This is a genomic window from Streptomyces sp. NPDC056231, from assembly GCF_048270745.1.
GTDB lineage: Bacteria > Actinomycetota > Actinomycetes > Streptomycetales > Streptomycetaceae > Streptomyces.
Genome location: NZ_JBLVKW010000002.1, coordinates 337546 through 381278, shown reverse-complemented (window position 1 = coordinate 381278; position 43733 = coordinate 337546). Strand labels below are relative to the sequence as shown.

At 70.2% G+C, this 43733-nt stretch carries 35 protein-coding genes (1 of these 35 running past the window's edge); 13 read left to right on the top strand and 22 right to left on the bottom strand.

Translation table 11 applies throughout. The features are described 5' to 3' along the window. Nucleotides 1–470 precede the first annotated feature (470 nt). Entirely contained in the window at nucleotides 471–1478 is a 1008-nt protein-coding gene (locus tag ACNPQM_RS03700; protein ID WP_418082823.1) for a stage II sporulation protein M, read from the bottom strand. Nucleotides 1479–1597: 119 nt separating this feature from the next. Here ACNPQM_RS03700 and ACNPQM_RS03695 point away from each other — a divergent pair, with 119 nt between their 5' ends. Next, nucleotides 1598–2572, top strand: coding sequence for an RDD family protein (locus ACNPQM_RS03695; RefSeq protein WP_418082822.1), 975 nt, complete (start codon nucleotides 1598–1600; stop codon nucleotides 2570–2572). Here the strand turns inward: ACNPQM_RS03695 and ACNPQM_RS03690 are convergent. The 8 genes from ACNPQM_RS03690 to ACNPQM_RS03655 all read right to left on the bottom strand — a co-directional run bounded on the left by ACNPQM_RS03690 (nucleotide 2569) and on the right by ACNPQM_RS03655 (nucleotide 10889). Then, nucleotides 2569–3180, bottom strand: coding sequence for a hypothetical protein (locus ACNPQM_RS03690; RefSeq protein ID WP_418082821.1), 612 nt, complete (start codon nucleotides 3178–3180; stop codon nucleotides 2569–2571). The genes ACNPQM_RS03695 and ACNPQM_RS03690 overlap by 4 nt on opposite strands. A gap of 182 nt (nucleotides 3181–3362) precedes the next feature. After that, on the bottom strand, nucleotides 3363–4820 hold the full coding sequence (ahcY, locus tag ACNPQM_RS03685; protein ID WP_358859212.1) for an adenosylhomocysteinase: 1458 nt from the start codon (nucleotides 4818–4820) through the stop codon (nucleotides 3363–3365). Between the two features lie 249 nt (nucleotides 4821–5069). Then, a complete protein-coding gene (locus ACNPQM_RS03680; protein WP_358859211.1) occupies nucleotides 5070–6047 on the bottom strand; it encodes a cation diffusion facilitator family transporter in 978 nt (325 codons plus the stop codon). A gap of 87 nt (nucleotides 6048–6134) precedes the next feature. Continuing rightward, nucleotides 6135–7301 (bottom strand): mannose-6-phosphate isomerase, class I, encoded by a 1167-nt coding sequence (gene manA, locus ACNPQM_RS03675; protein WP_358859210.1) that lies wholly within the window; start codon nucleotides 7299–7301, stop codon nucleotides 6135–6137. 53 nt (nucleotides 7302–7354) lie between these two features. Continuing rightward, nucleotides 7355–8491, bottom strand: a complete 1137-nt coding sequence (locus ACNPQM_RS03670; RefSeq protein WP_418082820.1) for an SIS domain-containing protein — start codon at nucleotides 8489–8491, stop codon at nucleotides 7355–7357. Between the two features lie 99 nt (nucleotides 8492–8590). Next, nucleotides 8591–8773: a Trm112 family protein gene (locus ACNPQM_RS03665; RefSeq protein ID WP_030927015.1), complete on the bottom strand. Its 183-nt coding sequence runs from the start codon at nucleotides 8771–8773 to the stop codon at nucleotides 8591–8593. Between the two features lie 280 nt (nucleotides 8774–9053). Further along, nucleotides 9054–10418 carry a phosphomannomutase/phosphoglucomutase gene (locus ACNPQM_RS03660; RefSeq protein ID WP_358859208.1) on the bottom strand — a complete coding sequence of 455 codons (1365 nt, stop codon included), beginning with the start codon at nucleotides 10416–10418 and terminating at the stop codon, nucleotides 9054–9056. Between the two features lie 93 nt (nucleotides 10419–10511). Next, the gene (locus tag ACNPQM_RS03655; RefSeq protein WP_418082819.1) at nucleotides 10512–10889 is read right to left on the bottom strand and encodes a DUF3499 domain-containing protein; all 378 of its coding nucleotides are present in this window, start codon (nucleotides 10887–10889) and stop codon (nucleotides 10512–10514) included. A 322-nt stretch (nucleotides 10890–11211) separates the two neighbouring features. On the opposite strand from ACNPQM_RS03655, the gene ACNPQM_RS03650 reads away from it, so the two are divergent. Next, complete coding sequence (locus ACNPQM_RS03650; protein WP_358859206.1) at nucleotides 11212–11643, top strand: metallopeptidase family protein; 432 nt, start codon at nucleotides 11212–11214, stop codon at nucleotides 11641–11643. A gap of 313 nt (nucleotides 11644–11956) precedes the next feature. Here the strand turns inward: ACNPQM_RS03650 and ACNPQM_RS03645 are convergent, their stop codons facing one another. The 3 genes from ACNPQM_RS03645 to ACNPQM_RS03635 form a co-directional block, all read right to left on the bottom strand. Beyond that, nucleotides 11957–13489 carry a DUF5719 family protein gene (locus tag ACNPQM_RS03645; RefSeq protein WP_358859205.1) on the bottom strand — a complete coding sequence of 511 codons (1533 nt, stop codon included), beginning with the start codon at nucleotides 13487–13489 and terminating at the stop codon, nucleotides 11957–11959. Next, entirely contained in the window at nucleotides 13486–17337 is a 3852-nt protein-coding gene (locus tag ACNPQM_RS03640; RefSeq protein WP_418082818.1) for a glycosyltransferase, read from the bottom strand. The genes ACNPQM_RS03645 and ACNPQM_RS03640 overlap by 4 nt, the downstream gene beginning before the upstream one ends. A gap of 349 nt (nucleotides 17338–17686) precedes the next feature. Next, the gene (locus tag ACNPQM_RS03635; protein ID WP_030927001.1) at nucleotides 17687–17950 is read right to left on the bottom strand and encodes a WhiB family transcriptional regulator; all 264 of its coding nucleotides are present in this window, start codon (nucleotides 17948–17950) and stop codon (nucleotides 17687–17689) included. A 735-nt stretch (nucleotides 17951–18685) separates the two neighbouring features. On the opposite strand from ACNPQM_RS03635, the gene ACNPQM_RS03630 reads away from it, so the two are divergent. The 3 genes from ACNPQM_RS03630 (at nucleotide 18686) to ACNPQM_RS03620 (ending at nucleotide 21669) form a co-directional block, all read left to right on the top strand. After that, complete coding sequence (locus ACNPQM_RS03630) at nucleotides 18686–19225, top strand: cysteine dioxygenase (RefSeq protein ID WP_358859203.1); 540 nt, start codon at nucleotides 18686–18688, stop codon at nucleotides 19223–19225. 168 nt (nucleotides 19226–19393) lie between these two features. Further along, nucleotides 19394–20350 (top strand): 2-phospho-L-lactate transferase, encoded by a 957-nt coding sequence (gene cofD, locus ACNPQM_RS03625; protein ID WP_418082817.1) that lies wholly within the window; start codon nucleotides 19394–19396, stop codon nucleotides 20348–20350. After that, on the top strand, nucleotides 20347–21669 hold the full coding sequence (locus ACNPQM_RS03620; RefSeq protein WP_358859201.1) for a coenzyme F420-0:L-glutamate ligase: 1323 nt from the start codon (nucleotides 20347–20349) through the stop codon (nucleotides 21667–21669). Before cofD ends, ACNPQM_RS03620 begins: the two co-directional genes overlap by 4 nt. A 209-nt stretch (nucleotides 21670–21878) precedes the next feature. Here the strand turns inward: ACNPQM_RS03620 and ACNPQM_RS03615 are convergent, their stop codons facing one another. The 3 genes from ACNPQM_RS03615 to ACNPQM_RS03605 form a co-directional block, all read right to left on the bottom strand. Continuing rightward, a complete protein-coding gene (locus ACNPQM_RS03615; RefSeq protein WP_418082816.1) occupies nucleotides 21879–22877 on the bottom strand; it encodes a DNA-3-methyladenine glycosylase family protein in 999 nt (332 codons plus the stop codon). Between the two features lie 58 nt (nucleotides 22878–22935). Continuing rightward, nucleotides 22936–24027 (bottom strand): sugar phosphate nucleotidyltransferase, encoded by a 1092-nt coding sequence (locus tag ACNPQM_RS03610; RefSeq protein ID WP_418082815.1) that lies wholly within the window; start codon nucleotides 24025–24027, stop codon nucleotides 22936–22938. Between the two features lie 113 nt (nucleotides 24028–24140). Beyond that, the gene (locus ACNPQM_RS03605; RefSeq protein WP_418082814.1) at nucleotides 24141–25487 is read right to left on the bottom strand and encodes a peptidoglycan recognition protein; all 1347 of its coding nucleotides are present in this window, start codon (nucleotides 25485–25487) and stop codon (nucleotides 24141–24143) included. 139 nt (nucleotides 25488–25626) lie between these two features. On the opposite strand from ACNPQM_RS03605, the gene ACNPQM_RS03600 reads away from it, so the two are divergent. The 4 genes from ACNPQM_RS03600 (at nucleotide 25627) to ACNPQM_RS03585 (ending at nucleotide 31585) form a co-directional block, all read left to right on the top strand. Beyond that, nucleotides 25627–26391 (top strand): TIGR03089 family protein, encoded by a 765-nt coding sequence (locus ACNPQM_RS03600; RefSeq protein WP_358859197.1) that lies wholly within the window; start codon nucleotides 25627–25629, stop codon nucleotides 26389–26391. 164 nt (nucleotides 26392–26555) lie between these two features. Continuing rightward, a complete protein-coding gene (locus ACNPQM_RS03595; RefSeq protein ID WP_418082813.1) occupies nucleotides 26556–27830 on the top strand; it encodes an LCP family protein in 1275 nt (424 codons plus the stop codon). 223 nt (nucleotides 27831–28053) lie between these two features. Then, nucleotides 28054–29829 (top strand): LCP family protein, encoded by a 1776-nt coding sequence (locus ACNPQM_RS03590; protein WP_418082812.1) that lies wholly within the window; start codon nucleotides 28054–28056, stop codon nucleotides 29827–29829. A gap of 49 nt (nucleotides 29830–29878) precedes the next feature. Continuing rightward, the gene (locus ACNPQM_RS03585) at nucleotides 29879–31585 is read left to right on the top strand and encodes an LCP family protein (protein ID WP_418082811.1); all 1707 of its coding nucleotides are present in this window, start codon (nucleotides 29879–29881) and stop codon (nucleotides 31583–31585) included. Between the two features lie 111 nt (nucleotides 31586–31696). Here ACNPQM_RS03585 and ACNPQM_RS03580 read toward each other — a convergent pair whose 3' ends face one another. Continuing rightward, a complete protein-coding gene (locus ACNPQM_RS03580; RefSeq protein WP_418082810.1) occupies nucleotides 31697–32719 on the bottom strand; it encodes a glycosyltransferase family 2 protein in 1023 nt (340 codons plus the stop codon). 273 nt (nucleotides 32720–32992) lie between these two features. Between ACNPQM_RS03580 and ACNPQM_RS03575 the strand changes: the two genes are divergently transcribed. Next, on the top strand, nucleotides 32993–34357 hold the full coding sequence (locus ACNPQM_RS03575; RefSeq protein WP_418082809.1) for an LCP family protein: 1365 nt from the start codon (nucleotides 32993–32995) through the stop codon (nucleotides 34355–34357). A 230-nt stretch (nucleotides 34358–34587) separates the two neighbouring features. Here the strand turns inward: ACNPQM_RS03575 and ACNPQM_RS03570 are convergent, their stop codons facing one another. Then, the gene (locus ACNPQM_RS03570) at nucleotides 34588–35136 is read right to left on the bottom strand and encodes an acyl-CoA thioesterase (protein ID WP_358859192.1); all 549 of its coding nucleotides are present in this window, start codon (nucleotides 35134–35136) and stop codon (nucleotides 34588–34590) included. 120 nt (nucleotides 35137–35256) lie between these two features. Here ACNPQM_RS03570 and ACNPQM_RS03565 point away from each other — a divergent pair, with 120 nt between their 5' ends. Then, on the top strand, nucleotides 35257–36528 hold the full coding sequence (locus ACNPQM_RS03565) for an LCP family protein (protein WP_358859191.1): 1272 nt from the start codon (nucleotides 35257–35259) through the stop codon (nucleotides 36526–36528). A gap of 302 nt (nucleotides 36529–36830) precedes the next feature. Here ACNPQM_RS03565 and ACNPQM_RS03560 read toward each other — a convergent pair whose 3' ends face one another. Further along, nucleotides 36831–37988 (bottom strand): acyl-CoA dehydrogenase, encoded by a 1158-nt coding sequence (locus ACNPQM_RS03560; protein WP_418082808.1) that lies wholly within the window; start codon nucleotides 37986–37988, stop codon nucleotides 36831–36833. Nucleotides 37989–38176: 188 nt separating this feature from the next. On the opposite strand from ACNPQM_RS03560, the gene ACNPQM_RS03555 reads away from it, so the two are divergent. Beyond that, a complete protein-coding gene (locus ACNPQM_RS03555; RefSeq protein ID WP_418082840.1) occupies nucleotides 38177–39520 on the top strand; it encodes a UDP-glucose dehydrogenase family protein in 1344 nt (447 codons plus the stop codon). 164 nt (nucleotides 39521–39684) lie between these two features. Here ACNPQM_RS03555 and ACNPQM_RS03550 read toward each other — a convergent pair whose 3' ends face one another. From ACNPQM_RS03550 to ACNPQM_RS03540, 3 genes are read right to left on the bottom strand one after another with little or no spacing between them, the layout of a single operon-like run. Continuing rightward, complete coding sequence (locus ACNPQM_RS03550) at nucleotides 39685–40917, bottom strand: dipeptidase (protein ID WP_358859189.1); 1233 nt, start codon at nucleotides 40915–40917, stop codon at nucleotides 39685–39687. Nucleotides 40918–40949: 32 nt separating this feature from the next. Then, nucleotides 40950–41489: a 5-(carboxyamino)imidazole ribonucleotide mutase gene (gene purE / locus ACNPQM_RS03545; RefSeq protein ID WP_418082807.1), complete on the bottom strand. Its 540-nt coding sequence runs from the start codon at nucleotides 41487–41489 to the stop codon at nucleotides 40950–40952. Further along, complete coding sequence (locus ACNPQM_RS03540) at nucleotides 41486–42637, bottom strand: 5-(carboxyamino)imidazole ribonucleotide synthase (protein ID WP_358859187.1); 1152 nt, start codon at nucleotides 42635–42637, stop codon at nucleotides 41486–41488. The genes purE and ACNPQM_RS03540 overlap by 4 nt, the downstream gene beginning before the upstream one ends. A 175-nt stretch (nucleotides 42638–42812) precedes the next feature. On the opposite strand from ACNPQM_RS03540, the gene ACNPQM_RS03535 reads away from it, so the two are divergent. Further along, the gene (locus ACNPQM_RS03535) at nucleotides 42813–43322 is read left to right on the top strand and encodes a GtrA family protein (protein WP_358859186.1); all 510 of its coding nucleotides are present in this window, start codon (nucleotides 42813–42815) and stop codon (nucleotides 43320–43322) included. 57 nt (nucleotides 43323–43379) lie between these two features. On the opposite strand, the gene ACNPQM_RS03530 is transcribed toward ACNPQM_RS03535, so the two are convergent. Beyond that, nucleotides 43380–43733, bottom strand: the end of a protein-coding gene (locus ACNPQM_RS03530) for an ATP-binding protein (RefSeq protein ID WP_358859185.1). 912 nt of this gene lie beyond the right edge of the window; the window shows 354 of its 1266 coding nt (coding positions 913–1266); the start codon falls outside the window, past its right edge — the gene reads right to left on this strand; the stop codon is at nucleotides 43380–43382.

The window sequence follows — 43733 nt, the reverse complement described above, 5'->3', positions numbered from 1 at the left end:
TTTGTACTCACCCTCTCGGGCTTTCCTCCGGGCTTTCCCTTCGGTCTTGCGTTTCCGACTCTATCAGACTCTTTCGTGTCCGATTCCCGGTCGAAGCGGGTTCCGCTTTCCAGTTCTTCGCTTTCGCGTTTCCCTTTCCGGCGGTTCCAACCTTACCAGACTCTTTTTCGTTTCCGTTTCCGGTCCGAATTTGATTCCGGTGGCCTTTGGAGTGGCCTTTGCCTTTCGGCGGATCCGACTTTATCAGAAGCATTTCGGCCGATCTAATCGGCTTCATTGCTCGAGATAGATAAAGGAATCAACGGCTCTGCGGAAACTTGGTTCCGTTGAGAGCGAGATAGATACTAACCGTTGGGATCGAACCTGTCCAGTCCGACTCAACCGTTTGAATCTACCTCCCCCTGTCCACCGTGTCAACGGTTTTTTGGGGCGAGGAGAAGACTAGCAGGTCAGCGGGGTCATACGCACCATCAGGCAGCGGTCGGGAGCTCGGCGCTCCGCTCGGTGGCGTCGAGGTCTCCTGCCTCTCCGGCTCGGGCCGCGCGGCCGCCGAGTATGTAGACGTACGCGAGGAACGCCAGCTCGGCGGCGATACCGATGGCGATACGGGCCCAGGTGGGGAGACCCGAGGGTGTGACGAAACCTTCGATCACACCCGAGACGAACAGGACCAGGGCCAGACCGACGGCCATGCCGATCGCGGCTCGGCCTTGCTGCGCCAGGGCGGAGCGGCGAGTCTGCGGACCGGGGTCGACGACCGTCCAGCCGAGACGGAGGCCTGTACCGGCTGCGACGAACACCGCGGTGAGCTCGAGCAGGCCGTGCGGGAGGACCAGGCCGAGGAAGGTGTCGAGTCGGCCGGCCGACGACATCAGGCCGATGCCCTCCGCGAGGTTGAGTACGTTCACGAAGAGGATCCAGATCACCGGCAAGCAGAGGAACGCCCCCAGGACCAGACACATTGCGGCAGCCTGAGCGTTGTTCGTCCAGACCTGGGCGGCGAACGAAGCGGCCGGGTGGCTGGAGTAGTACGTCTCGTACTCCCCTCCGGGGCTCGTCATGCGGCGGAGGTCTTCGGGGGCGGCGATCGCCGCCTGGACCTCCGGGTGGGTGCCGATCCACCAGCCCATGAGTGCGGTCAGGAGCGTCGAGAGGACGGCCGTGGGTATCCACCAGTGCCTGGAGCGGTAGACCGCTGCGGGAAAGCCGGCGGTCAGGAAGCGGGTGGCGTCGCGCCAGGTGGCCCTGCGGGTACCCGTCACCGTGGACCGGGCGCGGGCCACGAGCTGGGTGAGGCGCGCGGTGAGCATCGGGTCAGGGGCGCTGGACTGGATCAGTGAGAGATGGGTGGCCGTCCGCTGATAGAGGGCGACGAGTTCGTCGGCTTCGGTGCCGGTGAGACGGTGCCCGCGGTGCAGGAGGTGGTCCAGGCGGTCCCACTCGGTGCGGTGGGCTGTCACGAAGACGTCGAGATCCATGGTCGGCTGCTGCTCCAGGCATGGGTGCGTACGGGTCCGTCCTACTGCGGCGCGCTGCGGGTCAGCTTGGCAGACTGAGCTCCCGAGGGGCAGGGAAGGTCGGCGAAGGGTGGGCGGCAATGAGTGAGCTCGTGACCGGGGACGCGGTCGTGCTGGGGCTGAGGCCGGCGAAACTGCCGAGTCGGGCGCTGGCTCTGGTGATCGATCTTGTCGTGGTGTGGACGGTTTTCATCCTGGTGTCGATCGGGCTGACCGTCGCAACGGTGACGCTGGACGAGGCAGCGAGCGCGGCCATTGCCGTCGCCACGTTTCTGCTCGTACTGGTGGGCGGGCCCATCGCGGTGGAGACGCTCAGCCACGGCCGTTCGCTGGGGAAGCTGGCGTGCGGGCTGCGGGTGGTGCGGGACGACGGCGGGCCGATCCGGTTCCGGCACGCGCTGGTGCGCGGGGCGATGGGGGTCGTCGAGATCCTGATGACGCTCGGGGTCGTCGCATCCATCGCGTCGCTGGTGTCGGCGCGGGGGCGGCGGCTCGGGGATGTCTTCGCGGGGACGCTCGTCGTCCGGGAACGGGTGCCGTCGGGGCGGGGTGTCGCCGTGCCGCCTCCGCCGCCATGGATGGTCGGACGGTTCGCCGGGCTCGATCTGTCGGCGGTGCCGGACGAACTGTGGCTGGCGATACGGCAGTACCTGACGCGGATGAACCAGCTCGATGCGGAGGTGGGGTGGTCGTTGGCCACACGGCTGAGTGGGGAGCTGGCCGCGCGTACGGGGGTTCCCGTCCCGGAAGGGGTGCCGGCTGCGGCATATCTGGCCGGCGTGGTGAACGAGCGGCAGGCACGGGACGCGCAGCGGGTGTTCGCCGCTGCGCAGAGAGTCTCCCCGGATGTCGCGGGTCCGCCCCTGGGCGGACAGACGGGTCTGCCCGCCGTCGCGCAGAGCGGTGGGGAGGGCGCGGGGGGCGTGCGGGCTGCGTCGGCGCCCATGGAGTGGGCGACCCCTGTGGAACCCGTTAACCCTGGGGCTACTGGGGTTTCCGGGGCGGACGGGTCCCCGGTGCGGACTCCGGGCACTGGGTTTGCGCCGCCTGCTTAGCGAGGGGAGGGCGGGGATTCCAGCTCTTCGAGCTCAACGCCGGGGGCCGAGAGGACCACGTCGCCGGCGATGTGGACGGTGTGCTGCTCACCCGTGTCCAGGGCGCTGACCTGGTATTCGTCCACCATCAGGGGGCCACTGTCAGTGGCATGCGCTTCACTGTTCACCAGGGCCCAGGACTGGTCGACGGTGCGGGGGGCGAGGACGGGTTCCGTGAAGGCGACGAGGCGGACACGGGTCGCGGGGGAACCGGGGGTGAGGCGCAGCAGTCGCGAGGTCGCGACGAGGAATGCGGGGGAGGTGCCAGTGAAGGCGTGGGCGCGGACATTGCCTTCGGTGGCATGGGTACCGGTCGGATCGGTGCGGACCCAGGTGACGCCTTCGAGGGCGGCTCCTCGGATCTGCCAGCTCGTGGCATGGAGTTCGAGGCGAACGGGGCGGCCGAGTTCGTCGAGGGTGAGGTCGACGGAGCCCAGGTGATCGCCGGAGGGGGCGGTGGTCCGGGAGACATAGCGCCAGCCGGAGGGGCCTGGGGCGCATTGGAAATGTTCTTGGCCGAGGAGGGTGTGGTCGTGGGGATCATGGAGCGAATAACGGCCGCGGGGCATGGGGTCCTTCGGGTTCCTCGGGCTGTGCGGGTGCGGTACGACGCAGGCCCCCGACACGGGGGTGCGGGGGCCTGCGCTCGTATCTGCTGCTGAAGGTGGGGCTGGTCCGTCCGTCAGGGCCGTTCCGGACCGGTCACCGGCCGGTCTGATCTGTGCCGTCGGCGGACGGGATCAGTGCCGGATCAGTAGCGGTAGTGGTCGGGCTTGTACGGGCCTTCGACCTCGACGCCGATGTAGGCGGCCTGCTCGGGGCGGAGCGTCGTGAGCTTCACGCCGAGCGCGGCCAGGTGGAGGCGGGCGACCTTCTCGTCGAGGTGCTTGGGCAGCACGTAGACGTCGGTCGGGTACTCCTCGGGCTTGGTGAACAGCTCGATCTGGGCCAGGGTCTGGTCCGCGAACGAGTTGGACATGACGAACGAGGGGTGGCCCGTGGCGTTGCCCAGGTTCAGCAGGCGGCCCTCGGACAGCACGATGATGACCTTGCCGTCGGGGAAGGTCCACGTGTGGACCTGCGGCTTGACCTCGTCCTTGACGATGCCGTCGATCTTGGCGAGACCGGCCATGTCGATCTCGTTGTCGAAGTGACCGATGTTCCCGACGATCGCCTGGTGCTTCATCTTGGCCATGTCGGCGGCCATGATGATGTCCTTGTTGCCCGTCGTGGTGACGAAGATGTCGGCCTGGGCGACGACGTCGTCGAGGGTGGCGACCTGGTAGCCGTCCATTGCCGCCTGGAGCGCGCAGATCGGGTCGATCTCGGTGATGATCACGCGGGCGCCCTGGCCGCGGAGGGACTCCGCGCAGCCCTTGCCCACATCGCCGTAGCCGCAGACAACGGCGGTCTTGCCGCCGATCAGGACGTCGGTGGCGCGGTTGATGCCGTCGATCAGGGAGTGGCGGCAGCCGTACTTGTTGTCGAACTTGGACTTGGTGACGGCGTCGTTGACGTTGATCGCCGGGAAGAGGAGGGTGCCGTCGCGGTGCATCTCGTACAGCCGGTGCACACCGGTCGTGGTCTCCTCGGTGACGCCGCGGATCTCGGACGCCAGCTGGGTCCACTTCTGCGGGGCCTCGCCGAGGGTGCGGTTCAGCAGGGTGAGGATGTGGCCGTACTCCTCGCTGTCCGCGGTCGACGGGTCCGGGGCCGATCCGGCCTTCTCGAACTCGACGCCCTTGTGGACGAGGAGGGTGGCGTCGCCACCGTCGTCGAGGATCATGTTCGGGCCGCCGGTGGGCGTGTTCGGCCAGGTCAGGGCCTGCTCCGTGCACCACCAGTACTCTTCCAGCGTCTCGCCCTTCCAGGCGAAGACCGGGACGCCGGCGGGGGCGTCCAGGGTGCCGTTCGGGCCGACGGCGATGGCTGCGGCGGCGTGGTCCTGGGTGGAGAAGATGTTGCAGGAGGCCCAGCGGACCTCGGCGCCGAGGGCGACCAGGGTTTCGATCAGCACGGCGGTCTGCACGGTCATGTGCAGCGAGCCGGTGATGCGGGCGCCGGCGAGCGGCTGCGCGGCGGCGTACTCCTTGCGGATCGACATCAGGCCGGGCATCTCGTGCTCGGCGAGCGTGATCTCCTTGCGGCCGAACTCCGCGAGGGAGAGGTCGGCGACCTTGAAGTCCTGTCGATTGGCGACCGTCGTCATAACGGGCTGCTCCTCATCATGGGGTCGAGGGTGGATAGGGCCGGCTCTGCGGCGGCGGGCACACGAATGCCCGGGGCGCTCGCAGCGCAGTCCGTCGGAGGCCCTCTCTCCCTCGCCCGGTCCGCAGGAGCGGAGCGGCCGACCGCCATCAGCAGCGACGTCTGACACTGTCACCGAATCTACACCGATCGGCCCAGCCGCTCCCAGCCCACTCGGGGCCGGGAGCGGTCGAAAAGGGGATCGGGAGGGTCAGTGGCCGGAATCGGCCGGGTCGGTGTCGGGGGGCGTGGCCGGATTGGTGCCCGCGGCAGCGGCCGCCTCGTTGAAGATGTCCGGTTCCAGGTAGATGACCCGGGCGATCGGGACGGCTTCGCGGATGCGGGCCTCGGCGGCGTTGATGGCGTTGGCGACCTCGGTGGCAGTGTCGTCGTGCTGGACGGCGATCTTCGCGGCGACCAGCAGCTCCTCCGGGCCGAGGTGGAGCGTACGCATGTGGATGATGCGGGTGACGGTTTCGCCGTCGACGACCGCGGCCTTGATCTTGTCGACCTGGTCGGTGCCGGCGGCCTCACCGAGCAGCAGCGACTTCGTCTCGGCGGCAAGGACGATCGCGATGATGATCAGCAGGGTGCCGATGCAGAGGGTGCCGATTCCGTCCCAGACGCCGTTGCCGGTCCCGAGGGCCAGGCCGACACCTGCGAGGGCGAGCACCAGACCGATCAGCGCGCCGAAGTCCTCCAGGAGGACGACGGGGAGCTCGGGAGCCTTCGCGCGGCGGATGAACTCCTTCCAGGAGAGCGATCCGCGGGTCTCGTTGGACTCCTTGATGGCCGTACGGAAGGAGAAGCCCTCGGCGATGATCGCGAAGACCAGTACGCCGACCGGCCAGTACCAGGCCTCGATCTCGTGCGGGTGCTTGATCTTCTCGTAGCCCTCGTACACCGCGAACATGCCACCGACCGAGAACAGGACGATGGAGACGAGGAAGGCGTAGATGTAGCGCTCACGGCCGTAGCCGAAGGGGTGCTGGGGGGTGGCTTCGCGCTGGGCCTTCTTGCCGCCGAGCAGCAGAAGCCCCTGGTTGCCCGAGTCGGCGATCGAGTGGACGCTCTCCGCGAGCATCGACGACGAGCCACTGAACAGGAACGCCACGAATTTGGCCACTGCGATCGCGAGATTGGCGCCGAGCGCCGCCACGATCGCCTTGGTTCCGCCTGACGCACTCATGGGTGCCTGGTGTCCCTTCGTCAATGCTGCGGCCCTGGCGCCGCGGTACGGCCGGACATTGTTGCAGCCGCTGATTCGGACGGTACGTCAGGCCACCACTGTCGCGCGGAACAGTGTGCCGGTACCAGACGCTTCAACCGATTCGTCCGACGGCACGAAGACCGAGCCGCCGGGGGCGAGGTCGAGCGTGCCGACGCGGGGCGCACCGGCGGTGCAGAGCAGAATCTGCGGGGCGGACCTGGTCAGATCCACAGGGGCGGCGCCGGGTGAGAGGTCGTAGCGCGACAGCCGGAATTCGTCGACCGGGGTCTCGTACACCTCCTCGCCGGAGGGGGACGCCTCAGGACGCAGGATGCCGGGGTCGGTCGCCTCGAAACGGACGACTCCGAGGAGCTCGGGGACGTCGATGTGCTTGGGCGTCAGTCCGCAGCGCAGCACGTTGTCCGAGTTGGCCATGATCTCCACACCGAGGCCGCCGAGGTAGGCGTGCGGGACCCCGGCGCCGAGGAACAGGGCTTCGCCGGGCTGGAGTTGCACGTAGTTCAGCAGCATCGCAGCGATGACACCCGGGTCACCGGGGAAGTGGTGTGCGATGCGGGCGTACGGGGCGTGGGCGCCACCGAGGCGTTCGGCGGCGGCGGCCGCCGCCGTGACCGTCTCCGCCATCTCCGCGGGGTCGGCGGTGAGGATCGCCGTGAGCACTTCGCGGAGCGCCGCCTCTTCGGGGTGGGCTCCGAGCAGGTCGACGTACGGCTTGAGGGAGTCGACGCCGAGCGCCGCCATCGCCTCGGCGGCCTCGGTGGGCCGGCGGAAGCCACAGAGGCCTTCGAAAGGAGTGAGCGCGCAGATCAGTTCGGGCTTGTGGTTGGCGTCCTTGTACGTGCGGTGAGGTGCGCCGATCGGCACGGACCGACGCTCCTCGTCCTCATACCCCTTCTTGGCCTGCGCGAGGTCGGGGTGAACCTGGAGGGAGAGGGGGGCACCCGCGGCGAGCAGCTTGAGGAGGAAGGGGAGACGAGGGCCGAACTTCTCGACCGTGGCCGGGCCCAGTTCGCGCTCGGGGTCGGCGGTGATGATGTCGGTGAGGGGCTGCTCGGTGCCTGCTGTACGAGTGAGGCGGGAGGGGGCTCCAGGGTGGGCGCCCACCCACATCTCGGCCTGGGGTTCGCCGGTGGGGGCGACGCCGAGCAGTTCGGGGATGGCGGTGGTGGAGCCCCAGGCGTAAGGGCGCACGGTGTTGGAGAGCCGGTCCATGGAGATTTTTCGTCCTCGTGAGATGCGGGGATCGTGCGATGCGGTGGAGCGGGTCAGGGATGAGCCGCCGATGCCAGGGACAGGTAGACGGCGGCGAAGTCGGTGACTGCGAGAAGTTCGGCGAGGGCTTCGAGTTCGGTGCCCTCTTCCGGTTCGAGTTCGCTGATCGCCGTGTCGTGGCCGAGGGCGAGTTCGCGGGCGGCCGGGGCGGCACTCAGGCCGCCGGTGGGCCGGTCCCGGAGCAGGACGACCCGGGCGTGCAGGGGCTCCGTCTCGTCGACCCGGTCGCGGAAGAAGTCGTCGGGGTCGGCTCCGGCCGCGAAGGTGCCCGCCAGCAGCGCCCCGTGGGCGGGGAGCGCCTCGGGGAGTTCGGCGGCGATGGCCGGGCGGCCGGACAGTTCGGCGAGGACGGCGGCGAAGCGTCGCCCGACCGGTCCTGCGGCGTCGCCCTCCGTCCAGATGAGGGGCAGGCTGTCGGCGAGTTCGGCAGCGAGGGTCTTGGCCGGGTTGCTGTACGTGGCAATGGCCGGGCCGCAGCGCTCGGCGGTGCGGTCGAGGCGGTCTGCGACACTCTGCAGCGCCTCGGGGGTTGCGGTGAGCAGGCCGACCCGGTCGAGCAGGGCGAGCAGCGGCGTGAACAGGGCCCAGAGCGTGCCGGGGCCCGCGGCCGAGGTCTCGGCGTCGTACTCGCCGTGCGGGGCGGACGCCATCGGTACGACGAGCCCGTGCACCCCGTCGACCGCCTCGCGCAGCGGGGACCGGTGGGGGGCGACGGCAACGACCGTGCAGCCGCGCCGGTACGCCTGTTCGGCGAGGAGCGCTAGGCCCGGTTCGGTGCCGTCAGCCGTGGCGATCAGCAGCAGGTCGACGGAGCCGGCCCAGCCGGGGAGCGTCCAGCGCATCGCGCCCGCGGCGGGTGCGACGCCGGAAGGGGGGATACGTGTGACGGGGGCAGAGGCGCCCGCCAGTGCGGCGATCAGGTCGGCGACGCCGAATGCGGCGGTGCCTGAGCCGGCGACCATGACCGCGCGGGGGCGGCCCTCCGGGGTCAGCTCGGTGATCCCGGCCTCCGCGGCGTGCCGGGCGGCGGTACGGACGCGCGCCCCGGCCTCGGCGGCGCCCCGGAGCAGACCGCGGCGGTCGGCTCGGGCCAATGCTTCCGGGGCGTCGAGCAACGACTCGTCGAGCATGGGGACGGGCCTCCGATCACGTGCTGCTCAGCGTGAGGTCTGCGGTGTACGGGGCGGGGTCGCCGGTGTGGTGGGTGACGGCGGTCCCGTGACTCGCCGTTACGCGGGGCGGCGGGCCTCGTCGACGAGGAGGACGGGAATGCCGTCCCGTACCGGGTAGGCCAGGCCGCAGTCCGTGCCGGTGCAGACCAGCTCGGGGCTGTCGGCTGCCGAGCGGTCGTCCAGCGGGGAGTGGCAGGCCGGGCAGGCGAGGATCTCCAGAAGGCCGGCTTCGAGCGGCATGGGGTGGGTCCCTTCGAGCATTCGAACGTGTGTGTCCGGTTCACGCGGATCAGGCGTCGTCAGCCTACCGCCGGGGTGGCGGGGGCGCGGCCCGGCCCGGAGTCAGTGGGGCGGGTGGGGCGATGTGGTGTGCATGGGGTTGCGGTGCGGGTCGGGGCCGGCGGATGGGGCGCCTGCGGCGTGCTCGCCCCGTCCCGGAACCGGTGCCCCGTCCGGGCCCCCGTCCGGTTCCCCAACGCCGGACGGGCCGGACGCTCGCCCAAGAGGGCCGGGAGTGGACCTACGCGCGGACCAGGGCCAGGACCTCGTCGCGTACCGCCTTCATCGTCCCCTCGTCGCGGGCCTCGACGTTCAGGCGCAGCAGGGGTTCCGTGTTGGAGGCCCGGAGGTTGAACCACCAGTCCGGTGCCGTCACCGTCAGGCCGTCCAGTTCATCGAGCGTGATGCCCTCGCGCGCCTCGAAGCATGCGCGTACCACCGCCGTGCGGGCCGGCTGGTCGTCGACCGTGGAGTTGATCTCCCCGGAGCCGGTGTAGCGGTCGTACTGGGCGACCAGTTCGGAGAGCGGGCCCGGCTGGCCGCCGAGGGCGGCGAGGACGTGGAGGGCGGCGAGCATGCCCGTATCGGCGTTCCAGAAGTCGCGGAAGTAATAGTGCGCGGAGTGTTCGCCACCGAAGATCGCGCCGTGTTCGGCCATCTCCGCCTTGATGAAGGAGTGGCCGACGCGGGTACGGACGGGGGTTCCGCCGTGTTCGCGGACCACCTCGGGGACCGACCAGGACGTGATCAGGTTGTGGATGACGGTGCCCTTGCCGCCGTTGCGGGCGAGTTCGCGCGCCGCGACCAGCGCGGTGATCGCTGACGGGGAGACACCCGCGCCGCGTTCGTCGACGACGAAGCAGCGGTCCGCGTCGCCGTCGAAGGCGAGGCCCAGGTCGGCGCCCTCGGCCAGCACCCGGGCCTGGAGGTCGACGAGGTTCTTCGGGTCGAGGGGGTTGGCCTCGTGGTTGGGGAACGTGCCGTCCAGTTCGAAGTACAGGGGGACGACGTCGAGCGGGAGCCCCTCGAAGACGGTGGGGACGGTGTGGCCGCCCATGCCGTTGCCCGCGTCGACCACGACCTTCAGCGGGCGGACGGCCGTCAGGTCGACCAGGGACCGCAGGTGGGCCGCGTAGTCGGTGAGGGTGTCGCGGTCCGTGACGGTGCCGGGCGTGGCGACCGGCTGCGGTGCGCCCTGTTCGGCCCACTTCTCGATCAGGGTGCGGATCTCGGCGAGCCCGCTGTCCTGCCCGACCGGTGCGGCGCCCGCCCGGCACAGCTTGATGCCGTTGTACTGCGCCGGGTTGTGCGAGGCGGTGAACATCGCCCCGGGCAGGCCGAGGCTGCCGGAGGCGAAGTACAGCTGGTCGGTGGAGCAGAGGCCGATCAGGGTGACGTCCGCACCGCGTGCCGCCGCGCCGCGCGCGAACGCCGCCGAGAGACCGGGAGACGACGGGCGCATGTCGTGGCCGATCACGATCGCCTCCGCGTCCGTCACCTCGACGAACGCCGCCCCGAACTGCTCGGCCAGCGATTCGTCCCACTGATCGGGCACGACTCCGCGCACGTCGTACGCCTTCACGATCTGCGACAGATCAGCAGCCACGGGCCGGTCCTCCTGAATTTCCTGCGGACCGCCCAAACTACCCGGCCGGTCCACGCGCCTGCGGGCGGTGCGGTCGTTCGGTGATCGACCGCTTCAGGAGTCGGGCGAGCGCAGGACCCGCAGGTGACCGCGGCGCGCGACCTCCATCGGGCCCGCGGCGTGCGGGCCGCCGCCTCTGGCCTCCGCCGCGCGGTCGTGCGGACGCGCCGCTTCCCGCACGGCGTTGGCGAGTGCTTCGAGGTCGTCACCGCTGGGGCGCGTGGGTGCGGAGGGATCGGCGAGCCGGACGACTTCCCAGCCGCGTGGCGCGGTCAGTCGCTCACTGTGCTCGGCACAGAGGTCGTAGCAATGGGGCTCGGCGTAGGTGGCGAGCGGGCCGAGGACCGCAGTCGAGTCGGCATAGACGTACGTCAGTGTCGCGACGGCAGGGCGGCCGCACGCGGTGCGCGAACAGCGACGTACAGGGCTCACGATGTTGGACGGTACCGCACTCTTGAGCGGGCTGCGACGACTCTCCCTCAGGTCACCCCACCGTGTCGCACTGTGACCTCCGGCACAACCGCCTTTCGGGCAACCGCCCTGACCTGCGCAGGAGGAGGGAAGTGCAGCTCGCAACGGCAACGATATCGGTCACCACTCGGTGCATAAGCTGCCAATACGTAGGAGATCCACGGTCGCGGACCGGGCCTGAAACGGGCTCAAGCTTGGCCGGAATGTTCAAGCGCGGACATGCCGCCGTGCTGCCGATGACGCGCGATCAGGCTGCCCCGCAGAGGGTTACGCTGCGTCGGTGATGGACAGTCCTGTACCGCCGCCCCACCCGCCCGAGCCACGACCGCGCCGTCGTGACCGCCATGGCCGCGGCATGCGCGGACCCGTCGCCCCGCCCCAGGTGCCGCTCTCGGCCACCAGGGCGGAGAACTTCCGTGATCTCGTACAGGACTCGGTGGAGCGGCTGGAGCGGCGCTGGCCTCAGCTGGCCGATGTCGATTTCATGGTCCTCGATGTACCGGGGCCGCAGGCGGAGACCGTACCGCTGGGGCGTGCGGTGTCCGCGGAGAAGGACCGGCCTGCGCAGATCATCATCTACCGGCGCCCCGTCGAGATCCGTACCAAGAACCGCGACGAGCGTGCGCTGCTGGTGCACGAGGTCGTGGTCGAGCAGGTCGCGGAGTTGCTCGGGCTGTCGCCGGAGTCAGTGGATCCGCGCTATGGGCAGGACTAGGGCGTGTTTCGAAAGTAGCGTCGTCCGGCCGTAGGGCGGGCCGGGCGGCGTCTGGTGCGTGCGGTCGCAAGGCTGCCGGAGGTTCTGGGGTGGGGTCTCTCCTGCTCGAACGCCGAGAGCTCGGGGAAGGAGCTACCAGGGCTTCTGGCCGACGTGGCGTGCTGGGCGACGCGACGGGGCAGAGCTTGCCGGGAGGGCCACCAGGTCCTGTCGTCCGGATCAGGCTGCGACCCCCCGCGAGGCCAGCAGGGCGCGAACGAGAGGCCCTGGGTATCCGGGGCGGACCGGCCTCGGCCCGCCCCTGACCCGTTGCTCAGTCGTCCAGGACCGAGAGGTCCTGTTCGGCGTCGGGTACCTCGACCGTTCCGCCGTCGTCCGGCAGCGTCTGCACCGTGAACATCGGGATCCCGTTCTCCGGCAGGGACAGGGTGCGCGCGGCATGGACCGGACCGCCCGACACCGTCTCGATCGTCAGCGCGTAGCTGCCCTTGAGCCCGGCCGGTACCGGCGGGGTGACGGCGATCGTCGTACCGGCCTTGACCGTGTACATCTGGACGGTCTGTTCGCCACCCTCGCTGCCCGCTGAGGCCGTGACCTTCACCTTCCCGGTGGCGCCCGGAGCGGTGAGGGAAAGGGTCGAGCCCTTCGCCCGGTTGTCGGCCACGGTGGCCTGTGCGCCCACCGGCCCGGTCGCCGGGATGTACGCAACCTCCCGCTTGTCGCCGGTGCCGCGGACCACGCGCAGCGCCGCCACCACAGGTGTGGCCCGCCCGCTCTCCGCCGGGGTCAGCAGCAGGGAGCCCGCTTCACCCTTGGTGACGTCCTGCAGGTCGACGCCTGCGGTCATGTTCGACTTGATGTGAAGGTCCTCGTGTCCGGCCGGTGAGATCGCACTGTTCTTGCCCAGCAGCTTCACCGTCAGATCGGCGTCCTCCTCGCCGGGGGCGAAGGCCACCAGCCGGACGTCCGTGGCGTCCGCCGGGATGCCGGGGAGGACGAGAGTGCCGGTCGGGTCGACGGAGGCGGCGAGCCAGTCGCTGCCGGTCTCGTTGTCCGCCGCCCTGACGACGGCGCCGACCCGGCCGGTGCGCGTGGTGACGTGGACGGTCACGTCGTCGGCCGCCTCGCTGGTCAGGGTGGAGATCAGAACCGGAACGCTGGACCTGGCCGGGACCGTGATGCCCTCCCCCACATCGGACTTGAGCGAGCCGTCCGGCCCGTACAGCTCGATGTCGGCCACCGCGGCCGTGTCGTCCGGGTTGGTGAGGTGGACGTAGTCCTCGCGGGACTTCGCGGTGCTGGCAGCTGGGAACCAGAAGTTCGTGTCCGGGCCGGTGCAGCTGACCCCGAGCAGGCCGCGGGTGGCGCCCGCGCTGACGGTGGTGGTCTGCTGCGTGGTCCAGCCGGGCGCAAGCTCGCCGGTGGCGGTGCCGACCAGGGCCGGGGCGTCGGAGCCGGACGCCTCGGCGGTGGCCGGTCTGCCCGGCTTCTTGAGGGAGACGACCGGCTTGCCGGAGACCGCCTTCTTGCTCTTGTCCTTCTTCCCGTCCGTCTCGGCGGTGGTGTCGTCGCCCGCGCCCGCCGTGTTGGAGACGGACGGCATCAGTTCGGCGGCGCCTGCCGCTCCGCCGCTGCCGGCCGCCGGGGTGAAGGACGTGTACGTCGTCTCCGCAAGGTCCGAGAGGCTGGGCGCCGGGCAGAGCAGACTGGACCGCTCCACCGGCAGCCGGGCGGCGGCTTTCGCCTGGCCGGCATCCGCGTCGCCCTGCGTGGTGAGCGCGGCGAACCCGGTGACGGCGGCAAGGGCTACGGTGCCCGCGATGAGGGACAGGCTGGTGGACTTCACTCGGACTCGCCTCGCGATGCGTTACCGGTCGGCCACGGGTTCCGGGCCGGGGCGGGGTTCTCGTCGGGGTTCTGCGGGTCGTACGGGGGCTGTGCGGTGTAGGAGGCTTGTGGGTCGTACGGGGGCTGCGGGGCGTACTGGCTGTACTGGCCCTGGTCGTACGCGCCCTGGCCCTGGTCGTACTGGCCCTGTTCCTGGTCGTACTGGCCCTGGTTCTGGTCGTACTGCTGCTGATAGCCGTACGGGTCGTACACCGGTGCGGTGCCCTGCTGGTAGGGATCGGCGGCGGCCTGCTGCTGCTCGCCCTGGTACTGCGTGTAGTCGGCGTCCTGGTACTGCTGGGTGTCCCACTCGCCGTACTGCTGTTGCTGCGGTACGGGGGCGTAGTGGCCGTCCTCGTCGGATTGGGCGTACGGGTCCTGCGCCGCGGACTGCTCGCCGTACGGGTCCGGCGTTTCGGACCGCTCGGCGTACGGGTCCTGCGTTTCGGACCGCTCGGCGTACGGGTCGGCCGACTGCTGCGCGGGGATGTTCTGCCCTGCCTCCTCCGGCGTCGGCTCGGCGTCCTCGGATACCGCCTCAGCCTCGGCGGCGGCGCGCAGCCTGCGCGCCCGGCGTCCCTCGCCGGCGACCGGCTCGGCCGGAACCGTCAGGTCCGCGTCGGGCAGGTCGTCGTCGATCTCCCGTCGGCGGCCCGGCAGGGCCAGGACCAGCAGGACCACGCCGAGCGCGGCCTGGGTCCAGATCCACGCGGTGTGGGTGATCGGCGTCTCGTACGTGAGGTCCAGCGTGCCGCCCTCGGCGGGCAGCTCGAAGCCCTGCGCCCAGCCGTCCGCGGTCTTGGCGGTCAGGGCCCGGCCGTTCAGCGTGGCCTTCCAGCCGGGGTCCGCGGCGTCGGCGATCCGCAGGACGCGGCCGGAGCCGCCCGCGGGAATCTTGGAGTGCGCCTCGACCGGCCCCGAGCCGACAGGCATCTGCTCGCCGCCGGCACCGGGCGGGACGATCATGATGCGGGCGACCTGACGGTCCACGCGCCACAGCGCGCTGCCGTCGAGCTGGCTCAGCCGGCTCAGACCCGGGGTCGCGTCGAGCACCCGGCTCATCTCGCGCGGCGCGCCGTCCCGTACGAGTACGTAACGGATCGCGAAGCCGCTGAGCTGACTGCCCTGGTCGGCGCCCGAGCCCGCGACCAGGTTGGCGACCACCTTGTCCAGGTGGCTGTTGGAGCCGCCCGACTCGGTCAGTTCCGAGTCGCCGAGCCGCGCGCCGGAGCCACGGACCAGGGTGTACGCGACGGTGGCGGGCGAGCTGCCGCCGAGGACCAGGGTGCGGGGCTGGTCGCGGGTGCTGCTCTCCTCTGCAACGAATGCGGGGACCTGCACCGGGTCACGCCGCTCCAGCGGGCCCGCGGCGCCGCCGATCATCCAGCCGACGGCGGCCAGCGCGGGGGCCAGCCCCGCCGCGAGGGCGATCAGGGCGGCGACCGGCTGGCGCCAGCCGAAGCTGAGCTCGGCGACCCGTACCCGGGCACCGTCCGCGCCGACGAGCGCGGCGGTGATCAGCGCAATGCCGTAGACGAGGGTGGCGGGCCCGGCCCAGCCGGAGCCGTTGGCGAGCCCGGCGAAGACCAGAGCGACGAGGGCGACGGCCCAGGCGGCGCGGATCGCGAACTGCCGTTCCCCGCGCAGCAGCGCGGCCAGCGCCGCGAGCACGATGCCGAGCAGCAGCACGCCGCCCGCGGCCTTGGGGCCGCCAGGACTGATCCCGAGCAGGTCGAGCGCGGAGGCCGAACCCGCACCGAAGTCCAGCCCCGCCTCGTTCAGGAACGACGAGGGGTTGCTGAGCAGCGACAGCGACCACGGCGCGAGGACCAGCAGCGGGGTGCCGATCGTGGCGAGGAAGCGGAGCCCGTAGGCGGCGATGTCGTGGCGGCGCAGTACGAGGACGCCGATACCGAGGACGACAGCGAGCAGCCAGACGATGGGCGTGAAGGCCATCGCGAGGGTGAGGAGCAGGGTGTACGCCCAGGTGGCGCGCCAGCTGCCGCGGGTGTCCCCGTGGCCGCGCATCCCCCACGCGGAGACGGCGGCGCGGGTGATCAGCGGAAGCAGGATCGCCAGTACGGCGGTGCCGAGGCGGCCGGTCGCGAGGGCGCCGGTCGCGGCGGGCAGGAAGGCGTACGCGACGCTCGCCCAGGCCCGCAGCAGTCGTGATTCGAGCAGCGGGCGGGAGACGAAGTACGCGGTGAGTCCGGCGAGCGGGACCGAGCAGACGAGCAGCAGCGTGAGCGCGAAGCCGGTCGAGCCGAGGAACAGCGCGGACAGGGCGGAGATCACGGCGAGGTAGGGCGGTGCGGTCTGAGTGCCGCCGGTGCCGACCGGGTGCCAGCCGTCCGCGTACCGCCCCCACAGGTCGGAGACGTCCGCGGGTGCGGGCAGGAGCGCGCCGCCCGCCAGTGCGCCGCCGCCGAGGAGGCCGCGGCAGGCGACGAGGGAGACGAGGAGCAGGACGGCGAAGAGGACCGGGCCGGGCTTACGGCCGATCCGCTTCAGCCGGGCGAACTGCTCGATCTCCAGGAAGTCGGCGTCGTCACCGCCCGGTCCGGACTCGACGGCGCCGTGCCGTGAACCGCCGGAATCGGCGTCGGACCCGCTGCCGAAGTTTCCGGCGACCTGCTCGACGGTGGCGCGGACGGTCGCACCGGGCGGCGGGAAGAGCCCCCGCAGCTCGGCCATGTCCACGACGCTCTTGCCGCGCCTGCGGCGGGCCGCGAAGATCCTGCCGGGGCGCAGCAGGGTGCCGAAAAGTCCGGCGACTTCGTCGAGTGCCTGACCGGGCACCTTGCCGACCAGGTAGGCGAGGGTGCGGAGCAGGGTGCCGAGCACGAGCCGGAGCAGCACCCAGGGCAGCTGTTTGCCACGGGCGTTGACGAGCATCGTGTAGACGGCGCCGGCCTTGTCGACACGGTGCGGGGAGGCGACGGAGCGTCCGGCGCAGTCGATGGGACGGCGTTCCCGGGCGGATGCCTCGGCATGCCGCAGGACGGCGTCGGGAGCGATGAGGACCCGGTGTCCGGCGGCATGCGCGCGCCAGCAGAGATCGACGTCGTCACGCATCAGCGGGAGCCTGCCGTCGAACCCGCCCAGTTCCTCCCAGATGTCACGGCGGATCAGCATGCCGGCGGAGGAGACGGAGAGCACGGTACGGACCTGGTCGTGCTGGCCCTGGTCCTGCTCGCGGCGGTCGAGTCCGGTCCAGCGGCGTCCGCTGTTGGCGATGGAGACGCCGACTTCGAGGAGCTGCTTGCGGTCGTACCAGCCGCGGAGTTTGGGGCCGACGATCACTGCGTGGTGGTCGGTCTCGACGACGCGCAGCAGCTCGGCGAGCGCGTCGGGCTCGGGTGCGCAGTCGTCGTGGAGCAGCCAGAGCCACTGCACCGGTTCGCCGTGCGGCAGTTCGGGCAGGTCGTACGCGTCGTCGCGCCAGCTCCTGGTGACCGGGTCCCAGGAACTGGGACGCTTCAGGTACGGCAGGTCGTCGGGGGTGAGTTCATCGGCCGTGCGGACCGCCTCGTCGACGGCCGTACCGAAGCCCGTACGGCGTGCGAGGTGCAGGACCTGCTCGGCCCCGAGCGCCTCGGTGACCAGCCGCGCGGAGTCGTCGGAGGAGCCGGTGTCGGCGGCGACGATCTGCTGTACGGGACGTTCCTGCCCGAGCAGCCCGGCCAGCACGGTGGGCAGCCAGCGTGCGCCGTCGTGGGAGACGAGCACGGCGGTGACGACGTGCCGGGGGAACTCTGGGGCGGCGGCGGACGCGTACGGCGCCGTCGATTGGCTGTGCACGGACATCGAGGTACGGGCCCTCCGGCCAGGTCCGGGGGGCGTCCCCCCGGGGCTGCATCGGTGTACACGCGCGCTCCGTCGGGGCGTTGGCGCGTCTCGGACGGGGCCCCACACTAACGGTACGGATGACCGGGGTGGCGCCGAGCGGCTGAACAGAGGCGCTCGGAGGGCGACGGGCGGAGCGGCCACGCCGGCAGTCGTATGGGGGTGTGCGGAGACGGCGATGGCCCGCCGCCTGCGGGCAGGGTGCAGGCGGCGGGCCATCGGGGCCGAGGTCCGGAGCGTGGTCGGTGGCGCTCGGGCGGCCGGGGGGTTCCAGTGAATCCGTCGGTCTGTTGCTTCGCAGGCCTCGCGGTCAGACTGCGGCCTTCTTCAGGCGTCGCCGCTCCCGTTCGGAAAGGCCGCCCCAGATACCGAACCGCTCGTCATTGGAAAGGGCGTACTCGAGGCATTCGGACCGGACTTCACAGGCGAGGCAGACCTTCTTGGCCTCGCGGGTCGATCCGCCCTTCTCGGGGAAGAAGGACTCGGGATCGGTCTGGGCGCACAGTGCGCGCTCCTGCCAGCCGAGTTCCTCGTCCGCGTCCTCGACCAGCAGTTGCTGGAACAGCTCGGTCATGTGCGCCCCTCGTCTGTCTCTTGCGTCCCCGTGATGCAGCCGTTATCGATTCGGCCGAACGACACGAGTGAAATTACAAGTGTGTGGATCCGAGCCAGTCAAGCGGAGATCTGCTATTGGGCCCGGTATTCACTCTGCGGAACCAAGCCTATGCGGAAAGTGTGCAAATCACCAAAAACCTGACATATGCCATGGGCCTCATCGCGCCCCCATCCGCCACAGAGTCAGACTCCCGGCAGGGCGGCCATGTTTCGATTCGATCACCGGAGCGATCAAGATCACAGTCGGATCACGAGGCCGCTACGACGTTTGAGGGCACCACTGTTGCGCCACATCTCCGGCGCGGCGGGTGCACAAACCTTTCTCCGGCTGGAGTAACCGGATGAGGTGAAACATTACCGCCAAATCGGGCATCAGGTTGACAACGGGAGCTTTGCTCGGTTCCCTTGCTGTCATGCCAGCGACCTCCGTGATGCGTGTGACCCACCTCCGTGGGTTCCGCACCGCTGTCCAGGCTCGCTGTTGCTGTTCCAGCTGTCTCAGCTGTTGAGGCCTTCGCGCTCCAGCTAGTCGCAGCCCTATTCCGGACCTCGGCCTTCTCCGGACAACCCCGTCGAACGGCTTCCCGCACGGCTGCCGCCCGGCCCCTCCCCGGTCCCCGGTCCTCGCGACACCCCTGGATCTCTGCATCTGCACTCTTGCCCTGCACTCACTTGCCGAGGAACCACCGCACCCATGAACAGCGACAGCGATCTCCAGATCGCCGGCGACATCCTTGAGGTCCAGCACCTCCTCCGCCCTGCCCGCCAGCACCCGTCCACGGTGGCCGAGTTCGTCGGGCTCGCCCGCAGCATCGCCGCGGACCGCTCGCAGTGGGCGCCGCTCGTCCAGTACGACGCGACCACCCGCTGGTACCACCGGCTCCGCACGGTTCCCCAAGCTCTCGGCTCCGCTCGAGCAGGGGAGACCCCACTCGGTTACGAGGTGTGGCTGCTCAGCTGGGTCCCCGGTCAGGGCAGCGGGCTGCACCACCACGGGCTGTCGTCCGGCGTACTGACCGTCCTGGAAGGCGAATTGACCGAGCGTACGGAGCGCGGCATGCGGTCGCTGGGCCCCGGCGCGCAGCGCGTGTTCGCGCCCGGATACGTCCACGAAGTGGTCAACGACTCCCTCGAACCGGCCGTCAGCCTGCACATCTACTACCCGGGGCTCACCGAGATGCCCATGCACGCGGCGCGGTGCGCCTCGGCAACCGCCGACGCCGTACACGCCTGACAGCCCACCCGTCGCCCACCACCACCCCGACAACGATCAGGCTGCGCCTGACAGTCCCACCCGTCGCCCACCACCACCCCCACAGCGATCAGGCTGCGCCTGACAGTCCCACCCGTCGCCCACCACCACCCCCACGAGGATCAGGCTGCGCCTGACAGACTGGTCTGCATGCGCATTGTGGTTCTGGCCGGTGGTATCGGTGGTGCTCGTTTTCTGCGTGGCCTCAAGCAGGCCGCGCCCGACGCGGACATCACGGTGATCGGCAATACCGGTGACGACATCCATCTGTTCGGACTCAAGGTCTGCCCCGACCTCGACACCGTGATGTACACCCTCGGCGGTGGCATCAACGAGGAGCAGGGCTGGGGCCGTACCGACGAGAGCTTCCACGTCAAGGAGGAACTCGCGGCGTACGGCGTGGGGCCCGAATGGTTCGGGCTCGGCGACCGTGACTTCGCGACCCACATCGTCCGTACGCAAATGCTGGGCGCCGGCTACCCGTTGAGCGCCGTCACCGAGGCGCTCTGCGCACGCTGGAAGCCCGGGGTCCGGCTGCTGCCGATGTCCGACGACCGGATCGAGACGCATGTCGCCGTCGACATCGACGGCGAGCGGAAGGCGATCCACTTCCAGGAGTACTGGGTGAAGCTGCGCGCCTCGGTCCAGGCGCAGGCGATCGTGCCGGTCGGTGCCGAGCAGGCGAAGCCGGCGCCCGGTGTCCTGGAGGCCATCGCCGACGCCGACGTCATCCTCTTCCCGCCGTCCAACCCCGTCGTCTCGGTCGGCACCATCCTCACCGTGCCCGGGATCCGGGAGGCGATCGCCGAGGCAGGGGTGCCAGTCGTCGGCCTCTCCCCCATCGTCGGGGACGCGCCGGTACGCGGCATGGCGGACAAGGTGCTCGCCGCGGTCGGCGTCGAGTCCACAGCAGCCGCCGTCGCCCGGCACTACGGCTCCGGGCTGCTCGACGGCTGGCTCGTCGACGCGGTGGACGCCGGCACGGTCGACGAGGTGGAGTCCGCGGGTATCCGCTGTCGCGCCGTGCCGTTGATGATGACGGACGTGAACGCGACCGCCGAGATGGCGCGGCAGGCACTGGCGCTGGCCGAGGAGGTACGGGCGTGAGCGGCGCGGCCGCCGGTGACACACCCTCGTACCGGGTGTGGGCGCTGCCCGGGATGCCCGAGGTGCGGGCCGGTGACAACCTCGCGAAGCTGATCGCCGCCACCGAGCCGGGGCTGGCCGACGGTGACGTCCTGCTCGTCACCTCGAAGATCGTCTCCAAGGCGGAGGGCCGGATCGCCGAAGCCACCGACCGGGAAGCGGCGATCGACGCCGAGACCGTACGGGTGGTGGCGCGCCGCGGCACGCTGCGGATCGTCGAGAACCGGCAGGGACTGGTCATGGCCGCGGCCGGGGTCGACGCCTCGAACACCCCCGCCGGGACGGTACTCCTGCTCCCCGAGGACCCGGACGCCTCCGCGCGGATGATCCGGGACGGGCTGCGGGACGCCCTCGGCGTCGAGGTCGGGGTCCTGATCACGGACACTTTCGGGCGCCCGTGGCGCAACGGGCTGACCGATGTCGCCATCGGGGCGGCCGGGGTCCGGGTGCTGGACGATCTGCGGGGTGGGACGGATGCGCACGGCAATCCGCTGAGCGCCACCGTGGTCGCCACCGCGGACGAGCTCGCCTCGGCCGGTGATCTGGTCAAGGGCAAGGCGGAGGGGCTGCCGGTCGCGATCGTGCGAGGGCTCTCGCATGTGGTGGACCCGGCAGACGCTGAGGCCGGGGCCCGCGCGATGGTGCGGGTGGCCGCCGAGGACATGTTCCGGCTCGGGACGTCCGAGGCGGTGCGGGAAGCGGTGACGCTGCGGCGCACGGTCAGGGAGTTCACGGACGAGCCGGTGGACCCGGCGGCGGTACGGCGTGCCGTGGCCGCGGCGGTGACGGCACCGGCGCCGCATCACACGACACCGTGGCGGTTCGTACTCCTGGAGTCCGAGGAGTCGCGGACCCGGCTGCTCGACGCGATGCGGGATGCGTGGATCTCGGATCTGCGCCGCGACGGCAAGAGCGAGGAGTCGATCGCCAAGCGGGTACGGCGGGGTGATGTGCTGCGCCGGGCGCCATATCTGGCGGTGCCGTGCCTGGTGATGGATGGCGCCCATACGTACGGGGACGCGCGACGGGATGCTGCGGAGCGCGAGATGTTCGTGGTCGCGGCGGGCGCGGGCGTTCAGAACTTCCTGGTGGCGCTGGCCGGTGAGCAGCTCGGGTCCGCGTGGGTGTCGTCGACGATGTTCTGCCGCGATGTGGTGCGTGAGGTGCTGGATCTGCCGGCGGAGTGGGATCCGTTGGGTGCGGTGGCGGTCGGGCGTCCGGCGGTTGCGCCGGTGGCCCGGGCGGAGCGGGGTGCGGAGGCGTTCGTCGCGGTGCGGTGAGGTGGGCCGGGTGGGATTTCCGCTGCCCGCCCCTGCCCCGGCGGCGAGGGGCGGCCCCGCGACCCGTTCGCCCTCGCTCGCCGGACGGGTTCGTATGCGACACGGCTGGTCGCGGCCTGCGGGCTCGGTTCGTCCTCGATCGCCCGACGAACTCGCATGTGACGCGGCTGGTCGTGGACTGCGAGGCCGAGCTGGTGTCTGAGGGGGTCTCAGAGGCGGGCGATGTCGCCTCTTGTCATGCGCGGAGCTCTGCGCGGCGGGGTGTGGCCCGAGAGCAGGATGAGGCGTGTGGCTCGGTGGCGCTGGCCCTCGTAGGGGGTGAGGAGGGTCAGCATTTCCGCGTCGTCGGCGTTTCTGTTGCCTGCCAGGGCGTGCCCGATGATGCCGGGAAGGTGGAGGTCGCCCACGGTGACCGCATCGGGGGCGCCGTTGGCCCGTTGGAGGGTTTCCGCCGAGGTCCAAGGGCCGATGCCGGGGATCAGTTCCAGGCGGGCAGTGGCCTCGGGGAGGGGCATCGTCGCCGCTTCCTCCAGGCGGCGGGCGACTCGTACCGCGCGCAGGATCGTGGCCGAGCGCTTGGCGTCGACGCCTGCGCGATGCCATTCCCAGGACGGGATCAGCGACCAGGTGCGCGGGTCCGGCATGACGTGCAGGCCGTGCGTGCCGAACAGGGCCGCTGCCGGACCGGGGGCCGGAGTGCCGTACGTACGGACCAGGAGGCGCCAGGCACGGTAGGCCTCGTCGGTAGTGACCTTCTGTTCCAGGATCGACGGGATCAGCGACTCCAGCACCAGACCGGTGCGCAGCAGGCGCAGTCCGGGGCGGCGGTGCCGGGCCGCGGCGACCAGGCGGTGGCGGGGGCGAAATGCTTCCGGGTCGTCCTCCGCGCCGAGCAGGGTCGGGAGCTGGTCCAGCAGCCAGGACGCGCCGGGGCCCCAGGCCGTCGCCTCGATCCGGCCGCCCCGGTCGCTGATGTGGAGCGTGCCGGGGCCTGCCGGGGTGCGGGTGGCCCGCCAGACCGAGGCGTCCCGGTCGATGCGGAACGTGGGGTCGGCGGGGCCGCGGCGCAGCGGGCCGAGAACGAGGCGCAGGTCGAGCGGGCCCGGCGGGGTCCAGTCCCGGGTCAGTACCTCCGGTGCCGGACCGGTCGGCACTTGGCGTGGGACGGGCGTGCGCGGGGCGCTGCGGGGAGCGAATCGTCCTGCCACGGGTGATGTCCTCGGTCGTCGGGGGTGCCTCTCGAGGGTACGCGCCGCAGCGCGCCCGTCATTCGTCCGACGAGAAACGGACCGAGGCGTCCGGCAGGACCGCACCGCACCAGACACGGACGCCGTCACGCAGTTCGTTGTCGGCGCCGACGTGGGCGCCGTCGCCGATGACGGCGCCCGCCAGGACCGTACGGCTGCCGATCCGGGCACCCGCTCCGACCAGGGAGTCCGTGATCACGGCGCCGGGTTCGACGACCGCTCCCGCCAGTACCGCGGAGCCGTCGATCCGGGTGCCCTCACCGATCAGGACGTTTTCGCCGATGACCGTACCGCCGGTGAGTTTGGCGTCGGCGGCGACGGATGCGGTCGGCAGGACGAGCCGGTCGCCGCACCGGCCGGGGACGGCCGGGGACGGGGCGCGGCCGAGGACCAGGTCGGCGGAGCCGCGTACGAATGCCTGCGGCGTGCCGAGGTCCAGCCAGTATGTGGAGTCGACCATGCCCTGGAGGTGCGCGCCGGAGGCGAGCAGTCCGGGGAAGGTCTCGCGCTCCACGGAGACCGGCCGGCCGGCCGGAATCGTGTCGATGACCGAGCGGCGGAAGATGTACGCCCCCGCGTTGATCTGGTCGGTGACGATCTCCTCGCGCGTCTGCGGCTTCTCCAGGAACGCGGTCACCCTGCCCGTGGAGTCCGTCGGCACGAGTCCGAAGGCGCGGGGGTCCTCGACCCGGGTGAGGTGGAGCGAGACATCCGCGCCGGAGGCGGCGTGCGAGGTGACCAGCGCCCGGATGTCGAGGCCGGTGAGGATGTCACCGTTGAAGATCAGCACGGGTTCGTCCGGGCCCGAGGTGAGACGGGACGCCACGTTGCGGATGGCTCCGCCGGTGCCGAGCGGTTCGCGTTCGGTGACGTACTCAATGTGCAGGCCGAGCGACGAGCCGTCGCCGAAGTACGGCTCGAAGACCTCCGCCAGGTACGAGGTCGCGAGCACGATGTGCTCGACCCCGGCGGCCCGCGCCCGCGCCAGTTGGTGCATGAGGAACGGGACACCGGCCGCCGGAACCATGGGCTTGGGAGTGTGCACCGTGAGCGGGCGCAGTCGGGTGCCCTTGCCACCGACCAGGAGAATCGCTTCTTTTGCCTCTGTCACGGCACGTCTCTGCTTCCTGCTGGGGCCGGGCCTGGTTTTGGCTGGCCAGTTTATGCAGACTGGGCGGTTCATCACCGTCCGGCAGCCCCGCAGCAGTCCGCAGCAGCGGGTCGTCAGCGGCCCTGCAGACGGGCGGAGGTGGTCCGGGCCGTGCCGAGCTTCTCGTACAGGCGTTCTCCCGGGCATTCTGTGACGAAGCCGTCCCGGTGGCCGGAGATGACCTTGAGTTTGACCTTCGTCCCCTTCTTGAACCGGTTGCCGCCGCCGGAGACGAGCGTGGTGCTGCCACTGGGGTCGGCGCCGAACAGGCCGAGCTTCCAGGCAGTGAGCTCGGCGACGGCGTTCACCACTGCGGTGGGCGGTTTGGACGTGGTGAAGGTTCCGAGCACCGCGATGCCCATGCTGTCGGCGTTGAAACCGAGAGTGTGCGCGCCCTGGACGGGCTTCGTCACGCCTCCGGCGCGTCCTTCGTAGATGGTTCCGCACTTGTCGACGGCGAAGTTGTAGCCGATGTCGCGCCAGCCGCTGCTCGCGACGTGGTAGCGGTAGATACCACGAAGAACCGAGGCCGCTTGCGCACACGTGTAGGTGTTGCCCGTGGCGGTGTGGTGGATGAAGGCGGCCTTGACGGACTTTGTGTACACGAAGGTGCTCTCGCGGAGCGTCTCGTCGGCGCCCCAGCCCTTGCGGGTGATGATGGTCGGGCGGGGGCCGATGTACGGCTTGGTGCCCGGGGCGACGCCGTCCTCGGCCTCGCTCTCCGCCTCGGTCTCCGCTTTGCTCAGCGCGGGGAGAACCAGTGGTTCGGAGGACGGGGCACGACTGTCCCTGCTGCCGGCCGCGGCTCCCGGGCCGGCTGAGGGGAGTTGTTGGGGGTCCTTGCCCGGGTCGACGAGTTCGAGCCGCAACCCGTCGGGCAGCGGAACACTGGCGCCGCTGTCCCGGTCCCGTACGTCGGTCACTTCGGGGCTCACCCGGACCTCGACTCCGTCGGAGTCGCCGACCCAGAGCGGAGCGGTGGAGCCGCGGACGGTCCCGGAGTCGCGTTCGGCGGTGCCGGGGTCGGCGCCGTGCTCGGCGTTGTGGGTCTCCAGCTCCTGCCAGTCCGACCAGTGGGTGGTGCCGGTGGCGCGGGTGCGGACCTGGACGGTGCCGTTGAGTTCCACGTCGGCGTCGTTCCAGACGACACCGACCAGGGAGAAGGGGCGGACGTCGCGCTGGGGCAGGCCCTGTTCGACGGTGGCGGCGTCCTCGGTGGGGGCGCCGGTCGCCCGCGTGGACGCGGCGGGCAGCGCAGTGAGTGGCAGGGACTGGGTCGACCCGGGCACCTCGACGGGGTCGGCGGCCTCGGTCTCTGCGGTGACGGTGGTGTCGGAGGCGGCGCCCGCGGGCGCGGCGAGCGGCAGGACGAGGACTGCCGAGCAGGTGACACCAATGGCGGATGCAATAAAGGCACGCATACGAACGATCTTGGGCACACTCTGACAACTCCGGCTACCGGTGTATCTCTGCACAATTGACGATTCGTCTGCCGAACCGGTGTATTGCGACACCTGTGGCACCCGGTCGCGTCCGGCGCGGCCGCGTACCCTTGCGCGGATGAAAGCCAGCGATCGCACCCCTGCCGACCTGCTGCGTTCCGCGCTCGCCGCGGACCCGGCCCGCCCCATGGTCACTTTCTACGACGACGCCACCGGAGAACGCGTCGAACTGTCGGTGGCCACCTTCGCCAATTGGGTGGCCAAGACAGCCAATCTGCTGCAGGGCGACCTGGCCGCGGAACCCGGCGACCGGCTCGCCCTCCTGCTGCCCGCGCACTGGCAGTCCGCGGTCTGGCTGCTCGCCTGTTCCTCGGTCGGCGTCGTCGCCGATGTGCAGGGCGACCCCGCCGCCGCCGACCTCGTCGTGACCGGTCCGGACACGCTGGACGCGGCGCGCGCCTGCCGCGGCGAGCGCGTCGCGCTGGCACTGCGTCCGATGGGCGGCCGGTTCCCGCAGCCGCCCGAGGGCTTCGCGGACTATGCCGTGGAGGTGCCGGGCCAGGGTGACCGGTTCGCGCCGTTCGCACCGGTGGACCCGGACGCGCCCGCGCTGACCGTCGGCGGTGTCGCGCTGACGTCGGCGCAACTGGTCGCGCGCGCCCGCGAGGACGGTACGGAGCTGGGCCTGACGCCCGGGTCGCGGCTGCTGACGGGGCGCACCTACGACACCTGGGAAGGGCTCAGCGCCGGGCTGTACGCGCCGCTGGCCACCGGTGGCTCGGTGGTTCTCTGCCGGCACGTGGACCGGCTGGACGAGGACGGGCTCGCCAAGCGCATCGAGAGTGAGCGGGTCACCAACACCGCGGTACGACCGGCATTCTGAGCGCACTCGTACGGCCCACAGCGGGCCGAGCCCCCGAGCCTGCGCCACAACTCCGGTACATGATCGGCGGTACAGGCCCTGGCACAACCAAGCGTGGGGTTCAGCCGTCTACTCCTGCGGCCGGCGGCCCAGCGCGCTGCCGAACGTGAAGGATGGACGCAGACGTGACCGAAAATGCCGGCACGCCGCCGGACCCCGACCGCTCGGCCGCGGACAAGGACGAGCACGAGGACACGTCGAGGGGCGAGTCGCAGGACACGTCGCAGGACGGGCCGGGCGGGGAAGCCTCCCGCGTACGGTGGCGGGACGGGGCCGTCCCCGCCCGGCGCAGGCACCACTGGCTGCGCTGGGCCGCGCTCGCCGCCTCGTTCCTCGTCCTGGTGGCCGCCGGCGTCGGCTGGTGGCTGTACCGGAAGCTCGACAGCAACATCAGGACGGACACGGCGGCGGCCGCCGAACTGCGCGCGTACGAGAAGGAGCGCCCGCCGTCCGTCGTGCACGAGGCGCAGAACATCCTGCTCATCGGCTCCGACAGCCGCGCTGGTGACAACGGCAGGTACGGTCGCTCCTACGGCGGCAGCCAGCGCTCGGACACCACGATCCTGCTGCACCTCCCCGCGGACCGGAAGAGCGTCACCGCGATGTCCCTCCCGCGCGATCTGATGGTGGAGATCCCCAGGTGCCGCACATCGGACGGAAAGCGGACCGACAAGCAATTCGCCCAGTTCAACTGGGCCTTCGAGTTCGGCGGCACTGCCTGCACGATCCGTACGGTCGAGCTGATGACCGGGATCCGCATGGACCACTACATGGTCGTCGACTTCAGCGGCTTCAAGGACATGGTCGACGCGGTGGACGGTGTCGAGATCTGCCTCAAGGAGCCGGTCGACGACCCCGACGCGCACGTGAAGCTGCGCGCGGGACGCCAGAAGCTCGACGGCGAGGAGGCACTGGGTTACGTACGGGCCCGCAAGTCCCTCGGCGACGGGAGCGACACCGACCGGATGGACCGCCAGCAACGTTTCCTCGGCGCGCTGGTGAACAAGGTGCAGAGCAATGGTGTCCTGCTCAACCCGACCCGCCTCTATCCGGTGCTGGACGCGGCCACCAAGTCGCTGACCACGGACCCCGGCCTGGACAGCCTCAAGGACCTGTACGCACTGGTGCGCGACGTGCGCGACGTGCCGACCGACAGGGTGCAGTTCCTGACCGTGCCACGACAGCCGTACGCCGCCGACCCGAACCGGGACGAACTCGTCCAGCCCGACGCAGCCAAGCTCTTCAAGCAGCTGCGCCAGGACGCCCCTGTCACGGTGGTCCCGGCGGACGAGCCGGCACGCAGGAAGAACGGGACCGGGCACGCCTCGGAGTCCACGAACCCGACGCCCACACCCACCTATTCGGGCAACAACGCGGCCGCGGACCTGTGCAAGCAGTAAAGCAATGGCCAAGGAGATGTCGACGATCGGCACGCAATGAGCAGATTGACCGGTTATAAAGTCCGTGGAATTTGTCACGCCCGTCGCTCGACGCCGAACTTGGCGGATAGTGTGACGCGATCCGGTGCTTCCGGCCGTCAGGTCGCGCACTGCTGGAGCGAAAGAACGAGCGCCTTGTCGGGGGAGGCGCCTCGCGTGGCACCGACGGAGGACTCAAGCAACCGTGGATGCGCAAGGCCGTGGGCGGGCGGACGAAATCGATCCCGCAGACCAGTGGGTTCTCAACCCGCAGACCGGTGATTACGAATTGCGACTGACCCAATCCGGAGGGGGTTCGAGCCGCAGGCCGACCACGCCGGGGCAACGTGGTTCCAGGCGTGCAGGTGCGGGTCGCGAGGGCAGTGGCGAGCGCAGAAACGATGCGCGTGACGGCGGCGGGCGTGGCAACGGGCCGCGCCGCGAGGTGCCGGCACAGCGTGGCCGCCGTGCGGCCAATGGACCGCGCGGGCCGGAGGATTCCGGTCCGGACACCGCGGGCCGGCGCAAGCGCAAGCAGCCCAAGTCCCGCGGCAAGAAGGCGCTCATCTGGACGGGCGGCGGGATGGCCTTCGTGCTCGTCGGCCTCTCGATCGGCGCCTACGCGCTGTACCAGCACTTCAACAGCAACCTGAGCACTATCGACACCGGTGACGTCGGAAACAAGAACGTCACCTCCGACGCACCCCTCAACATCCTGATCATCGGCACCGACAAGCGGACCGGTAAGGGCAATGAGGGGTACGGCGACAAGGGCAGCGTCGGTCACGCCGACACCAACATCCTCTTCCACGTCTCCAAGGACCGGACCAACGCGACGGCGCTGAGCATCCCCCGCGACCTGATCACCAACATCCCGGACTGCGAAACCACGCTGCCGGACGGCACGAAGAAGGTCATTCCGGGGACGCGGAACATCCGGTTCAACACCAGCCTGGGCCAGGACGGGCGCGACCCGGGCTGCACCATGCGTACCGTCGAGGAGATCACCGGCCTGAAGGTCGACCACTTCATGATGGTCGACTTCAACGCGGTGAAGGAACTGTCCACGGCGGTCGGCGGCGTCAAGGTCTGCCTGGCGCACGCGGTCAAGGACAAGGACTCGCACCTGGACCTGCCGGTCGGCGAGAGCACGATCCAGGGCGAGGACGCGCTCGCGTTCGTCCGCACCCGGCACAGCTTCGGCAACAGGAGCGACCTCGACCGGATCAAGGTGCAGCAGCAGTTCATCGGCTCGATGATCCGGCAGATGAAGTCGGACGACACCCTGACCAGCCCGACGAAGCTGTACGACCTGGCGAACGCGGCGACCAAGGCCCTCACGGTCGACAAGCCCATCGGCACGGGGACGAAGCTGGTGTCGCTGGCCAAGGAGCTCAGCAAGGTCGACACCAAGAACATCACCTTCGTGACGGCCCCGGTGATAAACAACCCGGCCGAGCCGAAGCCCATCACGGTGGTGCTGCATCCGGAGAAGGCGGACCAGCTCTTCGCAATGATGCGCGAGGACACCTCGCTGACCGAGGTGAAGAACCAGAAGAAGGCCGCCCAGAGCAAGCAGGACGCACAGCTCAAGGGAACCAAGGCCGCTGCCGCCGACGTCCGTGTCGATGTCCTCAACGGCGGCGACCGGCCGGGTGCCGCGCAGGAGACGGTCACGTGGCTGCAGAACAACCAGGGCGTGCTCAAGTCCACCAACAAGGCCAACGCCCCGGCGAAGATCTCCAAGACGACGCTCGAGTACGCCCCCAACCAGGCGGACCAGGCCCGTGCACTCGCCGCCATGATGGGGCTGCCCGGCTCGGCCCTGAAGCAGGGCACCACCGACGCGGAGGGACTCCAGGCGATGGTCCTGACCCTGGGCGCGGACTTCAAGGGCGCGGGTGTGCCCATCACCGGACCGGCAAAGGCGCCGGCAGACGTACCGCTAGCAAACGCCGCCAAGGCAGAGTGCGCGAAGTGACACCTGGTCACTGCGCCATTCCAAGAGTCTGAGCAGCAGGGGGGTCCAGGTGGGACGGAGCAGCACACCCGGGGAGGGGACGCGACCACGCGTCCGGCATGCAGGCCAACTCGGCTGGGACGACGACCTGTACACGGACGGCCCGGCCCCAGGCCGGGACGGCCGGGGCGCCGGCACGGACCGGGAGGGGCCGGGTCACGGCGGGCGCCGCCGCGGCACGTCGCACCGGCACGGGAAACGCGGAAAGCGCCGCATACTGCGCTGGGTCGCGTACGTACTCGCACTGGTCATACTCGGCACCGGCGCCGCCGGTTATCTCTGGTACCAGCACCTGAACAGCAATCTCCGCAAGGGACACCGCAGCGCCGGGAACAACGCGGCGAAGAAGACCGCTCCGAACGCCGCGGGCCAGACCCCGCTGAACATCTTGCTGATCGGCTCGGACAGTCGTAATTCCAAGGAGAATCTGAAGCTCGGCGGCTCGAAGTCGAGCGTCGGCGCCAAGCCGCTGGCCGATGTGCAGATGCTGCTCCATGTATCGGCCGACCGGAAGAACGCCTCGGTCGTCAGCATTCCACGTGATACGCGCGTCGACATCCCGAAGTGCGTGGACCCCGAGACCGACCACGAGTACCCGGCCACCAACGCGCTCATCAACGAGTCGCTCGGCCGTGGCGGCCCGGGCTGCACGCTGGACACCTGGGAGCAGCTGACCGGCGTCTACATCGACCACTGGGTGATGGTCGACTTCGCCGGTGTGGTCGCCATGGCGGACGCCGTGGGCGGCGCCGATGTGTGCGTCGAGGACAACGTCTACGACATCCCCAAGCCCAAGGTTCCCGGCGGCTCCTATCTGAAGCTGACCAAGGGCACGCACAAGATCAAGGGCAAGAAGGCGCTGCAGTGGCTGCGTACCCGGCACGCCTTCGAGAGCGACATCGGCCGGGCCAAGGCCCAGCACATGTACTTGAATTCGGTCATCCGTGAGCTGAAGAATCAGAACGCCTTCACCGACACCGGGCGGCTGATGGATCTCGCCGAGACGGCGACCAAGTCGCTCCAGGTCTCGGAGGAGATCGGCTCGGTGAAGAAGCTGTTCGATCTCGGTATGCAGCTCAAGAACGTACCGATGGACAAGATCAACATGCTGACCATGCCGCGGATCGCGGATACGCAGGACGACAACCACGTGCTGCCGAAGCCGGTCGCAGCCGACAAGCTCTGGGCGCTGCTGCGGGACGACCAGTCGCTCGACCCCAAGGACCGCAAGAAGTCCGGGACCAAGAACAAGTCCGCGACGAAGAACAAGGGCCCGGCCGCGACCGCCACCGCGGCCGCGCCCGACGCTCTCGACCTCACGGTGGTCAACGGCACCGCGGCCGACGGTCAAGCCGCCACCAGCGGCCGGGCGAAGGACATCCAGGACATCCTCCGGTCCAAGGGCTTCACCAAGGCCACCGCCTCGACCTCGCCCGGGTCGGCGCTGACCACCGCGGTGACGTACCCGAAGGACTCCGGGGCCCAGGGCAAGTCGGACGCGCTCTCGATCGCGCAGGCGCTGTCCTTGCCGACCAGCGCGGTCAAAGTGTCGGCCGACGTCGACACGCTGACTCTCACGATCGGCTCGGACTGGCGGACAGGGACGACGTACCCGAAGCAGGCAGCCGGGGACGAAAACCCGCTGGAAGGGACCGACGCGGTCAACGGGTCCGAGACAGACGCCTGCATGCCTGTCTACTGGCCGTACCGGTTCTAGTGCCCCTCCCGGCAGGCTTTGCCGGTCACGGCACGAGCGGCTGACCGCGCGCGACAGGGGCGCCGGCTGTTTCTCCTGGGAGGAACAGCCGGCGCCCCTGTCCGTGCTGGGTCAGGCCGCCTGTGGCTGGACCGCCGGGCGGCGGCTGGCGATGACCTTCCTCGCGAGCGAGCGGGGGCTGGTCAGGAAGCCGTAGCCCCAGGAGATGTGCATGGTGGCCAGCGCCACCGGGATCTGGGCCCGCGCCTTCAGCGACAGGCCCTTGCCCGCCGGGAGGGACCCGGCGACGATGGCGGCGACATAGCCGGCCGGGACGACGAACGCCCACGGGGTGACGGCCGCGCCGACCACGAGGCCCGCCGCGATCGCACAGACGGCGGTCGGCGGGGCAAGGTAGCGCAGGTTGATCGAGCCGGAATGGTAGCGCGCGACGACATGGCGCCAGCGGCCGTAGTCCTTGTACTGCTTGGCCAGCGCCTTCACCGAGGGCCGCGGCCGGTACTGCACCTTCAGCTCCGGCGAGAACCAGATCAGTCCGCCCGCCTCGCGGATCCGGAAGTTCAGCTCCCAGTCCTGGGCGCGGATGAACTCCACGTTGTAGCCGTCCGCCTTCTCCAGGGCCTCGCGGCGGAACACGCCGAGGTAGACGGTCTCGGCCGGGCCCGCCTGGCCGCCGGTGTGGAAGGCCGCGTTGCCGACGCCGATCTTCGATGTCATGGCCGCGGCGACGGCGTCCTCCCAGGCGTTCTCGCCCTCGGCGTGCATGATGCCGCCGACGTTCTGCGCACCGGTCTCCTCCAGCAGGCGGACGGCGGTCGCGATGTAGTTCGGCGAGAGCATGCCGTGGCCGTCGACCCGCACCACGATGGGGTGCGAGGAGGCCTTGATCGCGGCGTTGAGCGCTGCCGGGGTGCGGCCGGTCGGGTTCGGCACGGTGTGGACCCGGGAGTCCTCCCGTACCAGCTCGGCGGCTATCTCGTCCGTACGGTCCGTGGACGGACCGAGCGCGATCACGACCTCCATCTCGCCGGCGTACTCCTGCTCCAGGATGTGCCGGACGGAGTTCCTGAGATGGCGTTCCTCATTGAGCACCGGCATGATCACGGAGACGGCGGGGTACTGCGCGGCAGACATGTGGTCCTCGGATGGTCCTCGGGGGCGCCGGGGGTTCTCACCCCAGGAGGCGGCGTTTCGGCCGCCACGTTACCGCGAATGGGGGACACAGGCGCGCGCCGCAAGCTCGCTTCCCGGTATGGAGATCGTACGGGCCTACTGTGCGAACGATCCCCCTTGCACCGCGGAGGTCCCCCTGTGCCCACACCGCACCGCTCCCCCCGTCCGCCGCGCCCCCGCGCCGCACCCCCGCAGCTCAGGCCGAGAAAGCAGGACGGGAAGCCCCGCTGGGGCATGCGGGTCGCGACCGGTCTGTCCGTGCTGGTGCTCGGCGCCGGTGGGATCGGTCACGCGGTGGTGACCAATCTGGAGACCGGGATCGACCGTATCGACCCGTTCAAGGACATGAAGAACCGGCCGCGGGCCGGGAACGGCACGAATCTGCTGCTCGTCGGCACCGACGGCCGCGACAGCATCAGCAAGGACGACAAGACGAAGTACCGGCTGGGCGGTGCTCCCTGCTACTGCACCGACACGATCATGCTGGTGCATCTGTCCGCGGACAAGGAACGCGCGAGCGTCGTCTCCCTTCCGCGCGACAGCTACGCCGAGATCCCGGCACACCGCGACCGGAACACCGGCGCCGAGCACGCCGCCCACCCGCTGAAGCTGAACGCCGCCTACGCGGAGGGCGGGCCGAGTCTGACCGTGCGGACCGTCGAGGACATGACCGGCATCAAGATCGACCACTATCTCGAGGTCGACTTCACCAGCTTCATGAAGACGGTCGACACCCTGGGCGGGGTGCAGATCTGCACCGCCCGGCCGATGAAGGACTCGTACACCGGTCTCGATCTCGCCGCGGGCACCCACTGGCTGAACGGCGGGCAGGCGCTCCAGTACGTGCGCTCGCGCCATGTCGACGGGGCCGCTGACCTGGGCCGGATGCAGCGCCAGCAGAGGTTCCTCGCCTCGCTGATCAAGCAGACGACCAGCAGCGGTGTGCTGCTGAACCCGGTGAAGTTCCGGGACATCGCCTCGACGATGCTCCACTCGGTCCGGGCCGACGAGGGGTTCGGCACGGAGCAGATCCTGGAACTCGGCCAGGCGATGCGCGGCTTCACTGCGGCGTCGTCCGAGTTCACCTCCGTACCGATCAGCGATCCCTCCTATCCGGTCAAGGGCATCGGCTCAACGGTCAAGTGGGATCCGAAGAAGTCGACCAGGCTTTTCCAGGCGCTACGTGACGACAAGCCCCTCGCGGTGCAGCAGCCGAAGCAGGCGGCCGCGAAGACCGTCGATGTCGCGCCCCAGGAGATTCGGGTCCAGGTCTACAACGGGACCCCGATGGACGGCCTCGGCAAGACGGCCGACGACGCCCTGCGCGCCACCGGGTTCCGTACGACGCGGGCCCCGATCAACGGGGCACCGCGGGAACTGAAACACACCCTGGTCGAGTACGACCCGAGGTGGGACCGGTCGGCGAAGTCGCTGGCTGCGGCGCTGCCGGGGGCCGAGCTGCGGGCAGTCAAGGGGCAGGGCGCGACGATTAAGGTGACGACGGGAGCGGACTTCGGCAAGGTCGAGCGGGTACGGGCCGAGGACACGCACCGGGGCGCGTTCGCCGCGGTCACGGGCGACCAGGTGGCGTGCCCGTAGCGAGGCGCCCCGTGGGCGGAGCCCCGGGGCGGGGCGGGGGCCCCCCGGGGGCGCGGGGGGGGGGCCCCCCGCCGGGCGGGCAGGGCGGCCGGCCCGCGGGGGGGGCCCGGGAGGTGGGGGCGGGGCGGGGGCCGGGGCGCCCGGGGGGGCGCCCCCGGGGGGCGCCCCCGGGGGGGGGCCGCCGGGGGGGGGCGCCCCCCCCGGGGGGGGGGGGGGGCCCCGCCCCGCCGTCAGTCCTCGATGCCGTCCGCCGCGCGCTTCTCGCGCAGTTCCTTGATCGCACGGCGCCGCGCCAGCCGGTGCGTGCGCCGGATCTGCGCCTCCTGGTAGCGCCGCTTGTCGCGCTCCGTCTCGGGGATCACCTGCGGTACGGGGCGCGGCTTGCCGTCCCCGTCGACCGCCGCGAACACCAGATACGCGGTGCCGACCTGCTGGGCCGGGGTCGATTCGTTCCACCGCTCGGCCATGACCCGGACGCCGACCTCCATCGAGGAATGGCCGGTCCAGTTCACCTGGGCACGGACGTGAACAAGGTCACCGACGCGCACCGGCTCCAGGAAGACCATCTCGTCCATCGAGGCCGTGACCGCGGGTCCGCCGGAGTGCCGGCCGGCCACGGCGCCCGCCGCGTCGTCGACCAGCTTCATGATCACACCGCCGTGCACCGTACCCAGCAGATTGGTGTCGTTACCGGTCATGATGTGGCTGAGGGTGGTCCGGGATGCCGCAGTCGGCTTGCCCGGAATGTCGCTCTCCGAGCGTGGGGCCTGATCTGTCATACCGTCTACCTTATGCGGGGGGACCTGGGCCGCGGACATTGCATCAGCTTCGCAACATCGCAGGCCCGATATCTCACACCCCCTGTAATACCGGCACGCCCGGACTGCACACTGGACCGCATGAGCGACAGGCCCGGTGGATGGACCGACGACGACCGCAACGACCGCTACGGGTGGGGCAGTGACAGCGCCCAGCCCGAGGGCGCCCGCGTCATGCCGCACGTCCAGCGGCGCCCCGCGCCGCCTCAGCAGCGTCCCGCACCGCCGCGACAGCGTCAGCCCGAGGCACCGCAGTACGGCGGCTATGACGACGGCGCAGGGTACGGCGGCGGTTACAACACGGGACAGGTCTACGGCGGCGGCCACGGTCACGGCGGCGGCCGGGGTGACGGCGGTTACGTCCAGGGGAGGCCCGCGCCGGACTGGCGACGCCGGATAAAGATAGGCGCCCTGACCCTCGTGGTCGTGGTGCTGGCCGTCTCCATCGGCACGTACTTCTGGGCCGACTCCAAGCTCAAGCGTGAGGTCGACCTCTCCAAGGTGATCGAGCGACCGCACGAGGGCGACGGCACCAACTATCTGATCGTCGGCTCCGACAGTCGCGCGGGCATGACGGCCGAGGACAAGAAGAGGCTCCACACCGGCTCGGCCGAGGGCAAGCGGACCGACTCGATGATGATCCTGCACGACGGCTCGAACGGCCCGACGCTGGTCTCGCTGCCGCGTGACTCGAACGTCGAGATCCCCTCCTACAAGGGCTCCGACTCCGGCAAGCTCTACCCCGGCCGCGGCCGCTTCACCAAGCTGAACGCCGCGTACGCCGAGGACGGTCCCGAACTGCTCGTCCGCACGGTCGAGTTCAACACCGGGCTGCACATCGACCACTACGTCGAAATCGGCTTCGGCGGCTTCGCCAAGATTGTCGACGCGATCGGCGGGGTGGAGCTCGACATCCCCAAGGCGTTCAAGGACAAGTACTCCGGCGCCGATTTCCAGGCGGGCAAGCAGACCCTCGACGGCCAGCAGGCCCTTGCCTTCGTCCGCACCCGGCACGCGTTCACGTCCGACCTGGACCGTACGAAGAACCAGCAGAAGTTCCTCGCGGCGCTGGCGAGCCAGACGGCGACGCCGTCCACGGTCCTCAACCCGTTCAAGCTGTACCCGACGTTGGGCGCCGGTCTCGACACTCTGATCGTCGACAAGGACATGTCGCTGTGGGACCTGGGCAACATGTTCTTCGCGATGAAGGGCATCACGGGCGGTGACGGCAAGTCCATGAACATGCCGATCTCCGGCTCCACACGCGGAAACCTGGTGTGGGACAAGGCCAAGGTCAAGCAACTGGTGGAGCAGCTCAACAACGACGAGAAGGTCACCGTCTCCGAGAACTGACGGCAGGCGAAAACAGGGCCCGGACGGTTCACCGTCCGGGCCCTCTTCATGCGATGCCGTTCATGGACAGGGAAGGGACGCCGCCGAAAGCGGCGCGGCTACGCCCCTCGGCCCGTCATGCCGGCTGACGGGGTTCGGGGCCGCCCCTGCCCCTCCCTGTCCGCGGGTTCGAATCCCGCCGGTGTCGTAGCCGAACAGCACCGCACGGCCGCGAGAATTCCTGGCAGCCCTCGGAAACGGCCCCCGGCACGAGGCGAATTCGCCTGACGCCGGGGGCCGTCCCGCACCGCTGAAGCCGACCGCTACGGCAGGTTCCTTGCCATGACTATCCGCTGGACCTGATTCGTGCCTTCATAGATCTGCGTGATCTTGGCGTCGCGCATCATCCGCTCCACCGGGTAGTCCCGCGTGTAGCCGTAGCCGCCGAGCAGCTGGACCGCGTCCGTGGTGATCTCCATCGCGACGTCGGAGGCGAAGCACTTGGCCGCGGCGCCGAAGAAGGTGAGGTCGCTGTCGCCGCGTTCGGACTTGGCGGCGGCGGAGTAGGTGAGCTGGCGGGCCGCCTCCAGCTTCATCGCCATGTCGGCGAGCATGAACTGGATGCCCTGGAAGTCGGCGATCGGCTTGCCGAACTGCTTGCGCTCCTGGACGTAGCCCTTGGCGTAGTCGAGGGCGCCCTGCGCGATGCCGAGGGCCTGGGCCGCGATCGTGATGCGGGTGTGGTCCAGGGTCTTCATCGCCGTGGCGAAGCCGGTGCCCTCCTCGCCGATCATGCGGTCGGCGGGGATCCGGACGTTGTCGAAGTAGACCTCGCGAGTCGGGGAGCCCTTGATGCCGAGCTTCTTCTCCGGGGCGCCGAAGGAGACGCCCTCGTCCGACTTCTCGACGACGAACGCCGAGATGCCCTTGGAGCGCTTGGTCGGGTCGGTGACGGCCATCACCGTGTAGTACTCGGAGACGCCCGCGTTGGTGATCCAGCGCTTCACGCCGTTGAGGACCCAGAAGTCACCGTCGCGGACGGCCTTGGTCTTCATGCCGGCGGCGTCGGAACCCGCCTCGGGCTCGGAGAGGCAGTACGAGAACATCGCGTCGCCCTTGGCGAGCGGGCCCAGGTACTTCTTCTTCAGCGCCTCGGAGCCGGAAAGGATCAGCGGGAGCGAGCCCAGCTTGTTCACGGCCGGGATGAGAGAGGAGGAGGCGCAGGCGCGGGCCACCTCCTCGATCACGATCACGGTGGCGAGGGCGTCCGCACCGGCACCGCCGTACTCCTCGGGGACGTGCACGGCCTGCAACTCGGAGGCGACCAGGGCGGCCAGCGCCTCCTGCGGGAAGCGGGCCTCCTCGTCGACCGCCGCAGCGAACGGGGCGATCTTCGCCTCGGCGAGCGCACGGACCGTCTCGCGGAGCATGTCGTGCTCCTCGGCCGGACGGTACAGGTCGAAATCGGTGGAACCCGTCAAGACTCTCACTCCCCAGGGATGCTAACTACCGTTAAGTAACCCAATTTTAGGTGCCTGGCCCACAAAGGCCTATGCGAGCTGCACGTGAGCTTCGCGACAGGGGTCCCCCGGGCCCGTAAATCCCGGTCTTCAGAGGCACGACTATGCTCGTTCACCGCATGTCTGTCCGCATCTCTCTGGAGCACTCCATGGCCCTCAGGATCACTGTGATCGGCACCGGCTACCTCGGCACCACCCACGCCGCGGCCATGGCGGAACTCGGCTTCGAAGTGCTCGGTCTCGATGTCGTGCCCGAGAAGGTCGAGATGCTCAGCAGTGGCCGGGTCCCGATGTACGAGCCGGGACTGGAGGAACTGCTCCAGAAGCACGTCGCGGGCATCGAGGGATCCACCGGGCGGCTGCGGTTCACCACCTCGTGGGAAGAGGTCGGCGCGTTCGGTGATGTGCACTTCGTCTGCGTGAACACCCCGCAGAAGCACGGCGAGTACGCCTGCGACATGTCGTATGTGGACTCCGCCTTCGAGTCGCTGGCGCCGCAGCTCACCCGCCCCGCGCTGGTCGTCGGCAAGTCGACCGTGCCGGTGGGCTCCGCGGCCCGGCTCGCGGCGCGGCTGGCCGAACTGGCGCCGGTGGGAACCGATGTGGAGCTGGCCTGGAACCCGGAGTTCCTGCGCGAGGGCTTCGCCGTGAAGGACACCCTGCGCCCGGACCGGATCGTCGTCGGCGTGGAGAGCGAGCGGGCCGAGAAGCTGCTGCGCGAGGTGTACGCGGTGCCGGTCGCGGAGGGGTCGCCGTTCGTGGTGACGGACTACCCGACCGCGGAACTGGTGAAGACCTCGGCGAACTCGTTCCTGGCGACCAAGATCTCCTTCATCAACGCGATGGCAGAGGTCTGCGAGGCCGCCGACGGTGATGTGGCGAAGCTGGCCGAGGCGATCGGTCACGACGAGCGGATCGGAGCCAAGTTCCTGCGGGCCGGGATCGGATTCGGCGGCGGGTGTCTGCCGAAGGACATCCGGGCCTTCATGGCGCGCGCCGGTGAGCTGGGAGCCGACCAGGCGCTGACCTTCCTCCGTGAGGTCGACTCGATCAACATGCGGCGCCGCGGTCACATGGTGGAGCTGGCCCGGGAGGCCGTGGGCGGGGGCTCGTTCCTCGGCAAGCGGGTGGCCGTGCTGGGTGCGACGTTCAAGCCGGACTCGGACGACGTACGCGACTCGCCGGCCCTGAACGTGGCCGGGCAGATCCACCTCCAGGGCGGCCAGGTCACCGTCTACGACCCGAAGGGCATGGACAACGCCCGGCGGCTCTTCCCGACACTCGGGTACGCCGAGTCGGCGCTGGACGCGGTGCGCGGCGCGGACGTGGTGCTGCACCTGACGGAGTGGCGCGAGTTCCGCGAGCTGGACCCGGCGGCTCTGGGCGAGGCCGCCGCACACCGGATCATTCTCGACGGCCGCAACGCGCTGGACAGCACGCTGTGGCGCGAGGCGGGCTGGACGTACCGGGCGATGGGACGGCCCCGCGCCTGACCGGGGTCGTCCCGCACCGCCGGCGCGGCATCCGCAGCACGTCGTCGAGGACGTCAGACGGGTGGTCGGTGAGCGCGTGGGCCGCACAGCGGGACGGCCGAGGCGGGCGAGTCCGCCCCTGCGTTCGGGGGGACGGGAGGAGCGCCCTCCCGTCCCGTGGGACGTCAGGACGCCGGGGCGTCGAATTCCTCGATCGTGGCGTGGGACGGGCCGCGTCGCGTCCGCAGGTCGCGGGCGACGGCCTCGGCGTCGCGCAGCACCCGTACCGCGTTGCGCCAGGTGAGCTTGGCGAGGTCGGCGGCGGACCAGCCGCGGCCCAGCAGTTCCGCGATCAGGTTCGGGTAGCCCGAGACGTCCTCCAGACCTGCGGGGAGGAACGCGGTGCCGTCGTAGTCGCCGCCGATACCGATGTGGTCGATCCCGGCGACCTCGCGCATGTGGTCGAGATGGTCGGCGATCGTCGCCACGGTGGCCATCGGGCGCGGGTGGGCGGCCTCGAACTCCGCGTGGATCTTCATGGCCGCCGCGGTGGTGTCGAGGTGGTGCAGACCGTGATCGCGCATGTTCTGGTCCGCCGCACGGGTCCATTCGACGGCTTCCGGCAGGACGAACTTCGGTACGAAGGTCGCCATGGCGATGCCGCCGTTGGCCGGGAGCTGCGCGAGGACGTCGTCGGGGATGTTGCGCGGGTGGTCGCAGACCGCCCGCGACGAGGAGTGCGAGAACATCACCGGTGCGGTGGAGGTGGCGAGCGCGTCGCGCATCGTCGTGGCCGCCACATGGGAGAGGTCGACCAGCATGCCGGTGCGGTTCATCTCCCGTACCACCTCGTGGCCGAACGGCGAGAGACCTCCGACGCCGGGCTCGTCCGTCGCCGAGTCCGCCCACGCGATGTTGTCGTTGTGGGTGAGCGTCATGTAGCGGACACCGAGGGCGTGCAGGGCGCGCAGGGTGCCCAGCGAGTTGTTGATGGAGTGGCCGCCCTCGGCTCCCATCAGGGAAGCGATCCGGCCCTCGGTGCGGGCCGTCTCCATGTCGTCGGCGGTCAGGGCGCGCCGCAGGTCCGCGGGGTAGCGGCCCAGCAGCTCGGTGACCACGTCGATCTGTTCGAGGGTGGCGCTGACGGCGTCCTCGCCCGCCATGTCGGACCGTACGTAGACGGACCAGAACTGCGCGCCGACGCCACCGGCGCGCAGCCGCCCGATGTCGGTGTGGAGGTGGGCGGACTGGTCGGTGGCGATGTCGCGCGCGTCCAGGTCGTACCCGACCTGTTCGCGAAGTGCCCAGGGCAGATCGTTGTGACCGTCGACGACCGGGTACTCGGCGAGGAGTTCCGCAGCCTGTGCGAGGTGGTCCCCGGAGTGTTCCGTGGTCCGGTCCGTGATCAGATCCGCCATGGTCGCCCGCTTCCGCTCGTTGTCCGCTGTGTCTACTTGCCGAAGCCGAAGGCGTCGCTGCCCTCGACCTTGCTGCGCAGCCGCTTGCCCTTCTCGGTCGCCTGGTCGTTCAGCTCCTGCTGGAATTCCCGCATGCGGGCCAGCAGCTCGCTGTCGTGGGCGGCGAGGATACGGGCGGCGAGCAGACCCGCGTTGCGCGCACCGCCGACCGACACGGTCGCGACGGGCACACCAGCCGGCATCTGCACGATGGACAGCAGGCTGTCCATGCCGTCCAGGTACTTCAGCGGAACCGGGACGCCGATGACGGGCAGCGGGGTGACCGACGCGAGCATGCCGGGCAGGTGGGCTGCGCCGCCCGCGCCCGCGATGATCGCCTTGAGGCCGCGGTCCGCGGCGTTCTCCCCGTACGCGATCATTTCGTGCGGCATGCGATGGGCGGAGACGACGTCGACCTCGTACGGGATCTCGAACTCGTCGAGGGCCTTGGCAGCTGCTTCCATGACGGGCCAGTCGGAGTCCGAACCCATGACGATGCCGACGACCGGCGCGGCGGAGGCGGGGGAAGTCATTCGGTGATCGTTCCTCGCAGGTAGTCGGCCGCGTGCCGGGCGCGCTCGCGCACATCCGCCAGGTCGTCGCCGTAGGTGTTGACATGTCCGACCTTGCGGCCGGGCTTCACGTCCTTGCCGTACATGTGGATCTTGAGCTGCGGGTCGCGGGCCATGCAGTGCAGGTACGCCTGGTACATGTCCGGGTAGTCGCCGCCGAGGACGTTGCACATGACCGTCCAGGTGGCGCGCGGGCGCGGGTCGCCGAGCGGCAGGTCGAGAACGGCTCGGACGTGGTTGGCGAACTGGGAGGTGATCGCGCCGTCCTGGGTCCAGTGCCCGGAGTTGTGCGGGCGCATCGCGAGCTCGTTGACGAGTATGCCGGGAGTCCCGTCGTCATTGCGGGTCTCGAAGAGTTCGACGGCGAGGTGGCCGACGACACCGAGCTCGGCGGCGATCCGCAGGGCCAGCTGCTGGGCCTCGCCGGCGAGCTCTTCGCTCAGCTCGGGGGCCGGGGCGATGACCGTGTCGCAGACGCCGTCGACCTGGATGGACTCCACGACCGGGTAGGCGACTGCCTGGCCGTGCGGCGAGCGGACGATGTTGGCCGCCAGCTCCCGTACGAAGTCGACCTTCTCCTCGGCGAGGACGGGGACACCCGCCCGGAACGGGTCCGCCGCGTCCGCCTCGGAGCGGACCACCCAGACGCCCTTGCCGTCGTAGCCGCCGCGGACCGTCTTCAGGATGACGGGGAACCCGCCGACCTCGGCCGCGAACGCCGCGGCGTCCGCCGGGTCCGTCACGATGCGGTGGCGGGGGCAGGGCGCGCCGATCTCGCTGAGCTTCGCGCGCATCACCCCCTTGTCCTGGGCGTGCACCAGCGCGTCGCGGCCGGGGCGCACCGGAATGCCGTCCGCCTCCAGGGCCCGCAGATGCTCGCTCGGGACGTGCTCGTGATCGAAGGTGAGCACGTCACAACCGCGCGCGAAGGCGCGCAGCGTGTCCAGGTCGCGATAGTCGCCGATGACGACTTCGCTCACCACCTGGGCCGCCGAGTCCTGAGGGGTGTCGCTGAGGAGCTTGAATTTGATGCCGAGGGGGATGCCCGCCTCGTGGGTCATACGGGCGAGCTGACCGCCGCCGACCATGCCGACTACCGGGAACGTCACGCCTCCAGAGTATCGGGCGTCCCGGGGGCCGCCGGACGATGCCCCTGGGGGCGGCGGCCGGAGGATCCGTTTCAGAGGCTCGCCACGCCTCTGTGGATGCTCACAGGAATCTCCTGGGAGGCGTGGATAGCATGACTGGGTTGACCGAATCCACGGACGGGGCTGAGCCATCACCATGAACGAACGGGGCGTGCTACGGACCCGGCTGGATGCGCTGGCCCGGGAGGTCGCCAAGTTCGGCGTGGTCGGCGCGATGGGTCTGCTGGTCAATGTGGCGGTGTCCAACCTGCTGTGGCACACCACGGACCTTCAAGTGGTGCGGGCCAGTCTGCTGGCCACATTCGTCGCCATCCTCTTCAACTACGTGGGCTTCCGCTACTGGACGTACCGGGACCGTGACAAGACCGGGCGGACCCGGGAACTGACGCTGTTCCTGCTGTTCAGCGCGGTGGGTGCGGCGATCGAGAACGGTGTGCTGTACACGGCGACGTACGGGTTCGGGTGGGACGGCCCGGTCCAGAGCAACATCTTCAAGATCCTGGGAATCGGGATCGCGACGCTGTTCCGGTTCTGGTCCTACCGGAGCTGGGTGTTCAAGGCACTGCCTGCCAAAGACGGCGTAGCCGTGGTGGCACAGGGGCGCGGGACCGTGGAGCGGGTGCCGGTGGAGCCCGTACGACGTTGAGGCACCGGGGGCGTCCGATGGCAGCTTCGCCCTCGGTCTCCCCTTGGCGGGCCTGATTCAGCGGACCGGTCGTTCCGGTTCCTCGCGGTTCCGGGCCACCCGGCTCAGGAACAGGGCGAAGACCGCCGGCTGCTGCTGGAGCAGTTCCAGACGACCGCCGTCCGCCTCGGCCAGGTCACGGGCGACCGCGAGGCCGATTCCCGTCGAGTTGCGGCCGCTGATCGTCCTCTCGAAGATCCTGGCGCCCAGATCGGGCGGGACGCCGGGGCCCTCGTCCGTCACCTCGATGACCGCCTGGTTGCCGGTGACCCGGGTGCGCAGGGCCACCGTGCCGCCGCCGTGCATCAGTGAGTTCTCGATCAGTGCGGCCAGCACCTGGGCGACCGCGCCCGGCGTGCCGACGGCCCGCAG

What these genes read in the sequence shown, in the direction of transcription:
- ahcY (WP_358859212.1), bottom strand. Translation starts at nt 4,820, where the DNA reads ATGACGACGGTCGCCAATCGACAGGACTTCAAGGTCGCCGACCTCTCC.
- ACNPQM_RS03565 (WP_358859191.1), top strand. Translation starts at nt 35,257, where the DNA reads ATGAGCGACAGGCCCGGTGGATGGACCGACGACGACCGCAACGACCGC.
- ACNPQM_RS03635 (WP_030927001.1), bottom strand. Translation starts at nt 17,950, where the DNA reads ATGACCGAGCTGTTCCAGCAACTGCTGGTCGAGGACGCGGACGAGGAA.
- ACNPQM_RS03680 (WP_358859211.1), bottom strand. Translation starts at nt 6,047, where the DNA reads ATGAGTGCGTCAGGCGGAACCAAGGCGATCGTGGCGGCGCTCGGCGCC.
- ACNPQM_RS03695 (WP_418082822.1), top strand. Translation starts at nt 1,598, where the DNA reads ATGAGTGAGCTCGTGACCGGGGACGCGGTCGTGCTGGGGCTGAGGCCG.
- ACNPQM_RS03665 (WP_030927015.1), bottom strand. Translation starts at nt 8,773, where the DNA reads ATGCCGCTCGAAGCCGGCCTTCTGGAGATCCTCGCCTGCCCGGCCTGC.
- purE (WP_418082807.1), bottom strand. Translation starts at nt 41,489, where the DNA reads ATGACTTCCCCCGCCTCCGCCGCGCCGGTCGTCGGCATCGTCATGGGT.
- cofD (WP_418082817.1), top strand. Translation starts at nt 19,394, where the DNA reads ATGCGCATTGTGGTTCTGGCCGGTGGTATCGGTGGTGCTCGTTTTCTG.
- ACNPQM_RS03640 (WP_418082818.1), bottom strand. Translation starts at nt 17,337, where the DNA reads ATGTCCGTGCACAGCCAATCGACGGCGCCGTACGCGTCCGCCGCCGCC.
- ACNPQM_RS03670 (WP_418082820.1), bottom strand. Translation starts at nt 8,491, where the DNA reads ATGCTCGACGAGTCGTTGCTCGACGCCCCGGAAGCATTGGCCCGAGCC.
- ACNPQM_RS03535 (WP_358859186.1), top strand. Translation starts at nt 42,813, where the DNA reads ATGAACGAACGGGGCGTGCTACGGACCCGGCTGGATGCGCTGGCCCGG.
- ACNPQM_RS03605 (WP_418082814.1), bottom strand. Translation starts at nt 25,487, where the DNA reads ATGCGTGCCTTTATTGCATCCGCCATTGGTGTCACCTGCTCGGCAGTC.
- ACNPQM_RS03550 (WP_358859189.1), bottom strand. Translation starts at nt 40,917, where the DNA reads ATGGCGGATCTGATCACGGACCGGACCACGGAACACTCCGGGGACCAC.
- ACNPQM_RS03690 (WP_418082821.1), bottom strand. Translation starts at nt 3,180, where the DNA reads ATGCCCCGCGGCCGTTATTCGCTCCATGATCCCCACGACCACACCCTC.
- ACNPQM_RS03630 (WP_358859203.1), top strand. Translation starts at nt 18,686, where the DNA reads ATGAACAGCGACAGCGATCTCCAGATCGCCGGCGACATCCTTGAGGTC.
- manA (WP_358859210.1), bottom strand. Translation starts at nt 7,301, where the DNA reads ATGGACCGGCTCTCCAACACCGTGCGCCCTTACGCCTGGGGCTCCACC.
- ACNPQM_RS03575 (WP_418082809.1), top strand. Translation starts at nt 32,993, where the DNA reads ATGCGGGTCGCGACCGGTCTGTCCGTGCTGGTGCTCGGCGCCGGTGGG.
- ACNPQM_RS03650 (WP_358859206.1), top strand. Translation starts at nt 11,212, where the DNA reads ATGGACAGTCCTGTACCGCCGCCCCACCCGCCCGAGCCACGACCGCGC.
- ACNPQM_RS03555 (WP_418082840.1), top strand. Translation starts at nt 38,177, where the DNA reads ATGGCCCTCAGGATCACTGTGATCGGCACCGGCTACCTCGGCACCACC.
- ACNPQM_RS03700 (WP_418082823.1), bottom strand. Translation starts at nt 1,478, where the DNA reads ATGGATCTCGACGTCTTCGTGACAGCCCACCGCACCGAGTGGGACCGC.
- ACNPQM_RS03570 (WP_358859192.1), bottom strand. Translation starts at nt 35,136, where the DNA reads ATGACAGATCAGGCCCCACGCTCGGAGAGCGACATTCCGGGCAAGCCG.
- ACNPQM_RS03600 (WP_358859197.1), top strand. Translation starts at nt 25,627, where the DNA reads ATGAAAGCCAGCGATCGCACCCCTGCCGACCTGCTGCGTTCCGCGCTC.
- ACNPQM_RS03580 (WP_418082810.1), bottom strand. Translation starts at nt 32,719, where the DNA reads ATGTCTGCCGCGCAGTACCCCGCCGTCTCCGTGATCATGCCGGTGCTC.